52 protein-coding genes and 2 pseudogenes (2 of these 54 only partly in view) are annotated in these 55,907 nt (G+C 74.4%); 29 read left to right on the top strand and 25 right to left on the bottom strand.

The window, feature by feature from the left end:
* The 7 genes and pseudogenes from LGQ04_RS00505 to LGQ04_RS17230 form a co-directional block, all read left to right on the top strand.
* Nucleotides 1–1,032: the 3' portion of an MFS transporter gene (locus LGQ04_RS00505; RefSeq protein ID WP_229241528.1), read on the top strand. The gene continues 282 nt to the left of window position 1, outside the view; 1,032 of the gene's 1,314 nt are visible here — the last part of the coding sequence; its start codon lies off the left edge, out of view; it ends in the stop codon at nucleotides 1,030–1,032.
* Between the two features lie 91 nt (nucleotides 1,033–1,123).
* Nucleotides 1,124–1,792: a biliverdin-producing heme oxygenase gene (locus LGQ04_RS00500; protein ID WP_229241527.1), complete on the top strand. Its 669-nt coding sequence runs from the start codon at nucleotides 1,124–1,126 to the stop codon at nucleotides 1,790–1,792.
* A 248-nt stretch (nucleotides 1,793–2,040) separates the two neighbouring features.
* Nucleotides 2,041–3,342: a heme/hemin ABC transporter substrate-binding protein gene (locus LGQ04_RS00495; RefSeq protein WP_229241526.1), complete on the top strand. Its 1,302-nt coding sequence runs from the start codon at nucleotides 2,041–2,043 to the stop codon at nucleotides 3,340–3,342.
* A gap of 65 nt (nucleotides 3,343–3,407) precedes the next feature.
* Entirely contained in the window at nucleotides 3,408–4,418 is a 1,011-nt protein-coding gene (locus LGQ04_RS00490) for a FecCD family ABC transporter permease (protein ID WP_229242349.1), read from the top strand.
* Nucleotides 4,415–5,287, top strand: a complete 873-nt coding sequence (locus LGQ04_RS00485; RefSeq protein ID WP_229241525.1) for a heme ABC transporter ATP-binding protein — start codon at nucleotides 4,415–4,417, stop codon at nucleotides 5,285–5,287. The genes LGQ04_RS00490 and LGQ04_RS00485 overlap by 4 nt, the downstream gene beginning before the upstream one ends.
* Before the next feature lie 217 nt (nucleotides 5,288–5,504).
* Nucleotides 5,505–5,759 (top strand): annotated as a pseudogene (locus LGQ04_RS17235) (Abi family protein); the annotation flags it as partial.
* Nucleotides 5,760–5,970: 211 nt separating this feature from the next.
* Nucleotides 5,971–6,468, top strand: coding sequence for an Abi family protein (locus LGQ04_RS17230; RefSeq protein ID WP_267493942.1), 498 nt, complete (start codon nucleotides 5,971–5,973; stop codon nucleotides 6,466–6,468).
* Here LGQ04_RS17230 and LGQ04_RS00475 read toward each other — a convergent pair.
* Both LGQ04_RS00475 and LGQ04_RS00470 read right to left on the bottom strand, forming a co-directional pair.
* Nucleotides 6,432–8,540, bottom strand: coding sequence for an elongation factor G (locus LGQ04_RS00475; protein ID WP_229241524.1), 2,109 nt, complete (start codon nucleotides 8,538–8,540; stop codon nucleotides 6,432–6,434). The two genes, LGQ04_RS17230 and LGQ04_RS00475, sit on opposite strands and share 37 nt — an antisense overlap.
* A gap of 53 nt (nucleotides 8,541–8,593) precedes the next feature.
* On the bottom strand, nucleotides 8,594–9,694 hold the full coding sequence (locus LGQ04_RS00470; protein ID WP_229241523.1) for a saccharopine dehydrogenase NADP-binding domain-containing protein: 1,101 nt from the start codon (nucleotides 9,692–9,694) through the stop codon (nucleotides 8,594–8,596).
* 65 nt (nucleotides 9,695–9,759) lie between these two features.
* On the opposite strand from LGQ04_RS00470, the gene LGQ04_RS00465 reads away from it, so the two are divergent.
* A complete protein-coding gene (locus LGQ04_RS00465; protein WP_229241522.1) occupies nucleotides 9,760–10,404 on the top strand; it encodes a TetR/AcrR family transcriptional regulator in 645 nt (214 codons plus the stop codon).
* A 30-nt stretch (nucleotides 10,405–10,434) separates the two neighbouring features.
* Here LGQ04_RS00465 and LGQ04_RS00460 read toward each other — a convergent pair whose 3' ends face one another.
* The gene (locus tag LGQ04_RS00460; protein ID WP_229241521.1) at nucleotides 10,435–11,241 is read right to left on the bottom strand and encodes a MerR family transcriptional regulator; all 807 of its coding nucleotides are present in this window, start codon (nucleotides 11,239–11,241) and stop codon (nucleotides 10,435–10,437) included.
* Nucleotides 11,242–11,406: 165 nt separating this feature from the next.
* Here LGQ04_RS00460 and LGQ04_RS00455 point away from each other — a divergent pair, with 165 nt between their 5' ends.
* The gene (locus LGQ04_RS00455) at nucleotides 11,407–12,633 is read left to right on the top strand and encodes a glycosyltransferase (RefSeq protein ID WP_229241520.1); all 1,227 of its coding nucleotides are present in this window, start codon (nucleotides 11,407–11,409) and stop codon (nucleotides 12,631–12,633) included.
* Here the strand turns inward: LGQ04_RS00455 and LGQ04_RS00450 are convergent.
* Both LGQ04_RS00450 and LGQ04_RS00445 read right to left on the bottom strand, forming a co-directional pair.
* Entirely contained in the window at nucleotides 12,608–12,976 is a 369-nt protein-coding gene (locus LGQ04_RS00450; RefSeq protein ID WP_229241519.1) for a pyrophosphohydrolase domain-containing protein, read from the bottom strand. The genes LGQ04_RS00455 and LGQ04_RS00450 overlap by 26 nt on opposite strands.
* A gap of 31 nt (nucleotides 12,977–13,007) precedes the next feature.
* Nucleotides 13,008–13,781 carry a YwiC-like family protein gene (locus LGQ04_RS00445; protein WP_229241518.1) on the bottom strand — a complete coding sequence of 258 codons (774 nt, stop codon included), beginning with the start codon at nucleotides 13,779–13,781 and terminating at the stop codon, nucleotides 13,008–13,010.
* A 261-nt stretch (nucleotides 13,782–14,042) separates the two neighbouring features.
* Between LGQ04_RS00445 and nrdD the strand changes: the two genes are divergently transcribed.
* Nucleotides 14,043–16,034, top strand: coding sequence for an anaerobic ribonucleoside-triphosphate reductase (gene nrdD, locus LGQ04_RS00440; RefSeq protein WP_229241517.1), 1,992 nt, complete (start codon nucleotides 14,043–14,045; stop codon nucleotides 16,032–16,034).
* A gap of 3 nt (nucleotides 16,035–16,037) precedes the next feature.
* Nucleotides 16,038–16,529, top strand: a pseudogene (gene nrdG, locus LGQ04_RS00435) (anaerobic ribonucleoside-triphosphate reductase activating protein); the annotation flags it as partial.
* 89 nt (nucleotides 16,530–16,618) lie between these two features.
* On the opposite strand, the gene LGQ04_RS00430 reads toward nrdG, so the two are convergent.
* Together LGQ04_RS00430 and LGQ04_RS00425 are read right to left on the bottom strand one after the other, a co-directional pair.
* Nucleotides 16,619–17,467 carry an ABC transporter permease gene (locus tag LGQ04_RS00430; RefSeq protein ID WP_229241516.1) on the bottom strand — a complete coding sequence of 283 codons (849 nt, stop codon included), beginning with the start codon at nucleotides 17,465–17,467 and terminating at the stop codon, nucleotides 16,619–16,621.
* Complete coding sequence (locus tag LGQ04_RS00425) at nucleotides 17,467–18,489, bottom strand: ABC transporter ATP-binding protein (RefSeq protein WP_229241515.1); 1,023 nt, start codon at nucleotides 18,487–18,489, stop codon at nucleotides 17,467–17,469. The genes LGQ04_RS00430 and LGQ04_RS00425 overlap by 1 nt, the downstream gene beginning before the upstream one ends.
* Nucleotides 18,490–18,620: 131 nt before the next feature.
* Between LGQ04_RS00425 and LGQ04_RS00420 the strand changes: the two genes are divergently transcribed.
* A complete protein-coding gene (locus LGQ04_RS00420) occupies nucleotides 18,621–19,514 on the top strand; it encodes a TetR/AcrR family transcriptional regulator (protein WP_229241514.1) in 894 nt (297 codons plus the stop codon).
* Between the two features lie 46 nt (nucleotides 19,515–19,560).
* Nucleotides 19,561–21,246: a phosphoglucomutase (alpha-D-glucose-1,6-bisphosphate-dependent) gene (gene pgm, locus LGQ04_RS00415; RefSeq protein WP_229241513.1), complete on the top strand. Its 1,686-nt coding sequence runs from the start codon at nucleotides 19,561–19,563 to the stop codon at nucleotides 21,244–21,246.
* 322 nt (nucleotides 21,247–21,568) lie between these two features.
* Here the strand turns inward: pgm and LGQ04_RS00410 are convergent, their stop codons facing one another.
* From LGQ04_RS00410 to LGQ04_RS00395, 4 genes are all read right to left on the bottom strand, one after another.
* Nucleotides 21,569–22,252, bottom strand: coding sequence for a hypothetical protein (locus LGQ04_RS00410; RefSeq protein ID WP_229241512.1), 684 nt, complete (start codon nucleotides 22,250–22,252; stop codon nucleotides 21,569–21,571).
* Complete coding sequence (locus LGQ04_RS00405; protein WP_229241511.1) at nucleotides 22,233–23,237, bottom strand: type IV toxin-antitoxin system AbiEi family antitoxin; 1,005 nt, start codon at nucleotides 23,235–23,237, stop codon at nucleotides 22,233–22,235. Before LGQ04_RS00405 ends, LGQ04_RS00410 begins: the two co-directional genes overlap by 20 nt.
* Before the next feature lie 87 nt (nucleotides 23,238–23,324).
* On the bottom strand, nucleotides 23,325–24,149 hold the full coding sequence (locus LGQ04_RS00400) for a 2Fe-2S iron-sulfur cluster-binding protein (RefSeq protein WP_229241510.1): 825 nt from the start codon (nucleotides 24,147–24,149) through the stop codon (nucleotides 23,325–23,327).
* Entirely contained in the window at nucleotides 24,146–26,080 is a 1,935-nt protein-coding gene (locus LGQ04_RS00395; RefSeq protein WP_229241509.1) for an FAD-binding protein, read from the bottom strand. Before LGQ04_RS00395 ends, LGQ04_RS00400 begins: the two co-directional genes overlap by 4 nt.
* A 200-nt stretch (nucleotides 26,081–26,280) precedes the next feature.
* Between LGQ04_RS00395 and LGQ04_RS00390 the strand changes: the two genes are divergently transcribed.
* A complete protein-coding gene (locus LGQ04_RS00390) occupies nucleotides 26,281–27,015 on the top strand; it encodes a hypothetical protein (RefSeq protein WP_229241508.1) in 735 nt (244 codons plus the stop codon).
* Nucleotides 27,016–27,114: 99 nt separating this feature from the next.
* Here the strand turns inward: LGQ04_RS00390 and LGQ04_RS00385 are convergent, their stop codons facing one another.
* Entirely contained in the window at nucleotides 27,115–27,432 is a 318-nt protein-coding gene (locus LGQ04_RS00385) for a GNAT family N-acetyltransferase (RefSeq protein WP_229241507.1), read from the bottom strand.
* Nucleotides 27,433–27,478: 46 nt separating this feature from the next.
* Here LGQ04_RS00385 and LGQ04_RS00380 point away from each other — a divergent pair, with 46 nt between their 5' ends.
* Nucleotides 27,479–28,780 (top strand): MFS transporter, encoded by a 1,302-nt coding sequence (locus LGQ04_RS00380; RefSeq protein ID WP_372469846.1) that lies wholly within the window; start codon nucleotides 27,479–27,481, stop codon nucleotides 28,778–28,780.
* A gap of 99 nt (nucleotides 28,781–28,879) precedes the next feature.
* Here the strand turns inward: LGQ04_RS00380 and LGQ04_RS00375 are convergent, their stop codons facing one another.
* Nucleotides 28,880–29,467 carry a helix-turn-helix domain-containing protein gene (locus LGQ04_RS00375; protein ID WP_229241506.1) on the bottom strand — a complete coding sequence of 196 codons (588 nt, stop codon included), beginning with the start codon at nucleotides 29,465–29,467 and terminating at the stop codon, nucleotides 28,880–28,882.
* 47 nt (nucleotides 29,468–29,514) lie between these two features.
* On the opposite strand from LGQ04_RS00375, the gene LGQ04_RS00370 reads away from it, so the two are divergent.
* From LGQ04_RS00370 to LGQ04_RS00345, 6 genes are all read left to right on the top strand, one after another.
* Nucleotides 29,515–30,435: a class I SAM-dependent methyltransferase gene (locus tag LGQ04_RS00370; protein WP_229241505.1), complete on the top strand. Its 921-nt coding sequence runs from the start codon at nucleotides 29,515–29,517 to the stop codon at nucleotides 30,433–30,435.
* 83 nt (nucleotides 30,436–30,518) lie between these two features.
* A complete protein-coding gene (locus LGQ04_RS00365; RefSeq protein ID WP_229241504.1) occupies nucleotides 30,519–31,532 on the top strand; it encodes an NAD(P)/FAD-dependent oxidoreductase in 1,014 nt (337 codons plus the stop codon).
* Nucleotides 31,533–31,650: 118 nt separating this feature from the next.
* Nucleotides 31,651–33,447, top strand: coding sequence for a pyruvate dehydrogenase (locus LGQ04_RS00360; RefSeq protein WP_229241503.1), 1,797 nt, complete (start codon nucleotides 31,651–31,653; stop codon nucleotides 33,445–33,447).
* A gap of 17 nt (nucleotides 33,448–33,464) precedes the next feature.
* Nucleotides 33,465–34,490, top strand: a complete 1,026-nt coding sequence (locus LGQ04_RS00355; protein WP_229241502.1) for a phosphotransferase family protein — start codon at nucleotides 33,465–33,467, stop codon at nucleotides 34,488–34,490.
* Nucleotides 34,491–34,689: 199 nt separating this feature from the next.
* On the top strand, nucleotides 34,690–35,160 hold the full coding sequence (locus tag LGQ04_RS00350) for an NfeD C-terminal domain-containing protein (protein WP_229241501.1): 471 nt from the start codon (nucleotides 34,690–34,692) through the stop codon (nucleotides 35,158–35,160).
* 46 nt (nucleotides 35,161–35,206) lie between these two features.
* Nucleotides 35,207–36,679 (top strand): flotillin family protein, encoded by a 1,473-nt coding sequence (locus tag LGQ04_RS00345; protein ID WP_229241500.1) that lies wholly within the window; start codon nucleotides 35,207–35,209, stop codon nucleotides 36,677–36,679.
* Between the two features lie 79 nt (nucleotides 36,680–36,758).
* Here LGQ04_RS00345 and LGQ04_RS00340 read toward each other — a convergent pair whose 3' ends face one another.
* Nucleotides 36,759–37,580, bottom strand: coding sequence for a GAP family protein (locus tag LGQ04_RS00340; protein ID WP_229241499.1), 822 nt, complete (start codon nucleotides 37,578–37,580; stop codon nucleotides 36,759–36,761).
* Nucleotides 37,581–37,713: 133 nt separating this feature from the next.
* Between LGQ04_RS00340 and LGQ04_RS17575 the strand changes: the two genes are divergently transcribed.
* Both LGQ04_RS17575 and LGQ04_RS00330 read left to right on the top strand, forming a co-directional pair.
* Nucleotides 37,714–39,075, top strand: a complete 1,362-nt coding sequence (locus LGQ04_RS17575; RefSeq protein ID WP_229241498.1) for a sensor histidine kinase — start codon at nucleotides 37,714–37,716, stop codon at nucleotides 39,073–39,075.
* Entirely contained in the window at nucleotides 39,072–39,833 is a 762-nt protein-coding gene (locus LGQ04_RS00330) for a response regulator (RefSeq protein WP_229241497.1), read from the top strand. The genes LGQ04_RS17575 and LGQ04_RS00330 overlap by 4 nt, the downstream gene beginning before the upstream one ends.
* A 58-nt stretch (nucleotides 39,834–39,891) precedes the next feature.
* Here the strand turns inward: LGQ04_RS00330 and LGQ04_RS00325 are convergent, their stop codons facing one another.
* Both LGQ04_RS00325 and LGQ04_RS00320 read right to left on the bottom strand, forming a co-directional pair.
* Complete coding sequence (locus tag LGQ04_RS00325) at nucleotides 39,892–40,143, bottom strand: hypothetical protein (protein WP_229241496.1); 252 nt, start codon at nucleotides 40,141–40,143, stop codon at nucleotides 39,892–39,894.
* Between the two features lie 148 nt (nucleotides 40,144–40,291).
* Nucleotides 40,292–41,623 carry an MFS transporter gene (locus LGQ04_RS00320; RefSeq protein ID WP_229241495.1) on the bottom strand — a complete coding sequence of 444 codons (1,332 nt, stop codon included), beginning with the start codon at nucleotides 41,621–41,623 and terminating at the stop codon, nucleotides 40,292–40,294.
* Nucleotides 41,624–41,768: 145 nt separating this feature from the next.
* On the opposite strand from LGQ04_RS00320, the gene LGQ04_RS00315 reads away from it, so the two are divergent.
* The gene (locus tag LGQ04_RS00315; RefSeq protein ID WP_229241494.1) at nucleotides 41,769–43,238 is read left to right on the top strand and encodes a ThuA domain-containing protein; all 1,470 of its coding nucleotides are present in this window, start codon (nucleotides 41,769–41,771) and stop codon (nucleotides 43,236–43,238) included.
* Nucleotides 43,239–43,338: 100 nt separating this feature from the next.
* Here the strand turns inward: LGQ04_RS00315 and LGQ04_RS00310 are convergent, their stop codons facing one another.
* The gene (locus LGQ04_RS00310) at nucleotides 43,339–44,223 is read right to left on the bottom strand and encodes a sugar phosphate isomerase/epimerase family protein (protein WP_229241493.1); all 885 of its coding nucleotides are present in this window, start codon (nucleotides 44,221–44,223) and stop codon (nucleotides 43,339–43,341) included.
* 184 nt (nucleotides 44,224–44,407) lie between these two features.
* Between LGQ04_RS00310 and LGQ04_RS00305 the strand changes: the two genes are divergently transcribed.
* Entirely contained in the window at nucleotides 44,408–44,677 is a 270-nt protein-coding gene (locus LGQ04_RS00305) for an HPr family phosphocarrier protein (protein ID WP_229241492.1), read from the top strand.
* An 86-nt stretch (nucleotides 44,678–44,763) separates the two neighbouring features.
* On the opposite strand, the gene ptsP is transcribed toward LGQ04_RS00305, so the two are convergent.
* On the bottom strand, nucleotides 44,764–46,497 hold the full coding sequence (ptsP, locus tag LGQ04_RS00300) for a phosphoenolpyruvate--protein phosphotransferase (RefSeq protein ID WP_308016311.1): 1,734 nt from the start codon (nucleotides 46,495–46,497) through the stop codon (nucleotides 44,764–44,766).
* Complete coding sequence (locus LGQ04_RS00295; RefSeq protein ID WP_229241491.1) at nucleotides 46,494–47,897, bottom strand: PTS transporter subunit EIIC; 1,404 nt, start codon at nucleotides 47,895–47,897, stop codon at nucleotides 46,494–46,496. The genes ptsP and LGQ04_RS00295 overlap by 4 nt, the downstream gene beginning before the upstream one ends.
* Nucleotides 47,898–48,230: 333 nt before the next feature.
* Here LGQ04_RS00295 and LGQ04_RS00290 point away from each other — a divergent pair, with 333 nt between their 5' ends.
* The 4 genes from LGQ04_RS00290 (at nucleotide 48,231) to LGQ04_RS00275 (ending at nucleotide 50,119) form a co-directional block, all read left to right on the top strand.
* Nucleotides 48,231–49,043 (top strand): GntR family transcriptional regulator, encoded by an 813-nt coding sequence (locus LGQ04_RS00290; RefSeq protein ID WP_229241490.1) that lies wholly within the window; start codon nucleotides 48,231–48,233, stop codon nucleotides 49,041–49,043.
* Nucleotides 49,040–49,285, top strand: a complete 246-nt coding sequence (locus LGQ04_RS00285) for a PTS sugar transporter subunit IIB (protein ID WP_229241489.1) — start codon at nucleotides 49,040–49,042, stop codon at nucleotides 49,283–49,285. The genes LGQ04_RS00290 and LGQ04_RS00285 overlap by 4 nt, the downstream gene beginning before the upstream one ends.
* 139 nt (nucleotides 49,286–49,424) lie before the next feature.
* Nucleotides 49,425–49,655 (top strand): PTS sugar transporter subunit IIB, encoded by a 231-nt coding sequence (locus LGQ04_RS00280; protein WP_229241488.1) that lies wholly within the window; start codon nucleotides 49,425–49,427, stop codon nucleotides 49,653–49,655.
* Nucleotides 49,655–50,119 carry a PTS sugar transporter subunit IIA gene (locus tag LGQ04_RS00275; protein WP_229241487.1) on the top strand — a complete coding sequence of 155 codons (465 nt, stop codon included), beginning with the start codon at nucleotides 49,655–49,657 and terminating at the stop codon, nucleotides 50,117–50,119. The genes LGQ04_RS00280 and LGQ04_RS00275 overlap by 1 nt, the downstream gene beginning before the upstream one ends.
* Nucleotides 50,120–50,143: 24 nt before the next feature.
* Here the strand turns inward: LGQ04_RS00275 and LGQ04_RS00270 are convergent, their stop codons facing one another.
* The 6 genes from LGQ04_RS00270 to LGQ04_RS00245 form a co-directional block, all read right to left on the bottom strand.
* Complete coding sequence (locus LGQ04_RS00270; protein ID WP_229241486.1) at nucleotides 50,144–52,333, bottom strand: NHL domain-containing thioredoxin family protein; 2,190 nt, start codon at nucleotides 52,331–52,333, stop codon at nucleotides 50,144–50,146.
* A 48-nt stretch (nucleotides 52,334–52,381) separates the two neighbouring features.
* Nucleotides 52,382–52,633, bottom strand: a complete 252-nt coding sequence (locus tag LGQ04_RS00265; RefSeq protein WP_229241485.1) for a hypothetical protein — start codon at nucleotides 52,631–52,633, stop codon at nucleotides 52,382–52,384.
* A gap of 153 nt (nucleotides 52,634–52,786) precedes the next feature.
* Nucleotides 52,787–53,872 (bottom strand): chymotrypsin family serine protease, encoded by a 1,086-nt coding sequence (locus LGQ04_RS00260; RefSeq protein ID WP_229241484.1) that lies wholly within the window; start codon nucleotides 53,870–53,872, stop codon nucleotides 52,787–52,789.
* 120 nt (nucleotides 53,873–53,992) lie between these two features.
* A complete protein-coding gene (locus tag LGQ04_RS00255; protein ID WP_229241483.1) occupies nucleotides 53,993–54,364 on the bottom strand; it encodes a nuclear transport factor 2 family protein in 372 nt (123 codons plus the stop codon).
* Nucleotides 54,365–54,373: 9 nt separating this feature from the next.
* A complete protein-coding gene (locus tag LGQ04_RS00250; protein WP_229241482.1) occupies nucleotides 54,374–54,775 on the bottom strand; it encodes a helix-turn-helix transcriptional regulator in 402 nt (133 codons plus the stop codon).
* A gap of 6 nt (nucleotides 54,776–54,781) precedes the next feature.
* Nucleotides 54,782–55,907, bottom strand: partial view of an MATE family efflux transporter gene (locus LGQ04_RS00245; protein WP_229241481.1) — the 3' portion only. Its footprint extends 230 nt past the window's final position; 1,126 of the gene's 1,356 nt are visible here — the last part of the coding sequence; its start codon lies off the right edge, out of view — the gene reads right to left on this strand; it ends in the stop codon at nucleotides 54,782–54,784.

Raw genomic sequence — 55,907 nt, 5'->3', positions numbered from 1 at the left:
ACCGTCGTCGCGCTGGGCCTCGTCGCCCTCGCGTGGACCGACACCCTGACGATCTGGTCGCTGTACGCCGTCGTGTTCCTCCACGGCGCCTTCGAGACCGTGTACGACGGCGCGATCCGCGCGGTCGTGCCGTCGATCGTGCGCCCCGCCGACCTCCCGCGCGCGAACTCGCGCATCGAGGCGGGCGAGGTCACCGTGCAGAACTTCCTCAGCGCACCGCTCACCTCGGCGCTCTTCGCCGTCGCCGTCGTCATCCCGCTCGGCGTCGGAGCCGCCGCGTACGCGGCCGCGTTCGTCCTCGCGTTCTTCCTGCCCGCCGCCGCGGCGGGCGAGCACCGCACCGGCCCGCCCGACGACGCCCGGGCGCCCTGGCACCGCCAGGTCGCCGACGGCGTCCGGTACATCTGGGCGCACCCCGTGCTGCGGCCGCTGTGGCTGCTCTCGACCGTCGTCGGGCTCTGCTTCTCCGCCGCGACGGCGACCCTCGTGCTGTTCGTCCTCGACCGGCTCGGCGTGCCGGAGGGGTGGTTCGGGGCGTTCATGCTCGTCGGTGCCCTCGGCTCGCTGCTGGGCGCCGCCGTCGCGACACCCCTCAAGGACCGGTTCCGCTCCGGGCCGGTCATGGCCGTCGCGAACCTCGCGACGCCGACGGCGCTCGTCGTCATGGGGCTCGTGCCGGTCGTCCCCGTCGCCGCGGTGCTGCTCGCCCTCTCGTTCGGCGGCACCACCGTGTGGAACATCCACGTCATGTCCCTGCGGCAGGCCGTCATCCCGAGCCGGCTGCTCGGACGCGTCCACGGGACGTGGCGGACCCTGCTGTGGGGCGTCATGCCGCTCGGGGCGTTCCTCGGCGGCCTGCTGGCGCGCGTGGACCTCACCACGCCGCTGGTCGTGGGCGGCGGTGTGGCGGTGGTCGTGGGGCTCGTCGGGTTCCGGTTCCTCGCGCGGCTGCCCAACCCGGAGGAGGTCGGCCCGGAGCCCGACACCTCCGCGGGACCCGGAGACGTCCCCCCCGCTCGGAAAGATAGGTAAACCTCACTCACTGGGGTACAGTCCTGACGCATCGTCATGACATCGTGTCAGGACGACGTCTCGCGACCCGACCCACCCCGCAGGAGCCCCCGTGACCGCCCTGACGCACGACCGCGGCACCACCGACCAGACCACGCCCCTCTCGCAGCGCCTGCGCGAGGGCACGCGGCCCGAGCACGAGCAGGCCGAGAGCTCGGGCTTCGTCGAGAGGCTCATGTCGGGGCAGCTCGACCTCGCCGCCTACGCCGACCTCGCCGCCCAGCAGTGGGCCGTCTACGGCGCGCTCGAGGACGCGAGCGCCGCGATCCGCACCGACGCGCAGGGCGCGACGCTCGTGTTCGACGAGCTCACCCGCACCCCCGAGATCGAGAAGGACCTCACGTTCCTCGTCGGTCCGGACTGGGCCGAGCGCGTGACCATCCACCCCGCGACCGAGCGGTACGTCGCCCGGCTCCGCGAGGTCGGCGACTCGCTGCCCGCCTACGCCGCGCACGCCTACACCCGGTACCTCGGCGACCTCTCCGGCGGCCAGATCATCAAGCGCATGCTCGAGCGCCACTACGGGCTGACCGGGGACGGCCTCGCGTTCTACACGTTCGTCGAGATCCGCAAGTCGAAGCCGTTCAAGGACGTCTACCGCGAGCGCCTCGACGCGCTCACCCTGACGCCGGAGCAGCTCGACCTCACGGTCGCCGAGGCCAAGCACGCGTTCCGCCTCAACAGCGACCTCTTCGCCGACCTCGGCGCCGCCCACTGCTGACCGCGACGTAGTACCAGGGTCCCCGAGGTAGTACCAGGGTCCCCCGAGGTAGTACCAGGGTCCCCCGAGGTAGTACCGAGGTCACACGACGTAGAACCGAGGCACTCCTTCGCGGCAGGCGGCGGGTGACCCGGGCAACACCGAGGACGGTCCACCCGGGGCTCAAGTCAGGTTAGGCTCGTCTTATCCGGGTCGGGCAAGACCCCGCCGGTCGCCCTCCCCGCGCACCGCTCCCTGGAGAACTCCCCATGCCGCACCCTGCCCGCGCCGTGCCGAGCCACGGCACGTCGACCGGAACGTCCCCCACCGGCACGTCGCCGACCCGGCCGAGCGCCCCGAGCCGGCCGACGCGGTCCGCCCGGGCCGCACGCCGCACGGCGAGGACGCTGACCGGGCTGGGCGCCGTCGTCGTGCTCGGGGTCGTGGCGGCGTGCACGCCGCTCCCCTACGAGCCGCCCGCGACGCCGGAGACCACCACCGAGGCCGCGGAGCCCGCGACCGCGGCCCCCACCGAGACGCCCACCGGACAGACGCCCGACGCCGCGCCCGCCTGCACGACGCTCGAGGAGTCGCGCGCGGCGGGCGGCGGCTCGGACGTCGACCCGGCGGCGTTCCCCACGGGCCCGTCCACGGCGACGTTCGCCGACGAGGCGATCGACCCCGTCGCCGACGCGCCGGCCCCGCAGCTCCCCGTGACCGTGGAGTCGGTCGACGGCCGCACGGTCGAGGTCGCGGACGTGAGCCGCATCATCCCGGTCGACCTGTACGGCACGCTGGGCGAGATCGTGTACAGCCTGGGCCTCGGCGACAACGTCGTCGGCCGCGACCTGCCCACCGGGTTCCCGGAGGCGGCGGACGTCCCGGTCGTCACGGGCGCCGGGCACGCGCTCGACGTCGAGGCGATCCTCGGGCTCGACCCGTCGGTCATCCTCACGGACGCGACGATCCTCACGGACGACGTGCGCTCGCAGCTCGAGCAGTCGGGCGTCCCGGTCGTGTACTTCGACGACGCGCGGACGCTCGACGGGGTGGACGACCGCATCCGCGCGGTCGCGACGGCCCTGGGCGTCCCGGCGGAGGGCGAGGCGCTCGTCGAGCGCACGGACCGGCAGATCTGCGCGGCGCTCGACGCCGTCCCGACGGACACGGGCGACCCCCGCGTCGCGTTCCTCTACCTGCGCGGCGCGAACATCAAGATGCTGTTCGGGCCGGGGTCGGGCGCCGACGACCTGGTCCGCGCGATCGGCGGCGAGGACGCGGGCACGGCGATCGGCCTCACGCAGGAGTACGCCCCGGTGACGAGCGAGGCGATCATCGCCGCCGCGCCGGACGCGTACCTCGTGATGACCGACGGGCTGGAGTCCATGGGCGGGCTCGACGCGATGATGGCGATCCCCGGGCTCGCGCAGACCCCCGCGGGCGAGGCGCAGCGCGTCGTCGACATGGACGGCTCGCGACTGCTGACGTTCGGCCCGCGCACGGGCGCGACCCTCGCGTCGCTCGTCGAGGCGTTCTACGGCGTCCCGGCCCCCGAGCTGCCGGCGTCGTGACCGCGCCCCTCGCTCGCGTCGTGCCCGACGTCGGGCGGCAGCGCCGTCGCGCGGCGCGCTGGCTCATGATCGGGCTCGGCGTGGCGCTCGCCGTGCTCACCGTCGTCTCGGGGATGACGGGGCAGGTGCCCGTGTCGCCCGCGGAGGTCCTCGGGTCGCTCGCGCACCACGTGGGGCTCGACTGGGGGCCGATGCCGTCGCACCCGCAGGGCGAGAACGCGCTGTGGGTCGTGCGGTTCCCGCGCGTCGTGCTCGCGATCGTCGTGGGGGCGGCGCTCGCGTGCTCGGGCGCGCTCATGCAGGGCGTGTTCGGCAACCCGCTCGCCGAGCCGGGCGTCATCGGCGTCTCGTCGGGCGCGGCCGTGGGCGCGTGCGCGGTCATCGTCACGGCGGGCGCGCTCGTGCCGGGCACGTGGGTCGCGGCGGCCGCGTTCGTCGGGGGCCTCGTCACGACGTTCGTCGTCTACGCCCTCGCACGGGCCGGTGGCCGCACGGAGGTCGTCACGCTCGTGCTCACCGGCATCGCCGTGAACGCGTTCGCGGGCGGCCTGCTCGCGTTCTTCACGTTCGTCGCCGACCCGGCCGCGCGCGAGCAGATCGTCTTCTGGCAGCTCGGCTCCCTCGGCGGTGCGACGTGGCGGTCCGTCGCGGTGGTGCTGCCGGTCGCCGTCGTCGGCGTCGTCGGGGCGATGCTCGTGCGCCGCAAGATGGACCTGCTCGCGCTCGGGGAGCGCGCCGCGCACCACCTCGGGGTCGACGTCGAACGGTTGCGCCAGCTCGTCATCGTGCTCGTCGCGCTGCTCGTGTCCGCGGGGGTCGCCTTCACCGGCATCATCGCGTTCGTGGGTCTCGTCGTGCCGCACCTCGTGCGCATGGTGTGCGGGCCCAGCCACCGCACCCTCATCCCCGCGTCGGTGCTCGGCGGGGCGGTCGTGCTGCTCGCCGCGGACCTCCTCGCGCGCAGCGTCGTCGCGAACGTCGAGCTCCCCCTCGGCATGATCACGTCGCTCGTCGGCGGCCCGTTCTTCTTCTACCTACTGCGCCGCACGCGCTCGCGCCAGGGAGGCTGGGCATGAGCGACCTGCGCCACGAGGGCGCCTCGTTCCTCGGTTCGCTGCGCACCGCCGTCACCGGTGCCCGACGCCGCGCCCACCGCCCCGGGCCCGTCGCACCCGGCGAGGTGGTCACCGCCGCGCACGGCGTCTCCCTCACCCTCGGCGGCGCGCCGATCCTGCGCGACGTCTCCGTCGACGTGCGCGCCGGAGAGGTCCGGGCGCTGCTCGGCCCCAACGGCGCCGGGAAGTCCTCCCTGCTCGGCGTCCTCACGGGCGACCTGTCCCCGGAGGCGGGGGACGTCGTCGTGCACGGCCGCCCCCTGCGCGCCTGGACGCCCACCGAGCGCGCCATGCGCCGCGCCGTCCTGCTCCAGCAGGTCTCCCTGAGCTTCCCGTTCACCGCCGTCGACGTCGTCCGCATGGGACGGTCGCCGTGGCGGGGCACCCCCTTGGAGGAGGACGACGACGAGGCCGTCGCGGACGCGCTCGCCGCGACGGACGTCGTGCACCTCGCCGAACGGCACTTCACGTCGCTCTCCGGGGGCGAGCGGGCGCGTGTCGCGCTGTCGCGCGTCCTCGCCCAGCGCACGACGCTGCTCATGCTCGACGAGCCCACCGCGGCCCTCGACCTCAAGCACCAGGAGATGGTGCTGCAGCTCGCCCACGCGCACGCCGCCGCGGGCGGCGCCGTCGTCGTCGTGGTGCACGACCTCTCGCTCGCCGCGGCGTACGCGGACCGGGTCACCGTGCTCGCGGGCGGTCGCGTCGTCGCCGACGGCGGCCCGCGCGACGTGCTCACCGAGGACCTGCTCAGCGAGGTCTACGACCACCCCGTCGAGGTCATCGAGCACCCCGGCGGCGGCGCCCCCATCGTGCTGCCGCGCCGCTGACCCGGGAGCCGTCACCCGTCCCGGACGGTCGTTGACCTGCTACGAGCGCTGCCACTAGGCTGGCTCCACTAGATCCCCCACGCCTCTCCGCGATGCGCAACCCGGGGGATTTTCTCTGTCAGGGGGCGAGACGACGGTGCCAGCACGTCAGTTACGACCGCGAGGACCTCTGTCCTACGGCGAACCCGCGCTCACGCACGCCGCACTGGTGGACCGGATGATCGATCGTGGCCTGACCGTGCCGGACAGGGACCGCGCGGAACGCTACCTCCGCCACGTGGGCTACTACCGGTTCTCGCCCTACCTGATCCCGTTCCGGACGAGCCCCACGGTCGAGTCCGTGCGGGCCGGGACGACCTTCGACCAGGTGCTCGACCTTTACGTCTTCGACCGCGAGCTCCGCCTCCTCGTCATGGACGCTCTCGAACGGGTCGAGGTGTCCGTCCGCTCTCGCGTCACCGACCACATGTCTGTCCATCACGGCGGCCCGTTCTGGTATCAGGACGGCACGCACTTCCGCGACGCCGCCAGGCACGCCGGACTCCTGTCGATGGTGCGCACGGCATGTGCCGACCGGCTCGCGGGCTCGCCGGAAGTACCGGCGGGTGAGCTCGCCCACGCGTCGGCGCTGGAGCACTACCTCACCGACCTACGGCCGACCCGAGCTCCCTCCGTCCTGGTTGATGGTCGAGATGCTGACGCTCGGGCAGCTGTCGGGTCTCGTCGGCAACCTCCGTCGGGCTTCCGACCTCTCCCGTGTGGCTCGGCCGCTCGGGCTCACGGGCCCCCTGCTGACCTCCTGGCTCCGCACGTACGTGCGCGTGCGCAACGTTTGCGCGCACCACGGCCGCCTGTGGAACCTGGGACTCGGCGTGTATCCGGCGATCCCGACGTCGTCGACCGTCGCCTGGGTCTCCGACCGCGGGGCCGTCGCGGCGTCGGACCGGCGCAGACGCCTGTACCCGGTGCTGGTGTCGCTCCAGAGCGTGCTGACCGTGGTATCCCCCCGGTCCAGGTGGGTGGAACGACTGAGCGCCCTCCTGGACCGCCATCCGCAGGTACCGCTGCGCGGTATGGGCATCCCCGCCGACTGGCGATCTGACCCGTTCTGGAGCGCGCGGCTCGGTCCGGCCGGACGGGCGGCTCATCTGCCTCCCGAGCCACCCGGCAGCACCTCGTAGCGGTCGGGGCGGGCGGTGAACGACCCGCGCCCGCCGGTGAGGGAGCGCAGGTCGAGGACGTAGCGGACGAGCTCGGCCTCGGGGACGAGCGCCTCGACGACGACGCGGCCGTCGTCGAGCGAGCCGGTGGCGGTGATGTGCCCGCGCCGGGCGGACAGGTCGCCCATGACGTCGCCCTGGGCGTCGGAGGGCACGGTCACGGACACGGCGGAGACGGGTTCGAGGACGACGGTGCCGGCGGCGGCGAGCGCCTCGCGCAGCCCGGTCGCGCCGGCGGTGCGGAACGCCATGTCGGACGAGTCGACGGAGTGGGCCTTGCCGTCGTACACCTCGACGCGCAGGTCGACGACGAGGTACCCGTGCGGGCCGCCCGCGGCCATGGCCTCGACGACGCCGCGCTCGACCGCGGGGAGGTACTGGCGCGGCACGGACCCGCCGACCACGGCGTTGGCGAACTCGAACCCGGCACCGCGCGGCAGGGGCGAGACGCGCAGCTGGACGACGGCGAACTGCCCGTGGCCGCCCGACTGCTTCTTGAGCCGCCCCTCCGCCTCGACCGCGCGCGCGATCGTCTCCCGGTAGGCGACCTGCACGGGCTCGGTGGTCACGTGCACGCCGAAGGTGCGTTCGAGCCGTTCGAGCGCGACGGCGAGGTGGGTGTCGCCGAGCCCGCCGAGCACGGCCTGGGTGCCGGTGAGGTCGACGTGCAGCGTGGGGTCCTCGGCGGCGAGGCGGGCGAGCGCGGCGGACAGCTTGTCGTCGTCGGGCTGGGACACGGGGCGCAGGGCGTGCGCGTACACCGGCGGGCGGGCGGGGACCGGACGGGCGCGTACGGGGACACGACGCGAGGCGAGCAGGCTCCCGGTCGTCGCGACCGACACCTTCGCCGCGGCGACGACCTCGCCCGCCCCGGCGCGCTCGACGGCGACGTGCTCCCGCCCGCGCAGCCGGAACAGCCCGTGCACGCGGTCCTCCGCGCCGGTCGCGACGTCGACCAGGCGGTCGCCGCTCGCCACCGTCCCGGAGAGCACCTTGAACACCGACACCTGCCCCACGAACGGGTCGACGACCGTGCGGAACACGTGCACGAGGGTGTCCCCGGCGGGGTCCGGCACGACGTCCGACGTCGCCCGCCCGGCTCCCGCGGCGTCGGGCGACCCCGCGGCGTCGGGCAGGAGCACGACGGCGGGCCGGTCGACGGGGGACGGGCCGAGCTCGCACACGAGGTCGAGCGCACGGTCGACGCCGACGCCGGTGAGAGCGGAGGCGAGGAGGACGGGGACGGCCTCGCCGTCGCGCACCTCCTGGGCGAGGGTGCGCTCGAGGTCGGCGACGCCCGGCTCGTCGCCCGCGAGGTAGGCCTCGAGCTGGTCGTCGTCGTGCGTGACGATCTCCTCGACCACCTCGTCGTGCAGGGCGTGCTCCTCGGCGCGTACGTCGTCGGGGACGTCCTCGTCGTGGGCGCGACCGTCGCCGTCGTACTCGCGCGCCCGCTCGGCGAGGACGTCGGCGACGCCGTGCAGGGACTGCTCCTCGCCGAGGGGCAGCTCGAGCGGCACGAACGAGGTCACGAACGTGGCGCGGAGCTCGTCGAGGACGGTGCGGAAGCTCGCCCGCGCGCGGTCCTCCTGGGAGACGAGGACGAGGCGGGGGATCCCCACCTCGTCGCACGCACGCCACACCGCCTCCGTCCCGGAGCGGACCCCGTCGACGGCGCTCACCACCACCACCGCGAGGTCCGCGACGGCGAGCGCCGCGTCGACGCCGCCGACGAAGTCGGGCGCGCCGGGGGTGTCGAGGAGGGTGACGCGGTACGTCTCGCCGTCGGGCGCGGTCCAGCCGAGGTGCGCGACCCCGAGCGCGACGGAGATGCCGCGCGCGACCTCCTCGGGCTCGTGGTCGCACACCGTGGTGCCGTCGGCGACGGTCCCGGGTCGGGGGATCGCGCCCGCCCGGTGCAGGAACGCCTCGGCGAGCGTCGTCTTGCCCGCGCCGCTGTGCCCGACGAGGGCGACGGTGCGGACGGTGCGGGGACCTGGCTGACCTTGCCCTGCCGTCGTCGGCGTGCCCATGGCTGCCTCCCTCGGCTGCCTCGTGGCGGACGGCGGCCCGCCGTCCTCTCAGGCTAGTGAGAGGCGGTGGATCGCGCGCGGGAGCGTCGCTCCGGGACGGCGCGGGCGAGGCGCACGCCGAGGTCGGCGAGGGTCGCGAGGTCGCGCTCGGGGTCGGGCGCCTGCTCCGGGTAGGAGATGCCCGGCGGGGGCACGGGACGGCCCCGGAGCCCGAGGACGCGCTCGACCTGGGTGGCGGCGCCCGCCGCCGTGAGGTGGGCCTGCCCCTGCGGGTCGACGACGTGGTGGCGCTCGACGTCGTCCGCCTCGACGGTCACGACGATCTCGTGGGGTCGGGTGCCGGTGGCGCGCGGGTCGCGCAGGAGGCGCAGCCGGGTGGCGCGCGGCAGGCGCGCCCAGAGGCCGCTGCGCACGAGGCCGGTGAGGGCGGTCTGGGCGACGCGGTCGTCGAACGCGATGCGGACGGCGACGCCGTCGGCGTGGCCGGAGTCGACGAGGGTGCGGTGCTCGGGGCTGCGCAGGCGGCGGGTGCGGGCGCGCGTCCCGCCCGGGAACGTGACGGTGCGCGGTGAGGTCGAGCCGCGGACGACCAGGTCGCGCCCGTGGTCGCGCACGGCGAAGGCGGCGTGCACGTCGACGAACCACGTGAGGGAGTCGGGTCCGGCGGCGTCCTGCGTCGAGAGGAGGACGTCGACGTCGACGTGGGCCGCGGGGCCCTTCCCCTGGCGGGCCGCGGCGACGACGAGCGCCGCGGTGCTCGCCATCCACCCGGAGGAGAGCACCACGGGGGCGGTGGTGTCGACGTCGGCGAGGGCCCGGTGGGCGTCCTCGACGCGGTCCCACCACCGGGTGATGTCGACGACGGCGACGCCGCGGCGGGCGGCGCTGACCAGGAGGTGGTCGGAGTGGTCGTTGACGGCGACGACGACGGCGTCGGGGAGCACGTCGACGCCGGCGAGCGGGTCGGGGGCGTCGAGGTCGACGTGGGCGGCGGTCGCGCCGGGGAGGGTGTCGGCGAGCGCCCGGGCCACCTCGACGCGGCGGCCCGCGACGACGACGCGGACGTCGGGGTGCCGGTCCGCGAGGAGGCGGCACAGGGCCGTCCCGACCACCCCGTAGCCGCCGACGACCATCACGCTGCGTGCCCGACCCATGCTCGACCTCCTTGTTACCAACCGTAAGTTACGACCGGTAGCCTACACTCGGCGCGGAGGTGCCCATGACCGAGCACACGACCGAGCACACGACCGCGCACAGCACGACCGCCCCGCGACGCCGGGTCAGTGCGGCAGCGCGCCGCGAGGACCTGCTGGCCACCGCCGTCGACCTCGCCCGCGCCGACGGCGTCGGCTCCCTCACTCTCGCGAGGGTCGCAGCCGCCGGCGGCGTGACGAAGCCCGTCGCCTACCAGCACTTCGGCACCCTCACCGGCCTGCTGCGCGCGATGCACGCGCGGATCGGCACCGCGCAGGAGGAGCAGGTCCTCGCACGGCTCGCGACCCCCGGCCCTGACGGCGCCACACCCGGCCCTGCCGAGCGTGCCCACGCGCTGAGCGCCGCCTACCTCGACTGCTGCCTCGACGACGGCGCGCTCCACGACGAGATCGGCGCGGCCCTCGTCGCCGCCGGGGACGACGGCGCACCCCGCGTCGACCCCGCCGACCGCTACGCCCAGGTCGCCGCCGAGGTCCTCGGGCTCGACGAGCCCGCCGCCTTCCCCGTCGTCGTCGCGTTCCTCGGCGCAGCCGACCGCCTCTGCGACGCCGTCCTCGCCGGGCGCCTCACGCGCGACGACGCCGTCCGCACCCTCGCCGCACTGCTCGGCGCCGCCACGGACGCGTCCGGACGCACGTCGGCCCCGTGACCCCGCAGGGGCCACGGGGCCGTCGTCCGGTCAGAGCTCGCGGTCCGCGTAGACGCGCAGCGCGTCGCGCACGAACGTCGCGCCCTCCACGCCGCCGTAGTTCCTCGCGAACCGCTCGTCGGCCACGTACATCTCCCCGAGGCCCACGACGTACTCCTTCACCGGAGCCGCACCCGCCCCGGGCGTCCCGGGGACCCGGCCCAGCCACTCGACGTGCCGTCGCGCGAGCCCCTGCCCCTCCGCGGAGGCGGGGTCCAGGCCCGCCGAGGCCGCCGACGCCCAGTCCTGGGCGAGCCGGGCGGCGTCGTCCTGGAACTCCTTCTTCTGCGCCTCGGTGAGGCCGCGCCACCACGCGTCGCCGCGCGCGTACGCGTCCTTGCCCCAGCGGTCCTCGACCTCGTCCTTGTACTGCGTGTGGTCGAACCCGTCGAACATGTCGTCCGCCATGAGCTCGCCCCCTCCCTCCATCGTGGTGATCGTCCGCTCGACCGACGCGATCTGCCGCGCCAGCCGTTCCCGCTCGGCACGCAGCCACCCGAGGTGGCCGCGCAGCGCCTCGACCTGCGGTCCTCGCTCCCCCGCGCCCGACGCCGCCCGGTCGCCCGGGCCGTCGAGTGCGTCCTTGATCGCGGGGAGCCCGAGACCGAGGTCGCGCAGGAGCAGGATCCGTTGGAGCCGCACGAGCGCGTCGGCGTCGTAGTGGCGGTAGCCGTTCGACGCGACGCGGGTCGGCGGGAGCAGCCCGATCGCGTCGTAGTGACGCAGCGTGCGGCTCGTCGTGCCGGCCAGCCGGGCGACCTCCTGGACCGACCAGTCGGCCGGTGCTCTCGTCGCCACGGGTGCTCCTCCCTCGCGGGGTCGGACGTCGCTGCCGCACCGTGCGACAGCGAGAACCACGCTAGAAGTTGACGCTACGTCAAGGTCAACCCGTCCGCCTCGGTCGTGGCGTACGGTCCTGCGCAGAGCCTTGCGCCCCGACGGCCCCGACCGAGAGGACCTGCCGTGGCCACCGTCGTCTTCTGCCCCATCACGTTCAACCTCGCCGAGGTGACACGCATGATCGAGGTGGCGCACGCCCTCCCCACCCGGCACACCCCGGTGTTCATGGGCTACGAGGACGACTTCGCCCATCTCGTCGTCGAGGCCGGGTTCGACTACCGGCCCCAGCGCCCCGCACTCACGGCCGAGGAGCGGGCGCTCGCGCTGCGGTTCGACCAGGGCCGCACGCTCCGCAACCCGTTCACGGTCGAGCTCGTGGGGGCGCGAGTCGACGCCGAACGCGCGCTGATCCGTGACGTCGGGGCCGCAGCCGTCGTCATCGGCACCAACCCGACGTCCATGATCTCGGCACGTGCCGAGCGCGTGCCGCTCTTCTACCCCGTCCCGTTCGCCCTCACGCGGCCCCAGGTCGAGCAGACGGCACGCCTCGGCCTCGTCACCGGCACCGGCCGCGCCGCGCGCGTGCTCGACCGTGCCGCGACGACCGCCCTGCGGTGGGCCTACAACCACGCTCCTCTCGCGCCCCGCGCATTCGCCACCGTCGCCCGCGCGCACGGCGTCTCCCCGCTCCGGACGGTGGTGTCCCTGCTGGAGGCGGACCACAACCTGCTCACGGTCCTGCCGTCCGAGCTGGAGGGGTACGCCCTCCCCGCGGGCTACGAGAGGGTCGGACCGGTCTTCGCCCACCTCGACGCACCGCTTCCCGACGTCGTCCTCGAGCTGGCCGCTCGACCCGAGCCGCTCGTCTACCTCGGCCTCGGGTCGTCGGCCAGCCGCGACCTCGCGCTCGCCGCCGCGCGACGGCTCGGCGGCCTCCCCGTCCACGTCGTCGCACCCGTCGCGCACTACCTGCGCGACGGCGACGCCCTGCCCCCGAACGTCCACGTCACCGACCTGCTGCCCGCGCACCTCCTGGGTGGGCTCGTGGACGCCGCGGTGCTGCACGGCGGCCAGGGCACGGTGCAGACGGCGTGCGCCACGGGCGTCCCGTTCGTCGGCATGGGCCTGCAGCCCGAACAGGTGTGGAACGTCGACGTGTGCGTCCGGCAGGGCAACGCCCTCGCGCTCTCCCCGAAGCACGCCGGGACGGCCGCCCTGCCCGACGCCGTGACGCGCCTCCTCACCGAGCCGCGCTTCCGCGCCGCGGCCGACCGTGTCCGCGACGACTACGCCCGCGAGGACGGTGCGGCCGCGAGCGCCCGCGTCATCGCCGCGGCGATCGACCGGTGAGCTCTGCCTCCCACGCGAGCCACTTGCGCCGCACGGCCGCGTCGACGTCGACGCCCTGGGATCGTGCGAGCAGGAGCAGGTGCGCGAGGACGTCGGCGACCTCGTCCGCGAGGGGCGACCCCGCGTCGTCGGGCACGGCACCGTCACGCGGCCCGTCCCCGCGGGGCCGGGAGCGGCCCGTCGCGGCGAGGAACGCCTGCGTGAGCTCGCCGACCTCCTCGGCGAGCTTGAGCATGAACCAGTCGGCGTCGCGCTCGACGGCGAACTTGCGCGCGTACAGGGCCGAGACCGCCTCGACGCGCTCGGTGAGGTCGGCGAGGGTGAGGGGCGCGTCGTCGGGCACCCGCCCAGTGAACCACCGCGTGCGGTGCGCGCTACCGCACGACGAGCGCGACCCCGAGCAGGAGGACCGTCGCGACGATCTCGCCGGCCCCCACGACCCGCGGGCTCAGCGCGCGACCCGGAAGGACGGCGGCGCGCGCCGTCGCCGCGGCGAGGAACGCGGTCGCCCACCACCACGACGGGTCGTGCACGACGGCGAGCGCTGCGGCCGCGACCGTGACGCCCGCGTGGAAGGCGACCGAGCCGACGACGTACGACCGCACGCCGCGCTCGCGGATCATCGTCTTGACGTACAGCACGGTGCCGAACAGGTACGCGAGGAGCAGTGCGGCGACGAGCCAGAGCACGCCGGGGACGTCGAGGACCGCCGCGCCCGCGGGACGGCACGCGACGTACGCGACGACCGTCATGAGCGACGCGGCGACCGTCAGCGCGCCGCCTGCCGCCACGGACCGTTCCGTGCGCTGCGCGGACGCCCACAGGCCGACGGCGAGGAAGGGGAGGAACGCGGGCGCCCAGAGCGCGAGGGCCGGGTCGAGGACGAGCACGACGGCACCGAGCGCGACGGTGACCGCCCCGTAGGTGAGCATCGGGCGTCGGTAGCGTGGCCGGCGGCGGGACTTGAGCCACAGCCCTGCCGCGAAGTAGGCGAGGTAGCCGACGAGCCACAGGGCGCCGAGCGCGACGGTCGTCGGTCGGAAGCCGGCGTCCTGGATCCCGCGCGCCGTCCCGACCACGAACGGCAGGAGGAGCATCGGCCACGCGCCGTGCTGGTTCGGCACCCAGCCGGGCGGACGTCGGGACACCACCCGAGGCTAGCCGTGGGACCGTGGGCCCCGGCCCGCCGGAGGTCCCGCCCGCCCCGGGCCCTTCGTCCCGCCGGGCCGGGACCGACGACCTCGACCGTCCCGAGCGCGCCGCCGCGCCGACGATCCGTCCTTGCACCGCCCGGGAACTAGATATGGTGGCGCCACCGTGATCCAGACCCCACATGTGGGGTCGCGGCCCGTCGAGCAACCCCTGCACGACGGCGACGAGAACCCGGTGGGCAGAGGGGGACGTGCACCATGAGCACGACCAGGCTCGAACCGACCGCACCGCCCTGGAGCATCGCCCGCGACGACCACGACGACGCCCCGCGCACCCGCGCCGCGGACCTCGACCGGGCCGTCGGGCGGCTGCTCGGCAAGGACCGGCGGGTCGTCCACGAGAACGCCAACAAGGACAGCGAGGTCTTCACCACCCACCGGGACCTCACCGCCGGTGCGGTCGGCCGGGTGGTCGGGCTGCGCATGCTCCCCCCGCACGTGGCACGGGCCCACGAGCGGGGCGACCTGCACTTCCACGACCTCGACTACCACCCCTACGCGCCGATGACGAACTGCTGCCTCGTCGACTTCCGCGAGATGCTCGAGCACGGGTTCCGCATCGGCAACGCCGAGGTGGAGCCGCCGCGGTCCATCCAGACGGCGACCGCACAGATCAGCCAGATCATCGCCAACGTGTCCTCCAGCCAGTACGGCGGCTGCTCGGTCAACCGCATCGACGAGCTCCTCGCCCCGTACGCGGCGAAGAACCTCGCGAAGCACCTCGCCGACGCCGAGCGGTGGATCCCCGACCCGTCGCAGCACGAGGAGTACGCGCGCACCCGGACCCGCAAGGACGTCGAGGACGCGATGCAGAGCCTCGAGTACGAGATCAACACGCTGTTCACGTCCAACGGTCAGACGCCGTTCACGACCGTCGGGTTCGGCCTCGGCACAGGATGGTTCGAGCGCGAGATCCAGCGCGCGATCCTGCACATCCGGATCCGCGGGCTGGGGCGCGAGGGCCGCACGGCGATCTTCCCCAAGCTCGTCCTCACGCTGCGCCGCGGCGTCAACCTCGACCCCGGCGACCCGAACTACGACCTCAAGCAGCTCGCCGTCGAGTGCGCGACGCAGCGCATGTACCCGGACGTGCTGTCCTACGACAGGATCGTCGAGCTCACGGGCTCGTTCACGGTCCCGATGGGCTGTCGGTCGTTCCTCCAGGGGTGGCAGGACGAGGACGGCCGCGACGTCGCGGAGGGGCGCATGAACCTCGGCGTCGTGACGCTCAACCTGCCGCGCGTCGCGCTGGAGGCGGGCGGCGACCTGGACCGTTTCTGGACGATCCTCGGCGAGCGCCTCGACACCGTGCACGACGCGCTCGTGGCCCGCATCGAGCGCTGCCGCGAGGCGACCCCCGGCAACGCCCCGATCCTCTACGAGCACGGGGCGTTCGGGCAGCGCCTCGCACCGGACGACGACGTCGACCGGCTCTTCCGCGGCGGTCGCGCCACGGTGTCGCTCGGGTACATCGGGCTGTACGAGGTCGCGGCGGCGTTCCACGGCGGCGCGTGGGAGCACGACCCGCAGGCGAAGGGTCTGACGCTCGACGTCCTGCGCACCCTGCACGAGCACGCCAGCGCGTGGACCGCGCGGCACGGCTACCGGTTCTCCGTGTACGCGACGCCGAGCGAGAGCCTCACGGACCGGTTCTGCCGCCTCGACACGGAGCGGTTCGGCCGCGTCCCGGACGTCACCGACAAGGGCTACTACACGAACAGCTTCCACTACGACGTCCGCAAGGACCCGACACCGTTCGACAAGCTCGACTTCGAGGCCGAGTACGTCCCGTACTCCTCGGGCGGGTTCATCCACTACTGCGAGTACCCGGTGCTCCGGCAGAACCCGAAGGCCCTGGAGGCGGTGTGGGACTACGCGTACGACCGCGTCGGCTACCTCGGCACGAACACCCCGATCGACCGGTGCTACGCGTGCGGGTTCACGGGCGACTTCGAGCCGACGGCGCGCGGCTTCGCCTGCCCCGGGTGCGGCACCACCGACCCGCGCACGTGCGACGTCGTCAAGCGCACCTGCGGCTACCTCGGCAACCCGCAGCAGCGCCCCATGGTCCCGGGACGCCACGCGGAGATCTCCGCGCGGGTCAAGCACCTGGCCGGGCCCACTCGGCTCGGTGACCCGGCCGCGGCCGGCGACCCCGCGGCGTCGGGCACGACACCGGCCCGGGTGTAGACGGTGGCCCGGACCCCCGGGCCCGGCTGGCGCTCGGAGCGCGTCAGCCGGGGGCACGTCGCGGGCTACCAGCCGTTCGTCGTGGTCGACGGCGAGGGCGTGCGCTGCTCGTTGTACGTCAGCGGGTGCCTGTTCGCGTGCGAGGGCTGCTTCAACGAGGCCGCATGGAGCTTCCGGTACGGGCGTCCGTACGACGGCGCGCTGGAGGACCGCGTGCTGGCCGACCTCGCGCACCCTGCCGTGCAGGGCCTGTCCCTGCTCGGCGGGGAGCCGTTCCTCAACACGGAGGTCTGCCTGCGTCTCGTGCACCGCGTGCGCGCCGAGCTGGGCGACCGCAAGGACGTGTGGTGCTGGACGGGCTTCACGGTCGAGCAGCTGCTCGCCGGCCCGCCCGACCGGCGCGCCCTGCTCGCCGAGGTCGACGTGCTCGTCGACGGCCCGTTCGACGTCGCGCGACGCGACCGCACCCTCGCGTTCCGCGGCAGCACCAACCAGCGCGTCCTCGACGCCCGGGCCTCCGTCGCCGCGGGCGGCGCCGTCCTGTGGGAGAGCCCCTGTCCGCGGCTCCCCTCGGGTCAGACTGGTCAGACGGTCCTGCGGGTGCGGCGGATGCCGACCCACAGCCCGACGACGCACGTGACGGCGGCGGCGACGAAGCCCCACAGCACGTCGGTGTCGGCGAACGACCCGGCGAGGAGCGCGCGCTCGGCGTCGACGACGTAGGTCAGCGGGTTGAACAGCGCGACCGTGCGCATCCACGCGGGGCCGGCCTCGAGCGGCAGCATCATCCCGGAGAGGATGAGCAGGGGGAACAGGAGCGTCTGCTGCACGCCCCAGAACAGCCACTCGCGGTTCTTCGCGGCGAGCGCGAGGGCGATGGACAGCGCGCCGACGCCGATGCCGAACAGCCCGAGCAGCAGCAGGCCGGCGAGCAGGTGCAGCGGGTAGAGCGTGAACCCGAACGGCACGCACACGAGCGCGATGATGAGGCCCTGCACGACGAGGGGCGCGAACTCCTTGAGGGAGCGGCCGACGAGGATCGCGGACCGGTCCAGCGGTGTCGCGAGGACGCGTTCGTAGGAGCCCGTCATGAACTCGTAGAGCAGGTTCGACCCGCTCATCGACGTGCCGAACAGCGAGATCATGACGATCACGCCGGGCACGAACCACTGCAGGGTGTCGGCCGTGCTCGCGCCGTCGCCCCCGCCGAACGACCCGCCGACGGCGCCGGTGAGCAGCGGCCCGAACAGCCCGAGGAACACGAGCGGCTGCAGCAGGGAGAAGATCAGGGTGAAGGGGTCGCGCAGCACGAGCAGGATCTCGCGCGCGAACACGGCCCACGTGTCGGCGAAGAACTTCGCGGCGCCGGTGCGCAGCGCCGGGTCGGTGCGGGTCGCGGCGGGCGCGCCCGTCGTCTGCGTCGTCGTGGCCATCACGCCGCCTCCTCTCGCAGGGAGCGTCCGGTGAGGTTGAGGAACACGTCGTCGAGGCTCGCCTGCCGCAGCTCGGCGGACCGCACGGCGAACCCGCCGACGCGCAGCGACTCGATCGCCTCGGGGAGCCGGTCGGCGCCGTGGGTGGTGGAGATCCGGACGGTGGTGGCGCCGTCGGGGCCGGCGGTGGTCTCGACCTCGCCGACGTCGGGGGCGAGGGTCGCGCGGACGCGGGCCGCGGCGTCGGGCACCGCGGTGGTGCCCGACGCCGCGTCCCCGGCCTGCGCTGCGGCGTCGCCCGGGAACGGGGCGGCGGTGAGGGTGATGACGTCGTCGGCGTGGTCGCGCTTGAGGGCGTCGGGCGTGGCGTCGGCGATGATCTCGCCGTGGTCGATGACGACGACGCGCTCGGCCATGTCGTCGGCCTCGTCGAGGTAGTGCGTGGTGAGGACGATGGTCATGCCGTACCGCTCGCGCATCGCGGAGATGTGCTCCCAGAGGTTGGCGCGGGCGTGCGGGTCGAGGCCGGTGGTGGGCTCGTCGAGGAACAGCAGGGGCGGGTGGTTCATGAGCCCGAGCGCGACGTCGAGCCGGCGTCGCTGCCCGCCGGACAGCGACTGCACGGTGCGCTTCTCGAGGCCGCCGAGGTCGAGCGCGTCGAGGAGGTCGGCCGCGCGGCGCGAGTACTCGGCGGGCGGCAGGCCGTAGAACCGGCCCTGGTTGTGCAGCTCGTCGAGCACGCGGTAGGAGTAGCCGCCGCCGTTGCCCTGCCCGATGAAGCCGATGCGCGAGCGCACGTGCGCGGGGTGGCGCGCGACGTCGTACCCGGCGACCTCGGCGGTGCCGGCAGTGGGTTCGAGGAGGCTGGTGAGCATCCTCAGGGTCGTGGACTTGCCTGCCCCGTTGGGGCCGAGGAAGGCGACGAGCTCGCCCTCGCGGACGTCGACGTCGATCGCCTTGACGGCTTCGACGGTCTCCTTCTTGCGGTGGAAGGTCTTGGTCAGGCCTCGGGCTCGGATCACCGGAGCCACCCTTTCGTACGCCGTACCGGAATATGCTCGACCACGTTAGCATACGGTGTACGGAAAAACGCAGGCCTGTTCTCGCCGCCCTCCGACGAGGGCCGCCGGCGAGAGTCGGGGAGGATGGCCACGTGACCAGCACGGAAGACCGCACGGACGAGCCCGCCGGGACCGGGCGACCGCGCGGCGTCGTCGCGGCCGCCGACGCCGGCGTGACCTCCGCCGTCCACGCCGCCGAGCGCGCCCGCGAGCAGTTCACCGAGGTCGTGCGCACCCCCGAGATCACACGCCGCCTCGCCCTGCTGTGGGACCCGCCCGCCCCCGCCACCCGCGGGCGCAAGGCCCGCCTCACGCTCGACGAGGTCGTCGACGCCGGGATCGCCGTCGCGCAGGAGGGCGGGCTCGACGCCCTCTCCATGCGGCGGGTCGCCACCGAGCTCGGCGTCGGCGCGATGTCGCTCTACACGTACGTCCCCGGCCGGACCGAGCTCGTCGACCTCATGATCGACCGTGCCTACGCCGAGCTCGACCTCCCCGAACCGGGCGCCCCCTGGCGTGCCGCGCTCACCCAGTACGCCCACGAGACGTGGAACCTCTACCTGCGCCACCCCTGGGTCCTGCAGACCAACATGTGGCGCGCGCCCCTCGCGCCCCACGTCCTCGACGCCCAGGAGGCGGGCCTGCGGAGCATCATCGACACCGGCCTGTCGGAGGTGCAGGTCGCCGAGACCCTCGGGCTCGTCGACAACTACGTCCAGGGCCTCGCCCGCTCGACCGTCGCCGAGACGGCCGAGAGCGACGCCACCGGCATCGGCAACGACGAGTACTGGACCACGCTCGGCTCGTTCTGGGAGGACTGGTTCGACGTCGAGCGCTACCCCGCCATGACCCGCATCTACGTCGGCGGCGGCTTCGACGCTCCGCAGGGGCCCTTCGGCCCGAGCCTCGACCGCCTCCTGGACGCCGTCGAGATGGCGATCGACCGCGCCAACGCGACGGCGCAGGACCCTGACCCCGCGACGTAGCCGCTCCGGCTGACGTGCGCGGTCGCACCCTGGCAGGATCGACCCCATGGATCCCCGCGCCGGCACGCCCGCCCAGCCCTCCGACCTCATCGACGTCGACGCCGTCGTCAGCGCCTACTACGACCTCGCCCCCGACGTCGACGACCCGGCGCAGAAGGTCGTGTTCGGCACGTCGGGGCACCGCGGGTCGAGCCTCGACCACGCGTTCAACGAGGCGCACATCGTCGCGATCACCGCCGCGATCGTCGAGTACCGCCGCTCCCAGGGCACCGACGGCCCGCTCTACATCGGCCGGGACACGCACGCCCTGTCGCTGCCTGCGTGGCAGACCGCGCTGGAGGTCCTCGCCGCCGCGGGCGTGCAGACGTTCGTCGACGCACGCGACTCGTTCACCCCGACCCCCGCGGTGTCGCAGTCGATCCTCCTGCACAACGGCGCGGCGACCGCGGAGGGCGTCCGCACCACCGGGCCCGGCCTGGCCGACGGGATCGTCGTCACGCCGTCGCACAACCCGCCGCGCGACGGCGGCTTCAAGTACAACCCGCCGCACGGCGGCCCCGCCGGGTCCGAGGCGACCGGCTGGATCGCCGACCGCGCGAACGAGATCCTGCGGACCGGCGTCGGCGCGGTACGCCGTGTCCCCCTGGAGCAGGCGCTCGGGTCCGAGCACGTGCACCGGCACGACTTCCTCACGACGTACGTCGACGACCTCGCGAACGTCCTCGACCTCGACGCGATCCGGGCTGCCGGCGTGCGCATCGGCGCCGACCCGCTCGGCGGTGCGTCCGTCGAGTACTGGGGCGCGATCGGCGAGCGGTACGGGCTCGACCTCACCGTCGTGAACCCGCAGGTGGACCCGCGCTGGTCGTTCATGACGCTCGACTGGGACGGCAAGATCCGCATGGACTGCTCCTCGCCGTACGCGATGGCGTCGCTCGTGGCGGGGATGACGGGCGACGCGGCCGGTGGCGCGCCGTTCGACGTCGCGACCGGGAACGACGCCGACTCCGACCGGCACGGCATCGTCACCCCCGACGCGGGGCTCATGAACCCCAACCACTACCTCGCCGTCGCGATCGAGTACCTCTACGGGGGCGCCCGGCCGGGGTGGGCCGACGGCGCGGCGATCGGCAAGACGCTCGTGTCGTCCGCGCTGATCGACCGGGTCGCGGGCGGCCTGGGGCGTCGGCTCGTCGAGGTCCCGGTCGGGTTCAAGTGGTTCGTCCCCGGGCTGCTCGACGGGTCGGTCGGGTTCGGCGGCGAGGAGTCGGCCGGGGCGTCGTTCCTGCGCACCGACGGCAACGTGTGGTCGACCGACAAGGACGGCCTGCTCCTCGCGCTCCTCGCGTCGGAGATCCTCGCGACGACCGGGAGGTCGCCGTCGGAGCACCACCGCGACCTCGTCGACCGGTACGGCGAGTCCTGGTACGCGCGCGTCGACGCCCCCGCGACGCTCGAGGAGAAGGCGACGCTCGGCAAGCTCTCGCCCGAGCAGGTCACCGCGACCGAGCTCGCGGGCGAGGAGATCACCGCCAAGCTCACCAACGCGCCCGGCAACGACGCCGCCATCGGCGGCCTCAAGGTCACGACCGAGAACGCCTGGTTCGCCGCCCGCCCGTCCGGCACGGAGAACGTGTACAAGATCTACGCCGAGTCGTTCGTCTCCGCCGAGCACCTGGAGCAGGTCCAGGCCGAGGCGAAGGACGTCGTCTCCGCGGCGCTCGGAAGCTGACCCGCAAGTGCGGGGGTTCGAGCTCCGCAACGGCTGCGGCGGCAGCCGATCACATGCCGACGCCGGGAGCGGCGAACTCCTCGCGTCCGACCCGTGATGCATCGTCGAGCCCGCACCCGGGCTGGCGGACGAGGACTACGACCCGGCGATCATCGCGGCACGGACCGCTTGCGCGAATTCCTGCAGTCTCGACTCCCCTCGTGTCGGCCAGCCGGGAAGGAGCGAGTTTGCGAGCTCGCTGGCCAGGAGGCCGTCTTCGGGCCCGGCCGTCCAGTCGGACCGCAACTCTGGCCTGCGTTCTGGCCTCAGTACGCCGATCGCGTCACGGACGAGCAACCGCACAGGCCGCGACGCGATCGTCGAAGTCGGTCTCTTCGAGGAGCTGGATTCCTTCGTCCGTGTCGTAGAGACGAGTCATGACGATATCCGTGTGGTTTCCGAGGTCTTCCGGGTCAAGGGTCCAGTACATCGCGCACGCCAGGTCGGGTGCGTCCTTGTAGTGCCCTTGTGGAGCGCGGTCGAGCCATGCTCGCAGCTTGAGAAGCGTGTAGCCGCCGATGCTAGGCAGCCACACCCGCAGATCCTCGTTGATGGTGAGTTCCGTGGCGTCGCTCCAGACGTCCTGGAACCCGAAGACGCTCATGCCCTGGCGTCTGGCCGGCGGGTTGACGACGCCGTCAGGCACCTCGACGCCATCACCGAAAGGCATGATGTCGACCGGCAGCCCCGCGACCTCATACCGGATCCCGGACGTAGAACCTGGGACAGGCTCGAGATCTGCGACGAGCGCCTCGTACGCGGACCAGTCGGCCACCGCGATCCCGAGATCTAGGTCGTCGGTCCCTCGCAACGGCATGTCGAAGCCGCACCCTGCGTGCAACGCATCCCGACACGCCGCACCGACGAGCATGACAGGGACGGGATCGAGGAAGCCCTTGCCCAGCTCCTGAAGCACGATCGCTGTGGGTGAGCTCTGCAGGTACTTCTCAGCAAGCGCCACGTCCAAGGACGACTCCTCTCATGGCCAACGCAACCTCACGTTGCCGGGACTCGTGGGACGCCAGGAGATCGGCGTACACGAGAGGCAGGGGTGCACTTCGGGGCCCATCCCCTTCGGCGTGCGGATGGAACGTCGCCTCCGGCTCGTTCCAGAACCTTCGGCGCACCACGATGTTGCCGCTGGCTCCAGGTTCCGGTCGGCGCCAGCGGGACTCGACAACTGCCCGGGTATCGATCTTCGGGACATAGAGCACGAGGCCCGGTCCGCGCAGACCTTCGGCGGCTACCTCGCCGCTGACCTGGACATGCTCGCCGAACGCGGCGGCCCACGGTTCCACCAACGGCTCGCCGACGAACTGCCCGAGTTCCAACGAACGCGCCAGGCCCAAGGGATACGCCGCGGTCCACTGGTCAAGCAGCTCGTCCTTACGAAAGAGCTTCGAGGTGCCAGGAACAAGGTGCTTCTCGTCCGTGAGCGTCGCGACAACGCTGTGCGCGAGACTGATGGACACCCCGGCCGCGTCAGCGATCGACCGGACGCTCGAGGTCACGAGCTCTGGCCACGCGAGAAGGCAGAACACGACCTGCGCGCGCCGAGCACTCATGAGATTCGTCTCGCGCGCCCGCACCGTTCGCTTGGTGGCAGATCGACCACCGGGCGGGCGGCGTCCTCGAATGTCGACACGAATCCCGGGCGCCTCGACGTAAAGGTTCCCGCAGGCGTCGACGAACCAGACCCCTCGGCGCCGCGCGGTCACCGCCGCGTGGGCGGGGATGCGTGAATCGATCACGACGACGTCCTGGTACTCGTCGGTGCCGTTGGCGATCGCAGCCCACGCGCTCTCGTCGCCCCACACCCAGCGACGGCTGACAGCGAGACCGTCGAGCTCGACAGTGGCGCGCGGCCCGTCGCGGTACACGCTCATCCGATCACCCCGAAGCGCGCGGCCGATCTCCTCGAATCGTTCGTCGATCTCGTCGATTGCCGGCATCCCGACCCCTCTCGCTCGCGATCACCGTACAGCTCGATCGAACGTTCTGTCGCGTCGAACGTTCGATCCGGCCGAACGCGGTGGAGCCTAGATCTGCCGCGCGTCCCACGTCTCCGTCGCGACGCGCTGGGCGTCGCGCAGTGCACGGGCGGGGTCGACGCCCTTCGGGCAGACCTGAGTGCAGGCGCCGACCTGGATGCAGGGCCAGACGCCGAACTCGGTGTCGAGGACGTCGGCACGGTCGAGCTCGCCGGCGTCGCGGGAGTCCTCGTCCCAGCGGCGCGCCGTCGCGACGACGGCCGGGCCGAGGAAGTCCGGCGCGACGTCGAGCTGGGGGCACGCGGCGTAGCAGAGCATGCAGTCGATGCACTCGGCGAAGCCCTTGAACGCGGCGAGCTGGCCGGGTGTCTGCACGCTGCCCGACGACGGCCCCACGGCCCGGAGCACGTCGTCGCCCTCGGCGACCCCCGGCTCGGGCGACACCGGCTCGTGCGACACCGGGCCACCGGCCTCGGGCGACCCGGCGAGGGGGAGGCGGGTGGCGCCGTCGGGCACGAGCCAGGGCTGCGCGGCGGCGAGCTTGCCGAGGAAGGTGTCGGTGTCGACGACGAGGTCGCGCAGGACCTCGGCGTGCGCGAGGGGTTCGACGACGAGCCCCGACGTGCGGTAGCCGCGGACGAACGTCTCGCAGCCGAGCACGGGGCGCCCGTTGACCATGACGCCGCACGACCCGCAGACGGCCATCGTGCAGGACCAGCGGAACGTGAGCGTGGGGTCGGCGTGGTCCTTGACCCACTGGAGGGCGTCGAGCACGGAGGTGCGGTCGTCGAACGGGACGTCGAACACGTCGCGGTGCGCGGCGCCGTCGGGCTCCTGACGCGCCACCTCGAGGCGCACGGTCTGCTCGCTCACGCGCCCTCCCCCGCCGAGAACGACGTTGCTGCCGTTCTGGCCCCGTTGACGACATCAACCTCGTGTTCGGCGGGCCACCCGGTACCGCGGAGCCCGACCGGGACGTGCGTGACCTCGACCGCGCCGTCCGCGCCGAGCCGGACCTCCGAGTGGCGCGGGGCGTCGTCGGTCGCCGGGAAGTCGAGCCGCTGGTGCGCGCCGCGCGACTCCTCGCGAGCGAGCGCGGCGAGGACGGCGGCGTGCGCGACGAGCAGCGTGGCGCCGAGCTCGACGGTGGTGGCCCAGTCGGTGTTGAGCACGGCGCCGGTGTCGGCGACGCGCACGTCGGCGTACCGGGCGCGCAGGTCCTCGACGGTCGCGAGCGCCCGGCGCAGGCCGTCGGCGTCGCGGTAGATCCCGACGTCGGCGTCGAGCACGCGGCCGAGCTCGGCCCGGATCGCGGCGGGCGGCTCGCTCCCCCGGCCGCGCATCGCGAGGTACGCGTCCGCCACGGCGGCCGCCCGGTCCACGACGTCCGCCTCCACGCTCCCCAGGCCGACCCCGCCCCCGGCCGACGACGCCCCGCCCGCGACCCGCCCGGCGGACGCCTGACGCGACCACGCGAGCGCCGCCTCGCCCGCCGCCCGCCCGACGACGAGCGTCTCGACGAGCGAGTTCGACCCGAGCCGGTTGGCCCCGTGCAGCCCGGTGGACGCGCACTCCCCGGCGGCGAACAGCCCGCCGATCCTCGTCGCGCCGTGCGCGTCGGTGCGGATCCCGCCCATGGTGTAGTGCGCCGTCGGGCGGACGGGGACGGGGTCGAGCGCCGGGTCGACGCCGGCGAACTGCTTCGCGAGACCGGAGACGAGCGGGAGCCGGTCGGCGAGGCGCGCGCGCCCGAGGTGGCGCAGGTCGAGCAGCACGACGCCGCCGTCGGGGGTGGGGATCGTGCGGCCGTCCCGGTCGGCGTGCCAGAACGCCTGGGAGAGCCGGTCGCGCGGGCCGAGCTCCATCGTGCGGGGCACGGGCTCCCCGACGGGCGTCTCGGGGCCCAGGCCGTAATCGGCGAGGTAGCGGCGCCCGTCGGCGTCGAGCAGGACGCCGCCCTCGCCGCGCGCGGCCTCGGTGAGCAGGATGCCGTTGCCCGGCAGGCCGGTCGGGTGGAACTGGAGGAACTCGAGGTCGCGCAACGGCGCGCCCGCGCGCAGCGCCATCGCCGTGCCGTCGCCCGTGACGATCCCCGCGTTCGTGCTCGTGCCCCACGCGCGTGCCGCGCCGCCCGTGGCGAGCACCACGGCGGGCGCGGCGAGGAGCAGCGGCTCGCCCCGGTGCTGGTCGTGCACGACGACGCCCCGCACCCGGCCGCCCGGCCCGTCGTCGGCGTCGGCCGAGCCGGGTGAGACCGCGTCGTCCAGGACGAGGTCGAGCACGTGGTGCTCGTCGTACCGGCGGATCGTCGCGCCGTCGCCGGAGTACCGCAGGGACGTCTGGAAGAGGGTGTGCAGGAGGTGGAAGCCCGTCTTGTCGGCCGCGAACCACGTGCGGGCGCGGCTCATCCCGCCGAACCGGCGCACGGCGACGTGGCCGTCGTCGGTGCGGCTCCACGGCAGGCCCCAGTTCTCGAGCCGCCACAGCTCCCCCGCCGCGCGCTCCACGACGAACCGGACGGCGTCCTCCTCGCAGAGCCCGGCACCGCCGGCGAGCGTGTCGGCGACGTGCTGCTCCAGGGAGTCGTCGTCCCCGACGACGCCCGCGGCCCCGCCCTCGGCCGCGACGGTGTGCGAGCGCATCGGGTACACCTTCGACACGAGCGCGACGACGGGCGCGCGGCTCCCCTCGTCCGTCGCCGCAGCGCGTGCCGCGTCCTGCGCGACGGCGAGCGCCGCGCTCAGCCCGGCAGCCCCGCCGCCGACGACGACGACGTCGGCGTGCTCGACGCGCAGCCGGGTCACGGGCGGCACCGGGACGCGGCGACGGGAGGGCGACGCATACCTCGAAGCGTCCCCGGCGCCGCGGGGGTGCGCAACAGGTCGAAGGTCCCCGGGCGCGCGGGGGTGCGAGACGCACGTCTCATGGGGAGCGCACCCCATCGTCCCCGGCGACGGGCTCACGTAGGGTCGCGGCGGACCCTCTCACCGACCTTGGAGCCGTCATGCGCCCTGCCCGCACCACCGCCCGCCTCGCCGTCGCGTCCGCCCTCGTCCTCGGTCTCGCCGCGTGCGGCTCCGACGGTGGCGACGCGCCCGCCGAGACGGAGACCCCTGCCGTCGAGGAGACGACCGACGACGCGACGGAGCCCGCGGAGGAGGAGACCGAGGCCGCCGAGGAGGACGCCGAGGCGGCGTCCTCCGACGGTGAGCAGCCCGAGTGGGCGAACCCGGTGACGACGCCCGGCGAGGAGATCGCGAGCTACACCGTGGGCGACGTGCGCGTGGACGTCTACCAGGTGAGCGTGGTCGAGGCGACGAAGACCGGGAACTTCGTGGACCCGGAGAACAACGAGCCGATCATCGACGTGGGCGACGAGATCGTCTACGTGAACTACGTCGTGACGAACGAGGGCGACCCGGTCGACCTCGGGTCGAGCCTGGTGAACACCGACGCCCGGTACGACGACTGGCCCTACATGCAGGGCATGGACTCGATCACCGACTTCGAGCTCACCGAGGCGCAGGGCGTGAACCGCGACGCGCTCGCCACGGGCGCGTTCCGCGACCCGTCCGTGTACACGCTCGGCACCGGCCAGTCGTACTCGTACGGTGAGAACTTCCCGTACCAGGCGGGGTCCCCGATCACGTTCGAGTCGGTCATCACGCCCGTGGACAAGGAGGGCGAGCTCCTGCACGACGAGCGCCTCGAGGGGTCCGGGACCGGCACCATCTCCTGACCGCTACGCGGGACACCGCCCGACGGCGCGGGTGCGGCACGACCGCACCCGCGCCGTCGTGCGTCCGGTCGGGGGGCGCCGTCGGCCGCCCGGACCGGCTCAGTGCTGCACGAGGTCCTGGTACTCCGGGTGGCGCGCGACGTACGCCTTGACGAACGGGCACAGGGGGACGACGTGGTCCCCGGCGGCGCGGACCTGGTCGAGGAGCCCGGCGGCGAGCGCGGAGCCGATGCCCTGCCCCTCGTCCGCGGGGTCGACCTCGGTGTGGGTGACGACGACGGCGCCGGGGCGGCGCACGTACTCGGCGAACCCGGCGAGGCGGCCGTCCGGGGTGCGCGCCTCGTAACGGTCCCCCGTGTCGACGACCTCGACGGTGGTGGCGTCGGGCTGACCGTCGGGGGCTGTGTCCTGGCTCATGGCGCCCATCGTCCACCATGTGGTCACCGGGTGCGACACTGGCTGCGTGGCGCACGACCCCTCGATCCCCCCGGTGGAACCGGAGGACGACGACCCCAGTGCCGGGCGCGGCACCGCGGCCACGGCCCCGGTGTCGCGCAACCCGTACCGCGCGGTCCTGACCACACCGGGCGCGTGGCGGTTCTCCGCGGCGGCGCTCGTCGCCCGGCTGCCGATGTCGATGGTCGGCATCGGGACCATCCTCATGATCCAGGGCATCCACGGCGAGTACGCGCTCGCGGGGCGGGTCGCCGCGGTGCTCATCGTCGTGCAGGCGGTGTGCTCGCCCCAGATCGCGCGGCTCGTGGACCGGGTGGGTCAGCGCCGTGTGATGCTCCCGCTGCTGGCCGTCACCACGGTGGGCCTCGGCGGGCTGATCCTCAGCGCCGTGCTGGAGGCCCCCGAGTGGACGCTCTACGTGTTCGCGGCGCTCGCCGGCGGGACGCAGGGGTCGTACGGGTCGATGGTGCGGGCACGCTGGACGTACGCGCTCGACGACCCGTCGCGCCTGCACACGGCCTACTCGCTGGAGTCCGCGCTCGACGAGCTCGTGTTCGTCGTGGGCCCCGTGCTCGCCACGGTGCTCGCGACGAGCGTGTCCCCCGCCGCGGGGCTGGTCGTGCCGCTCGTCGCGGTGGTCGTCGGCGGGCTGTGGTTCCTGTCGCAGCGCGCCACGGAGCCGCCGCTCGTCGTGCCCGAGCCGGGCGTGCGGCAACGGTCCGCCATGCGGTCGACGGGCATGGTGGTGCTCGCCGTGATCTTCGTCGCGATGGGCATCGTGTTCGGCGCGACCGACGTCTCCACGATCGCGTTCGCCGAGGAGCAGGGGCAGCAGGGCGCGGCCGGAATCATCCTCGGGGTGTTCGCGTCGGGGTCGCTCGTCTCGGGCCTCGTCTACGGGGCACGGCACTGGGTGTCGCCGCTGTGGCGCCGGTTCGTCCTCGGGATCGTGGGGCTCGCCGTGGGCGTCACCCTGTTCTTCTTCGTCACGTCGCTGCCCGTGCTCGCCGCCGTGATGTTCGTGACCGGGTTCGCGATCGCCCCGACGCTGATCAACGGCAACGGCCTCGTGCAGAACCTCGTCGCACCCCACCAGCTCACCGAGGGCCTCGCCTGGGTGGGGACGTCGCTCGGTGTGGGCGTGTCGATCGGGTCGTCCGTCGCGGGGTCGCGCATCGACGCGGCCGGGGCCCACGCCGGGTTCGAGGTCGTGGTCGCGGCGGCCCTGCTCGCCGTCGTGCTCGCGCTCGCCGCCCTGCGGTCGTTGCAGCGGACGGCGACGCGCCAGCGGGTCGCGCCGCCGCGCTGACCGTCGGTCCGCTGCCGAACCCCGGGTTGTCCGTCAGGATCGGCCCGTCGTGCCGAGCGACCCGGGGTTCGGCGCCCACGGATGCCCGACGCCGCGGGGTCAGTCCGCGCGCTCCGGCGCCGGCGCGTCGCGCAGGTGGGCGCGCTCGCCGTCGTGGTCGAAGATCGTGAGGATCTCGACCGGGCCGTCGTGCGCGCCGAACGAGTGCGGGACCATCGTCGAGAACTCCGCCGCCTGCCCCGCCCGCACGAGGATGCGCCGCTCGCCGAGGTAGAGCAGGGCGGTGCCGGAGAGCACGGTGAACCACTCGTGCCCGGGGTGGACGCGCTGGTGCGCCGGGCCGACCGGCCTCTCCTGCGTGATCCGCATCTTCGCGACCGTCGAGCCGGCGCGCTCGCGCGACAGGAGCCACGTCGTGACGCCCTCCTGACGACTGGGCTCGGGCCGGATGACGACGTCCTCGTCGTCGACGGGCTCGACGAGCTGGTCGAGCGTCGTCCCCAGGGCGCGGGCGAGCGGCACGAGCTGGTCGAGGGCGATGCGGCGCCCGCCCGTCTCGATGCGGCTCAGCGTCGACGGGCTGAGGTAGCACCGCGCCGCGAGCGCGTCGAGCGTCCAGCCGCGCGCGAGCCGCAGCCCGCGGATGCGCTGGCGCACCACGGCGTCCAGGTCCGGTTCTTGCGTCATGCGCAAGACTGTATGCCATCGGCGCACAAGCGGCCTACCGTGGAGACATGACGCACCACCACGGCCACCACGACCCGGCGCACACCGAGCCGTCGTCCGTGCCCGGGCACGAGCACGCGCACGGGCACGGGCACGGCGGGGCTCACCCCGACGACGCCGCGTGCGCGGAGATCCTCGACCTCGACGCCGTGGTCTTCGCGGACCTGCTGCACGACGTGGTCGCGCGCGTCGCGGCGCTCGCCCCGGCCGGCACCGGCACGGTCGTCGACCTCGGCGCGGGCACCGGGACGGGGACGCTCGCGCTGGCTCGCGCCTTCCCGGGCGCGGAGGTCGTCGCCCTCGACGTGTCGGCGACGATGCTCGCGCGGCTGCGCGGTGCCGTCGACGCAGCGGGCATCGGGGACCGCGTGCGCACGGTGGAGGCGGACGTCGACGCCGGGTGGCCCGACGTGGGACCCGTGGACCTGGTCTGGGCGTCGGCGTCGATGCACCACGTCGCCGACCCGGCGCGCGTGCTCCGCGACGTCCGCGACGCGCTCGTCCCGGGCGGGCTCGCCGCCGTCGTCGAGATGACGGGCACGACACCGGTCCTGCCGCCGTCCGTCGGGTCGCCGGGCCTCGTGGACCGGGTCGGGCGGGCTATGGCCGAGGCCGGGTGGAACCGCTACCCCGACTGGACGCCCTACCTGCGGGACGCGGGGCTGGAGCTCGTCGAGCGCGTCGAGATCGAGGCCGCCCCCACCCCCGGACCGGACCTCGACCGCTGGGTCCGGACCACGCTCGAGCGCCAGCACGAGCACCTGGCCGACCACCTCGCGCCCGAGGACGTGGACGCGATCGGCGCGTTCCTCGCCCGGGCCGGCCACGCGGCGTCGGGCACGGACGGACCGCCCGACGCCACACCCATCGACGCCCCCACCGCCCGCAGCGGCCGCATCCTCTGGGCCGCCCGCCGCCCCCTCCGCTGAGTGCGGGAGATCTGCGCTCTCGGATCGATTCGACACGACGGATGTCCAGCACTCAACGGGGCACCGCTCACGAGGGAGAACCCATGACCACCACCACCCCGTACGACGTCGCGATCGTCGGGGGCGGGCCCGCGGGCCTGTCCGCCGCGGTGACGCTCGCGCGCTCGCTGCGCTCCGTCGTCGTGCTCGACGCGGGCGAGCCCCGCAACGCGCCCGCCGAGGGCGCGCACAACCTGCTCGGGCGCGAGGGCGTCGCGCCGCGCGACCTGCTCGCCACCGGCCGGCAGGAGGCCGCCGCGTACGGGGCGGAGGTCCGCGCCGCGCGCGTCGTCGGTGCCCGGCGGGACGGCGACGGCTTCGTGCTCGACGTCGCGTCCGGCACCCCCGTCCGCGCGCGGCGGGTCGTCCTCGCGACCGGGCTCGTCGACGAGCTGCCCGACGTCCCCGGCGTGCGCGACCTGTGGGGCACCGACGTGCTCCACTGCCCCTACTGCCACGGGTACGAGGTCCGCGGGCGCCGCATCGGCGTGCTCGCCACGGGACCGGCCGCGCTCCACCAGGTGCTGCTGATGCGCCAGCTCAGCGACGACGTCACCCTCTTCCTGCACACCGCACCCGAGCCCGACGACGCGGCGTGGGAACAGCTCGCGGCGCTCGGCGTGCGCGTGGTCGAGGGACGCGTCGCCCGCCTGGACGTCGCGGACGGGCGGCTGCGCGGCGTCGTGCTGGACGACGGCACGACGATCGCCGTGGGGGCGCTCGCGGTCGCGCCGCGGTTCGTCGCGCGCGGAGAGCTGTTCGAGCAGCTCGGCGGGACGGTCGAGGACCACCCGATGGGCGGCCGGTTCGTGCCCGCGGACCCGCGCGGCGCGACGTCCGTGCCGGGCGTGTGGGCGGCGGGGAACACGAGCGACCTCACGGCGATGGTCGGCGCGTCCGCGGCGGCCGGGGTCATGGCCGGCGGCGGGGTGAACGCCGACCTCGCGGCGGAGGACGCCGCGCGCGCCGTCGAACGGCGCCGCTCCCCGTTCTCGGCCCGTGCCGAGGCCGAGCTGGCCGCCGCCGTCGCGGGCGACCGCGCGCACGGCCTCGGCTGAGCCTCCTGCCGCGCGGTGACGGGCGCGACGTGACCGACGAGACGCCCGCTCGCCCTGCGACGCCGCGCGGCCCGACGCACGATGGAGGACGACCCGTCCCCACCCGTGGAGGTACGTCATGCCGTTCGGAATCGGCCGATCCCCTCAGGACAAGCGCGACCGGACGGTCGCGGACCTGCTCGTCGCCCAGCTGATCGAGGCAGGGGTGAAGCGGATCTACGGCATCGTCGGCGACTCCCTCAACCCGGTCGTCGACGCCGTGCACCGGTCGAACAGCGGTGACAACGCCGGCAAGGGCATCGAGTGGGTGCACGTGCGCCACGAGGAGTCGGCGGCGTTCGCCGCCGCCGCGGAGGCCGAGGTCACGGGCGAGCTCGCGGTGTGCGCGGGGTCGTGCGGGCCGGGCAACCTGCACCTCATCAACGGCCTGTACGACGCGAACCGTTCGCGCGTGCCCGTCCTCGCCATCGCGAGCCACATCCCCAGCGCGCAGATCGGGACGGGGTTCTTCCAGGAGACGCACCCGGACCGCCTGTTCACCGAGTGCTCGGTGTACTCCGAGATGATCTCCAGCGCGGCCCAGGCACCGCGCGTCATCAACTCCGCCATCCACCACGCGTACGGCTCGCCCGGGGTCTCGGTGCTCACCCTGCCCGGAGACGTCGCCGACCTCGATGCCCCCGCCGCCGTGCCCGACGTCGCGTGCCGCCCCGCGAGGCCGCGGATCGTCCCGGACCTCGCCGCAGTGCAGGAGCTCGCCGAGGCGATCGACGCCGCGAAGAAGGTGACGATCTTCGCCGGCGCGGGCGTGCGCGGCGCGCACGACGACGTCATCGCACTCGCCGACAAGATCGCCGCACCCGTGGGCCACTCGCTGCGCGGCAAGGAGTTCGTCCAGTACGACAACCCGTTCGACGTCGGCATGTCCGGCCTGCTCGGCTACGGCGCCGCGTTCGACGCGATGCACGACTGCGACCTGCTGGTCCTGCTCGGCACCGACTTCCCCTACGACCAGTTCCTGCCCGACTCGGTGCGCACCGCGCAGGTCGACGTCGAGCCGACGCGCCTCGGACGTCGCACGCGCCTCGACCTCGCCGTCGTCGGCGACGCGGGAGAGACCGTCCGCATGCTCCTGCCGCTCGTGCGCAAGGCCCGATCGCGCACGTTCCTCGACAAGATGGTGGCGAAGCACCGCAAGGCGATGGGCGGCGTCGTCGGCGCCTACACGAAGAACGTCGAGCGCACGACGCCGATCCACCCCGAGTACGTCGCCGACGTCCTCGACCAGGTCGCCGCCGACGACGCCGTGTTCACCGTCGACACGGGCATGTGCAACGTGTGGGCCGCCCGCTACATCACGCCGAACGGGAAGCGCCGCGTCATCGGGTCGTTCCTCCACGGCTCGATGGCGAACGCGCTCCCCCACGCGATCGGCGCCGCCGCCGCGCAGCCCGGGCGTCAGGTCGTCGCGATGGCCGGCGACGGCGGGCTGTCCATGCTGCTCGGCGAGCTCATCACCGCCCGGCAGTACGACCTGCCCGTCAAGGTCGTCCTGTTCGACAACGCGAGCCTCGGCATGGTGCGCCTGGAGATGCTCGTCGACGGCCTGCCGATGTTCGGCACCGAGTCGCCGCAGGTCGACTACGCGGCGGTCGCGACCGCGATCGGCATCCCGGCCGTGCGCGTCGAGAAGCCCAAGGACGTCCGACGCGCGCTCGAGGACGCGCTGCACCGCCCCGGCCCGGCGCTCGTCGACGTCGTCACCGACCCGCGCGCCCTGTCCATCCCGCCGACCATCACCGCGGGTCAGGTGCGCGGCTTCGCCGCCGCGATGAGCAAGGAGGTCCTCGGCGGCGGCATGGGCGAGGTCGTGTCCATGGCCCGCGCGAACCTGCGCAACGTGCCACGTCCCTGAGCCGGTACGCTCGCGCGGTGCTCACCCGGACACCGGTCACCCCCGCGCAGGCCGCCGCGATCGTCGCCCCGCTCGGCGAGGCGGTCGGGGTGGAGCCGCTGACCGGCGGCATGTTCGCGAGCGTCCTCGCGGTGGACCTCGCACCGCACGAGGGCGCCCCGGCCGGACCCCGGGTCGTCGTGAAGGTCACCGCCGCCGACACGTCGCGGCTGCTGCGCTACGAGCACGGCATCCACGGCACCGAGGCGGCCGCGTACCGGGCGGCGCACGCCGCGGGCCTGCCCGTGCCGCGGGTGCTCCACGTCGACACGTCCCGCGAGCACGTGGACGGCGACGCGCTCGTCGTCACCTTCCTCGACGGCACGCTGTGGAGCACGCTCGAGCTCGACCCGCCCGCCACCGCAGCGGTGCGCCGGGAGCTCGGGACGTTCATGGCGCGCCTGCACCGGGTCGGACGCGGCCGGGCCGACGCCCCGTTCGGCTATCCCGCGCCCGCGTCGGGGCTCGCCGCGGCGACGTGGCCGGAGGCCGTCTCGCTCATGGTCGAGGCCGCCCTCGACGACGCGGCCCGGTGGGGCGTCGACCTGCCCGCCGAGCGCGTCCGCTCCGCCGTCGAGCGGCAGCACGACGCGCTGTCGCGGGTCACGGTGCCACGACTCGTGCACGCCGACCTGTGGCCCGGCAACGTCCTCCTCGGGCCCGGCAGCACCCGGGAGATCGTCGGGGTGCTCGACGCCGAGCGCGCCCTGTGGGGCGACCCGGTCCTGGAGGTGGTCGGCGCCGACCAGCTCGGCACCGGCGCCGTCGACCCGCACGTCCTCGCGGGATACGCCGCCACGGGCGACGACCTCGGGCTTGGCGACGGCACGCCCGGAGCCGGCGATCCCGGGGCATGGGCGCGCCTGTGGGTGTACCGGGCCTACTTCGCGTGCCTGCTCGCCGCCGAGGTCCCGTCGCGCGCCTACGAGGGCGACTGGGTCGCCGGTTACGCGAGCGCCGCGCGCACGAGCCTCGCCCGCGCCCTCGACGCGCTCGACGCCTGAGCGACGGGCCACGTCGGGCGGGTCGCCGCCACCGGGGAGAGGTCCCCATCCACAGGGCTCGTCGGCGTGCCCGGGTACGGGCGCGGTCACGCTAGGGTGTGGGCACGTTCACGACAACTCCACACGCCGCACAAGGACCTTCCCCCGTCGGCACCGGCGGTGGGCACCCGTGCGGACACCCGTACTGCAAGGGACTCGCATGATCGCGTTCATCGTCATCGGCATCGCCGGCCTCGCCCTCCTGCTCCTGTCCCTGCTGGTCGGGGAGATCGTCGACCTCGGGGACGGTGCGCTGTCGGGCACGTCGCTCGGCGTCGGCGGCGTGGTGTTCGGGGCCGTCGGCGTGATCGTCAGCGCGAACGACCTGCCGACCTGGATCGCCTACGTCGGGTCCTTCGTCGTCGCGCTCGCCGTCGTCCTCGTCGTGCAGCGCCTCGTGCAGCACCTGCGCGACTCCGAGAGCGGTGTCCCCGGCTCGCTCGTCGGCGTCCAGGGCACCGCGACCACCGCGATCGACCCGTCCACCGGCGAGGTCTCGCTCGACGCCGCGCACGAGCTCGAGCGCCGTCTCGCCTGGTCCGACGAGCCCATCCCCGAGGGTGCCCGCGTCGTCGTGCTCGAGCAGTCCGGCAGCCGCGTCCGCGTGCGCCGCCACTTCACCAACGACTGACCCGCCCGTCCCCACGACCGGAAGGAACCGCGCCCCGGCGCAGACCATGTTCGACGACACGAACCTCATCACCACCCTGGCGATCGTCGCCCTCGTCATCGCGTTCTTCGCGGTGGTCATCTTCATCAGCAAGCGCATCCGCCGCGTCCCCCCGAACGAGGCCCTCGTCATCGTGGGTCGCGGCGCGGGCCGCAAGGAGGCCGCGGGCAGCGGGCAGAAGGTCGTCGTCGGCGGCCGCACGTTCGTCTGGCCGATCCTCCAGCAGGGCTTCTCCATCTCGCTGGAGCAGCGCCAGATCGGCATCACCGTCGAGGGTGTGGACAAGAACCGCATCAAGATCGCCATCAAGGCGTCGATCAACTTCAAGGTCCGTGGCGACGAGGAGGGCGTGCGTCGTGCCGCCCAGCGCTTCCTGTCCCAGCAGGGCACGCTCACCGAGATCATCAAGGAGTCCCTGGAGGGCTCGCTGCGCTCCATCGTCGGCGACATGACGATCGAGCAGATCATCTCCGACCGCAAGGGGCTGTCCGACCGGGTCGTGCAGTCGACGAAGGCGGACCTGTCGGAGCAGGGTCTGCAGGTCGACCTCCTCAACATCTCCGACATCTCCACCCCCGGGTCGGACTACCTGCAGAACCTGGGCCGCGCCGAGTCGGCGCGCGCCCGTCAGGTCGCCGAGGTGTCGGAGGCCGAGGCGCAGCGCGCGTCGGAGTTCGCCGTCATCGACGCCGCCGAGCAGATCGCCGAGCGCCAGAAGGCCCTCGACCTCAAGCGCGCCGCGATCAAGGCGGACACCGACCGCGCCAACGCCGAGGCGGAGGCCGCGGGGCAGCTCGCGCGCGCCGAGCAGGACCGGCTCGTCGCGCAGCAGGAGCGCGAGGCGCTCGCCGAGCAGGCCCGCGTGACGCAGGAGCGCCTCGACATCGAGGTCCGCAAGCCCGCCGAGGCCAAGGCGTACGCCGAGGTCCAGGACGCGAACGCCCGCCGCGACGCCGCGAACGCCGCGACGGAGGCCGACGCGTACAAGCGCACCACCATCGCCCAGGCGAACAAGACCGCGGCCATCCAGGACGCCGAGGCGTCCGCCGAGGCCGTGCGCCGCGCCGGTGAGGCCGAGCGCGACCGCCAGGTGGCGCTCGCCGCCGGTATCAAGGCCGAGGGTGAGGCCCGCGCGGCCGCGACCGAGGCCGAGGGCCGTGCCGAGGCCGCCGCGACCGACGCGAAGGCCGAGGCGCTGAAGAAGTACGGCGAGGCGGCGCTCGTGCAGGAGCTCATCGAGCGCCTCCCGGAGATCGTCCGCGCGGCGGCCGAACCGATCGGCAAGATCCAGGGCATGACGGTCGTCTCGACCGACGGCGCGTCCGCCATCACGAAGAACGTCGCGTCCGTGCTGGGCGAGGGCCAGGAGGTCGTCAAGCAGCTCACCGGGGTCGACATCAACGCCCTCATCTCGGGCCTCGCGGGCGGAACGCTGCCCGGCGAGCACGCGACGTCGGGCAGCAACGGCACGCACGCCTGACCTGTCCCGCGCACGCGGTCGTGGCCCGTCCGGACCTCCGGGCGGGCCACGGCCGTTCCCGGGGCGGGCGCATCGTTCGTCAGGTCCAGCCGAGCCGGCCGAACGCGTTGAGCGCGAGGAGCACGCCGAGGATCCCGAGGACCCAGCCGGTCATCTCGGCGGCGTTCTTCGTCAGCCACCGGTCGAGCCGGTGCAGGAGCGGGTCGACGGCGCGTGCCGCCACCAGCCGACCACCGAGCAGCAGGAGCGCCGGGGCGATCATCACGACGCAGTACACGGCGAGGACGCCCGCGGAGGCGGGCCACCCGACGTCGGACGTCGTGATGATCCCGATCGCGGCGAGGTACGGGAGCATGGAGCCGACCTCGATCGCGGCGGCCGCGAGCGCGAGCCCGACGAGGGGGAGGACGGACGCGCGGGTGCGCACCGCGCCGTCGGGCCCGGTGCCCCCGGAGACGGTGCCCGCCTCGATACCGAGCGCACGCTCGCGCCACCGGGACAGTCGACCGGGCGCGGGCGTGCGGCCCTCGGCGGCGGCCTGCTCCGCACGGCGGGCCGCGCGCTTGCCGTCGAACCGGAAGCTCAGCGCGAACAGCCCGATCCCGAGCAGGAGCTGGACGACCGCCGCCGCCCGGGTGTCCAGGGCGTCGCCGAAGCGGTCGAGGAAGGCCCCCGCGCCGAGCATCACCACGATCCCGACGACGAGGTAGAAGCCCGCGACCGTCGCGAGGTACGCGAGGACGCGGCCCGCGCGGAGGCGGCCGGGGGCGAGCAGCAGCCACACCGGGATCAGGAGCGTGCCGAAGCTCGTCGAGTCGACGAGCGCGAGCACGACGAGTACGCCCGCCATCGCGGCGAGCGGGAGGCCGGCGTCGGCCCCGAGGTCGAGGGGGAGGTCCATGCCGTCGAGCCTCCCGCCGCCCACGGCCCCGCGTCGTCGGGCGAACGACCGATCCCGCCCGCGCTGCGCACCCCGACCGGCCGTACCTCCTTCGACCGATCCGCCCGGACGGCCCGTGTGCTGGGATGGTGCCGTGAGCACGCACGGCACGACCCGGCTGGGCCCGGCGCTGCGGTCGGCGTCCCAGGTCTGGAGGATCGAGGACCGTCGCAACGACGCGTTCTCGGCCGTCGTCACGTTCGCGCTCGGGTGGGTGCTGCTGCAGGTCGGGCTGGTCGACCTCGTCCGGGCGCCGTTCGTCGTCGAGCCGCCCGCGCCGTGGTGGCGGGTCGTGCTGCTCGGCGTCGGGTGCCTGCTCATCCTCGTCAAGCGCCACCACCCGATGCTGGCCCTGGCGGGCGGCGTGGCCGTCACGCTCGTCGACCTGCGCTGGGGCGGGAGCCTCGCGATCACGATCGTGCTGTGGGACCTCCTCTACGCCGCGGCGCTGTGGACGCGTCCCCGGGCCCGCGCGTGGTTGTGGGGGGTGTCGCTCGCCGTCGTGGTGGTGGGCGCGGTCGCCGTCGGCGAGGTCACGCGCGACGTCCGCGCCTTCGTGTTCATGGGGCTGCAGCTCGGGGCCGTCCTGCTCGTCCCGATGTGGTGGGCGACGAACGTGCGCACGAAGAGCGAGCTCGCCGAGGTCGCCGGGGAGCGCGCCGACCTCGCCGCCCGCGAGGCCGAGGCCGCCGCACGGACGGCCGCCCTGGAGCGCCAGCGCGCGAGCGACCTCGAACGGATCGCCGAGCTCGACCGCCACGAGGCCGTCCGCGCGGAGCGGGCCGCCATGGCCCGCGACCTGCACGACGTCATCGCCTCCCACCTGTCGACCATCGCGATCCACTCCGGCGCGGCGCTCACCCACCCGCCCGACGCCGCGACCGACCGCCGCGCCCTGGAGCAGGTGCGCGCGAGCGCCGTCGCGTCGCTGGACGAGATGCGGTCGATGATCCTGCTGCTGCGCACGGAGGGCCGACGCGACGAGACGGCCGAGGTCGCGGCACCCGGACGGCTCGCCGGCCTCGACGCGCTGCTCGACACCGCGCGCGCGAGCGCGCGGGTCGTCCTCGACGATCCCGACGGCGTCGCGACGTCGCACCTTCCCGCCGCGGCCGACCAGGCCCTCTTCCGGATCGCCCAGGAGGCCGTGACGAACGCGCTCAAGCACGCCCCCGGATCCCCCGTCACCGTCCGGCTCGGTCGCCACGACGGGACGGTGACGCTGGAGGTCCGCGACGACGGGACCCGCGACGCGACGGCACCCGTCGAGGCGCCCCTCAGCGCCGGGACCGGGCTGCTCACCATGCGGGAGCGCGCCGACGGCCTCGGGGGGTCGTTCGACGCCGGGCCCGGCAGGGGCTCCGGCTCGGGCTCTGGCACCGGCTCCGGCTCCGGGGGCTGGGTCGTGCGCGCCGCCCTCCCCGTCGGGGAGCCCGCCCCGCGGGAGGCCACGTGACGGGGCGCGCGGTGCGCGTGCTCCTCGCCGACGACCACGCAGCCATCCGCGCCGGGCTGCGCCTCCTGCTCGACGCGGCCGACGACGTCGAGGTGGTCGGCGAGGCCGCGGACGGCACCGCGGCGATCACCAACGCGCGGGCGCTGCGCCCCGACGTCGTCCTCATGGACCTGCGCATGCCCGGCGTCGACGGGATCGAGGCGACACGCGTCATCACGGCCGAGGGCCTCGCCGACGTGCTCGTCCTCACGACGTTCGACCTCGACGAGTACGTCGACGGCGCCCTGCGCGCCGGCGCGGCGGGCTTCCTCCTCAAGACCGCCGAGCCCGCCGCCCTGCTCGACGCCGTGCGACGCGTCGCCGACGGCGACGGCGTGCTCGCGCCCGAGGTGACGCGACGCCTCCTCTCGGCGTTCGCCCGCGCGCCCGGCGGCACCCGGGTGCCCGACGGCGCACCCCGCCCCGGCCGGCCGCCCCACCCGGGCGCGGTGTCGGGTGAGGGGCCGGACGCCGGGCCGGGTGACGGGTCCGGCCGGGGCGACCGGGCGTCGTCGGACCCGCGGCTCGCGGACCTCACACCGCGCGAGGTCGACGTGCTCGCCGCGCTGGGGCGCGGCCTGTCGAACCAGGGCATCGCGTCGGACCTGTTCATCACCGAGGCGACCGCGAAGACGCACGTGTCGCGCGTGCTCGCCAAGCTCGGCGTCGCGTCACGCATGCAGGCGGCGATCGTCGCCCGCGACACCGGCCTGGCCTGACGCCGAGGGAGAACCCTGGTCGCGCGAGGGAGAACCCTGGTCCCTCGCGCGACCGGAGTCAGCGGGGCAGGTGGCGGGCGAGGACGTCGAGGTAGGCCTCGCGGTCGAAGTCGTCGACGAGGCCGGACTGGATGATGCAGCCCTGGCAGGCGCTGACGAACAGCGGGGCCTGCTCGGCCGCGAGCGCCGCCGCCTGCGGCTCGTCGAGCCCGTTCGTGCGGCGGTGCCACACGGTGAGGTAGTGCTCGAACGCGCGCCGGATCCGGCGGACGACGTCGGTCGCGAGGGCGCGCAGCGAGGGGTCGGTCATTGCCTCGCCCCAGAGCTGGACGAGGATCCGGGGGTCGCGGAGCTCGGTCGCCGCTCGCCGAACCGCTCCCGAGCGATGCACCCCGGCTCGGGTGATGCACTTCTCCGTGCATCGCTCGCCCCGGGGTGCATCGCTCGTCGGGGGACGCTCAGGGTTCGGGGTGCAGGGCGTCGTAGCGCCAGAAGCCCCGGTACGCGCGCACGACCACCCACAGCACGACCACGCACGCGACGCCGCCGAGCACGGCCGCCCACGCCTCCCCGACCCACGTCGACTGCGCGCCGAGCACGAGCTCCCCGAGGCGCGGCCCGCCGGCGACGACGACGATGAAGACGCCTTGCAGGCGGCCTCGCATCTCGTCGGGGGCGGCGGTCTGGAGGATCGTCTGGCGGAACACGGCGCTCACGGCGTCGGAGGCCCCGGCGAGGGCGAGCGCGACGCACGCCGCGACGACCCACCCGACGAGGACGGTGCCGGGCGACGTCGCACCCACCCCGAGCAGCACGAGACCGAACAGGACGATCGACGCGCCGTAGGCGGTGATCGCCCACACGATCACGCGGCCCTGCCACCGCACGCGCGACAGCCCGCCGGAGAACGCGCTCGCGAGGACCGCGCCGACGGCGAACGCCGCGGTGAGGACGCCGGTCGTCGCCTCGCCGCCCCCGAGCCAGAGGACGCCTGCGGCGGGCAGCAGCACGCGCGGCGACGCGAGCACCATGGCGGCGAGGTCCACGAGGAACGTCGTGCGGATGTTCGGCTGCGTGCCGAGGTACCGGAGCCCGTCGACGACGGACCGCCACCCGACCACCCGGGCGCGCCCGCGGCGTCGGGCAGGCGGTGGCGGCGTGCCCGACGTCGCGGGCGTGGGGACCGGGGGGATGTCCGGGAGGCGCCAGACCGCCCAGAGGGCGGCGGTGAACAGCAGCGCGTCGAGGGTGTAGGCGACCTGGTAGCCCCACAGGGCGACGAGGAGGGCCCCGCCGAGCGGGCCGACCGTGAGGGCGACGTTCCAGGCGAGGGTCTGGAGCGCGTTGGCGGCGGGCAGGAGCTGCGGCTCGACGAGGCGCGGGACGATCGCGGTCCGCGCGGGGTTGTTGATGGCGAAGGCGGCGGACTGCGCCGCGACGAGCCCGTAGAGCACGCCGACGGAGTCGAGGTGCAGCCACGCCTGGAGCGCGATCAGCGCCGTGATGACCCAGAGCGCGCTCGACGCGGCGAGCGCGACCTTGCGCCGGTCGTAGGCGTCGACGAGCGCGCCGCCGTACAGCCCGAGCGCGACGAGGGGCACGAGCGCGCACACCCCGAGCACCCCGACGGCGAGCGACGACCCGGTGAGCGCGTAGACCTGGAGCCCGACGGCGACCACGGTGAGCTGGGAGCCGAGGTTCGAGATCCCGAGGCCCCACCACAGGCGGCGGAACGGCGGGGAGGTGCGGAGCGGCGTCGTGTCGGCGAGAAGACCGTTGACGCGGGCCACGACCGGGAGCCTACGACACGACGGATATGGCGCCGAAACCTTGACTTTTGTCGACCAACGACGAAAGGTAGCGGTGGCTGGCCCGCACCGACGCGGCGGCACCACGGCTCCCGCCGCTCATCGCCGAGACGAGGAGAAGCACCCCATGCATTTGTTCAACGGAAAGACGATCCGCCGCACGACGGCAGCGCTCGCCACGCTCCCGCTCGCCGCAGGCGTGGCGCTCGCCGCAGCGGGCCCGGCGTCCTCCGCCGTCCCGGCCGCACCCGTCGCCGCGGCCGACGAGCCGTACACGATCCTCGTCGTCGGCGAGACGCTCGGCTTCCGGCACTCCCACATCGACAACACCACCCAGGCGCTCATCGAGCTCGGCGCGGACAACGGGTTCACCGTCGACGTGTGGGACCCGCCGAACAGCTCGTCCGGCTGGTGGGGCGCCGGCTCGCCCGGCCAGCCCGACCTCACCATGGACAGCACGCCGTTCACCAGCACGCAGGACCTGCAGCAGTACGCCACGATCGTGTTCGTGTCCCCGGTGGACAACACGAACTCGCTCAACCCCGCCACGCCGCGCCTGCTCGACGACGCCGAGCTCGCCGCGTTCCAGGGCTACATCCGCTCCGGCGGCGGGTTCGTCGGCCTGCACGCCGCGACCGACACCATGCACACCGTGCCCTGGTACAGCCAGCTCACCGGCGGCGGCGCCCGGTTCGCCAGCCACCCCGCGCAGCAGACCGCCACCATGCGCGTCGAGAGCCCGAACCACCCCTCGACCGCGCACCTGCCCGCCGCGTGGGAGCGGTTCGACGAGTGGTACAACTACACGACCAACCCGCGCGAGGACGTCCACGTCCTCATCACGCTCGACGAGTCGACCTACTCCCCCGGCAACAACGCCATGGGCGAGGACCACCCGCTCGCCTGGTGCCACAACTTCGAGGGCGGGCGCTCCTGGTACGAGGGCGCGGGCCACACCGACGCGTCGTGGACCGACCCGCTCTTCCTCGAGCACGTCCTCAAGGGCGTCCAGTGGACCGCCGGCGTAATCAGCGGCGGCGGCGACTGCGTGACGTTCGGCGAGGTCGACGGCATCGTCGAGGGCTTCGACGACAGCACCGGGCACGCCGACGCCGAGGCGCTCATGGGGATCACCGCACGGCTCGACGCCGCCGAGGCCGCCGCCGACGCGGGCGACCACGCGGGCGCCGTCGCCGCGATCTCCGAGGCCGACGCGCTCGCCGCGGGCCTCTCGGACGAGTCCGGCGACGTCGACCACCTGCGCGGCAAGCTCGCCGACCTCGCCGAGTGGCAGTCCGGGCTCGTCGACGCCGGGGACGACCTCGCCTTCACCGCCGAGGCCGACCTGCGCTCCCTCGCGGGCAAGGACTACGTCGCCGTGCGCGTCGTCAACGAGGAGACGACCGCCGTCGACATCACCGTGAGCACCGCGTACGGGACCCGGACGTTCGAGGACGTCGCCCCCGGCCGGTCCGCGTACCAGTCCTTCGCCACGCGCGTCGCGGACGCGCCCGCCGGCGAGGCCCAGGTCACCGTCACCGCCGAGCGCGACGGGTCCGAGATCACCGACGAGGCCGTCGTCCCGTACGGCTCCTGACGTCAGGCACCAGGTGCCGGGCTCGCCTCGTCCGACGGGCGAGCCCGGCACGACGCCGTCCCGGCCCCGTCCGACGGACGACCCGGCGGACGACCGGGCGTCACCACGCGTCGAGGTGGCGGTGCGCGGGCCCCGGCGGCGGCTCGTACGCCGGGTGCGGCCCCGGCGTGAGGTAGGTCCGGGCGAAGAACAACGAGGCGGCCAGGTCCTCGCGACGCTCGGCGGCCGTCCGGGCACGACGCGTCGCGATCTCCACCACGACGTCCCCCGACCAGCCTCGGCGCACCAGCTCCGCCAGCACCTGGTCGCACGGCTGGTCGCCGCGCCCCGGCACCAGGTGCTCGTCCTTGATCGACGCCGAGCCGTCGGCGAGGTGCACGTGCGCGAGGCGCCCGTCGAACACGTCGAGCAGGGCGAGCGCGTCCTGCTGCGCCACGGCGGCGTGCGACAGGTCGAGCGTGACGTGGTCGTACCCGTGCTCCGACGGGTCCCAGCCGGGCAGGTAGGCCTGCATCTCGCGCTTGCGGCCCCGCCACGGGTACATGTTCTCGACGGCGATCGTCACGCCGTCGGTCGCGTCGAGCTCACGGACCAGGTCCTCGAACTCCCGCGCGTACCGGTACTGCCAGCGGAAGGGCGGGTGCACGACGACGGTGCTCGCCCCGACCTCCTGCGCGAGCTCGACGCTGCGGCGCAGCTTGGGGCCGGGCGAGCGTCCCCACACCCGCTGGCTCACGAGGAGCGTGGGGGCGTGGATGCTGCGGATCGGCATCTCGTGCTCCGCCGACAGCCGGCGCAGGGCCGCGGCGTCCTGGGTGACCTCGTCCGACCAGACCATGACCTCCATGCCGTCGTAGCCGAGGTCGGCAGCCGCCTGGAACGCGTAGGCCGCGCGCCGCGGGTAGACGCTGGCGGTGGAGAGCGTGACGTGGATGCGCGGGTCCCCCGGGTCCGAGGGCGGCCGCGCCGGCGTCGCGTCTGACATGCCGGTCACCCTAGACCCGTCGCCCGGTCCCCACATCACGCAGGGCTCCTCGCTCGTGGGGCGAGTCTGCGTGAGGAGCCGACGTCGTCCGGGTCGCGATCTCGAGGACGTCCCCTCTCCCGTTCCCGCTCCGGATCGCCTAGGATGCACTGGTCCAGACCACCTGTCTGCCGGAGGAACCACCATGGACCGTGCCGTCGTCGTCGCGATCACCGAGGGGCTGCACGCACGCCCCGCCGCCCTCTTCGTCAAGACCGCCGCAGCCCAGCCCGCACCCGTGCGCATCGCCCGGCCGGGCGGCGACGCCGTCGAGGCCGCGAGCATCCTCGGCGTCATGACCCTCGGCGTGTCCGCCGGGGACGAGGTCGTCCTCTCGACCGACACCGACGGCGACGACGCGACCACCGCGCTCGACGCCCTCGCCTCGTTCCTGGAGCGCACCGAGGTCGCCTGACCCGCGCCCGAGGGGAGTACCCCGGTCGCTCGAGGTAGTACGCCGGTACTACCTCGCGCTATCGGGGTACTCCCTCGCGGGTGGCGTCACAGGCCCAGGTCGTCCAGGACGGTGAGCCGCTCCCGCACGACGGCGCGCGCGGCGTCGGCCGTGGGCTGCTGGAGGGCGAGGAACGCGAGCTCCTCGCACTGCTCCGCGGTCGTCGCGGCGAGCACCGCGGCGACGTCGGGGAGGGCGCGGGGCGTCATCGACAGGGAGGTCACGCCGAGGCCGACGAGCACCGGCGCGAGCACGGGGTCGGCCGCGGCCTCGCCGCACACGCCGAGCGGGCGGCCGTTGAGCGCCGCGCCCGAGCCCGTGGCCCCGACGAGCGCGAGGACGGTCGGCTGCCACGCGGTCGACAGGCGCGCGAGGTCGGACACCTCTCGGTCCGCCGCCATCGTGTACTGCGTGAGGTCGTTCGTGCCGATGCTCGCGAACGCGGCCTTGGCGAGCACCCAGCGCGCGCCGAGCGCGGCGGCGGGCACCTCGATCATCACGCCCGCGGTGTCGAGCCCGTGGTCGGCGCACAGGGCGACGAACGCCTCGGCCTCGTCGGGCGTCGCGATCATCGGCGCCATGACCCACACCTGGGCCGACTCCGCCTGCGCGGCGCGCGCGATCGCGGTGAGCTGACGGTCGAGCACCTCGGGGTGGCGGCGGGACGTCCGCAGGCCGCGCACGCCGAGCGCGGGGTTCGGCTCGGACGCGGCGGTGACGAACGGGAGCGGCTTGTCGGCGCCCGCGTCGAGCGTGCGGACCACGACCTTGCGCCCGGCGAACGCCGCGAGCACCTCGCGGTACGCGGCGACCTGCTCGTCGACGGTCGGCTCGACGGTCCGGCCGAGGAAGCACACCTCGGTCCGGAACAGCCCGACGCCTTCCGCGCCGGCCTCGGCCGCCGCCCGCGCGCCCTCGCCGTCGGCGACGTTCGCCAGCAGCTCGACGCGGCGGCCGTCCGCGGTCCGGCCGGTCCCGTCGAACCGGCGGCGTTCCCTGCGCGCGTCGCGCGCCGCGGCGACCGCGGCGACGACGTCGGGCGCCGGGTCGCGCTCGACCACGCCGGTCCCGCCGTCCACGAGGACGGTCTCGCCGTCGCGCAGGGCGAGCGCGTCCTCGACCGCGACGACGGCCGGGATGCCGAGGGCCCGCGCGAGGATCGCGGTGTGCGACGTCGGGCCGCCGCCGCGGGTCACGACGGCGAGCACGCGCGTGGGGTCGAGCTGGGCGGTGTCCGCGGGCGCGAGGTCGTCCGCGACGAGCACGACGTCGTGACCGGGGTCGGGGACGCCCGGTGCGGGGAGGCCGAGCAGGGTCGCGACGATCCGGTCGCGCACGTCGCGCACGTCGCGCGCCCGCTCGGCCATGAGCCCGCCCAGACCTTCGAGCTGCGCGACGACGACGCCCGCCGCGTCCCACACGGCGCGCGCCGGGGTCGTGCGCCGGTCCCGCACGCGCCCGACGGCGTCGCGCGCCAGGGCGGGGTCGGCCGCCATCGCGGCGGTCACGCCGAGCACGTCGGCGGCCGCGCCCTCGGCACGCGCGGCGCGGGCGGTGAGGTCCTCCTGGACGGTCGTCACCGCGGCGAGCACCTGCGTCACCGCGAGGTCGAGGTCGGCGGGGGACGCGTCGTCGGGCAGCGGGGTGGTGCCCGGCTCCGGGACCGGGTCCGGCATGCGCACGACGGGCCCGGCCCCCCGCCCGGGGCTGACCGGCACACCGGTCAGCCCCGGGGGGGCGGGCGACGCCGGGGCGAGCGTCGCGTCGTCGGCCACGGTCACGCGGTGCCCCCGTCGGCGCCGGCCCGTGCGGTCCGGTCGTCCGACGTCGCGCGGTCGGGGTCCGTCGCAACCGTCCCGGCACCGGGAGCACCAGCAGCCGAGGTGGCGGAGGGGACGTCGGCGGTGGGGGTGTCGTCGGCGGCGCCCGGCGCGACGGCGCCGTCGGTCTCGTCGTCCTCGCGACCCGGGGTCTTGAGGTTCCAGCGCGTGATGACGAAGCGGAACAGGACGTAGTAGACCACCGCGTACCCGAGGCCGATGGGGATGAGCAGGAGCGGCATCTCGGCGATCCGGAAGTTGAGCAGGTAGTCGATCACGCCCGCGGAGAACCCGAAGCCGTCCCGGATCCCCAGCGCGTTGACGAGGGCCATCGACGTGCCGGTGAGGACCGCGTGGATGACGTACAGCGGGTACGCGACGAACACGAACGCGAACTCGAGCGGCTCCGTGACGCCGGTGACGAACGAGACGAGCGCGGCCGACCCCATGATGCCCCCGACGACCTTGCGGTTCTTGGGCTTGGCCGTGTGGACGATCGCGAGCGCGGCGGCGGGCAGGGCGAACATCATGATGGGGAAGAAGCCGGTGAGGAACGTGCCGGCGGTGGGGTCGCCGGCGAGGAAGCGGAAGATGTCGCCGTTCGCGACGGTCCCCTCCGGGGCGGTGTACTCGCCGAACTGGAACCACGGCAGCGAGTTGAGCAGGTGGTGCAGCCCGATGGGGACGAGCAGGCGGTTCAGCGTGCCGAAGACGAACGCGCCGAGCACGGTCGAGCCGGTGACGAACCCGCCGATCTGCTCGTTGATGAGCCAGTCGAACGCCGGGTAGATCAGGGCGCCGACCACGGCGATGAGCACGGACACGCCCGCGGTGACGATGGGGACGAACCGCCGCCCGCCGAAGAACGCGAGGTACTGGGGCAGCTTGATGCGGCTGTACTTCTGGAACAGCAGCGCTGCGGTGAGACCGATGACGATGCCGCCCAGCACGCCGTAGTTGATGAGCGCCTGCTCCTCGCCCTCGGCGGCCTCGCCGAGCACGTACGGGGAGAGGGAGTCGCTGACGCCCGCGAAGACGAGGTAGCCGATGAGGGCCGCGAGCCCGGTCGAGCCGTCGGCCTTCTTCGCGTACCCGATGGCGACGCCGAGCGCGAAGATGATCGGGAGGTTGCTGAAGAGGGCGTTGCCGGCCGAGTTCAGGACGTCGGCGACGGGCTGCATCCACGCGAAGGTGCCGGCGACGCCGTCGGCTCCGAGCATGTCGGGCTGGCCCAGGCGCAGCAGCAGCGCGGCGGCGGGCAGGGACGCGATGGGCAGCATGAGCGATCGCCCGACGCGCTGGAGCTGGGCGAAGCCGGGGATCCCCTTCTTCGTCCTCGTCGGTGCGGCGACGGTGGTCATGTGTCGTTCTCCTCCTGGGGCGGGCCTGGGGCGCAGGCCGGGTGCGTCGTGCGGCGGCGGTGACGCGACGTCGTTCGGCGTCGTTGCCGGTTCGTGGGCACGACGAGGACCGCTGGGTCGGCCCCCCGCTCGTCGTGTCCACGAATCCGGTCCAGGTTGTCTGGACCACTTGCAGGAAGAGTGGTCTAGACCTCATGATGTGTCAACCCCCGGAGGTGACCCGGGCCACACGGACGCCGCGCGGCGTGGCGCGAGGCCCGACGTCGCCGCAGGTGGGACGACAGAATGGTCCGCGTGGAGACCGACGCACGACGACGAGGACACGGCACGACGATGAGCAGGTCACGATCGCAGGCGAGCGAGCACAAGTACCTCACGGTGCGCGCCTACCTCGCCGACCTCGTGGCGAGCGAGCTCTCCGTCGGGGACGCCGTGCCCTCGGAACGCAGCCTCACCGAGAAGTTCGGCGTGTCCCGCATGACCGTGCGGCAGGCGATCGACGCGCTCGTCACCGAGGGCGTGCTCCAACGGGCGCAGGGCCGCGGGACGTTCGTCGCACCGCCGCGCGCCGACTTCGAGATGCGCCTGACGACCTTCGGGGAGGAGGCGCGACGCCGCGGCATGGAGCCGGGCGCCGACATCCTCGAGGTGGGCACGGCGCCCGCACCGGCGTCCGTCGCGGAGTCGCTCGGGCGCTCGACCGGCGACCCGATGCACCACGTGGTGCGGCTGCGCACCGCCGACGGTTCGCCCATGAGCGTCGAGGAGGCGTGGATCCCCGTCGACCTCGCACCCGACCTGCTCGACGACGGCGTCCCCGACAGCCTGTACGGCGCGCTGCGCGAGCGCGGCCTCGCGCCGAGCTGGGGAGAGGACACGATCACCGCGTCCGACGCGACCGTGCAGGAGCAGAAGCTCCTGGGCCTGCGCGCGTCGCGTGCCGTGATGCGGACGGTACGTCGCACGTTCTCGGGCGACGCACCGCTCATGTACTCGCGCTCCAGCTACCGCGGCGACCGGTACAGCGTGTTCGTGCCGCTCCGCGAGGCCCGCCCGACGCTCGTGCCCCGCACGCCGACGGAACCGACCGACGAGCACTCCCCCGCGCCGGTGCCGGCGCGGGCGACCGAAGGGAACGACCGATGACACAGTCCGACGCCGAGCGCGCCGCGACGATCCTCGCCGGCCTCGGCGGGGTGGAGAACATCGACGAGATCGACCCGTGCACCACACGGCTGAGATCGCTCGTCAAGGACCCCTCCCGTGTCGACGCCGCGCTGCTGCGCCAGGCCGGGGCGTTCGGAGTCATGGTCAACGGGCGGGTGGTCCAGGTCGTCGTCGGGCCCCAGGTCGACACGATCGCGTCGGACCTGGCCGACCTCATGTAGCAGACCGCGCCCCCGGCGCCGGGCGACCGGCTCGGCGCCCGCGGCATCAGAAACCCCGCGCACCCCGCGCACCCGACCGGCACGGCAGCCGGCCGGGACACCTGACCGGCTCCCGCCGGACGGACACGAGGAGCACCCCGTGAGCAAGGCAGAGCAGATCCTCCGCGGCCTCGGCGGCGACGAGAACGTCGTCGACCTGGAGGCGTGCATCACGCGCCTGCGCGTCGAGGTCGAGGACCCGGCGCTCGTCGACGACGCCGCGCTGACCGCGGCAGGGGCGATCGCCGTCGTGCGGACCGGCGCCGCGATCCAGGTCATCGTCGGCCCGGACGCGGACAACATCGCCTCCGACATCGAGGACCTGCGCTGATGGCGGCGCCCCTGACCGTCCTCGTGCCCGTCACGGGGACCGTCGTCGACGTGAGCGACGTCGACGACCCGGTGTTCTCGGCGGGGCTCGTCGGGCCGGGCCTCGCGGTCGAGCCCGACGACGCTCAGGGCGGGGTGGCCGTCGCCCCCGTCACGGGGACGGTCGTCAAGCTGCACCCGCACGCGTTCGTCGTGCAGCACGACGACGGTCGCGCCGTCCTCGTCCACCTCGGCATCGACACCGTCAAGCTCGGTGGCGAGGGCTTCACGACGCACGTCGCGCAGGGCGACCACGTGGAGCGCGGCACCGTGCTCGTGACGTGGGACCCGCAGGCGGTGCGGGCGGGCGGCCGGTCGGCGGTCTGCCCGGTGGTCGCCCTGGAGGGCTCGCCCGGTGACGTGACGCCTCTCGCGGAGGTCGGCGCGTGGGCCGCCCATGGCGAGGAGCTGCTCACCTGGGGCTGACCCGCCTGCCGGCCGGTCCCCGTGTCAGCCGCGCAGCGGGAGGGTGAGCGTCGGGTCCTCGCCGGGCTCGCCGGCGTCGACGACCCGCACGGGCACGCCCCAGTCCTGCTGCGCGAGGTGGCAGGCGGGGAACACGTCGGGGTCGGGCTCGCCGTCGGGGCCGAGCGGCACGACGTCGCACGACGCGGCCTTGGCGGTCACGTGCAGCACGCCCTCGGTCACCTCGGGGTTGACGACGAGGTCGCGCCACAGGTCCGTGCCGTCGCCCGCGCCGCCGAGCAGGAGCTCGGGCGGGCTCGCGGAGACGCTCAGGCTGGTGGACGGCCCGAACCGGTCGTCGAGCTTCTGCCCGGGTGCCGGGAGGAACGGCACGTCGAGGCGCAGCGGCCCGCCCTCGACGTCGGTGACGGGGCGCTGGGTACGGTGGGCGCCGCCGTCGAGCACTTCGCCCGCGAGGTCCGCGGGCAGGGCGACGCGCGTGAGCCGGTGCGCGGCGGACTCCACGACGAGCAGGTGCACCTGCGGCGTCCCGTCCGCGGCAGCTCCGGCCTGCACGACGACGCCGCTCGGCTCCGCGAGGCCCGTCGCCAGGGTCGTCATCTCGCCCGCGACGCGCGTGCCGGCCGTGTGGTCGCCGACGCCCCCGGCCGCCTCGCCACCGGCGTCCGTCCCGGGCGCGGGGACGAAGCGCCGCAGCGCGCCGTCGTAGGTGTCCGCGACGACGACGCTGCCGTCGGGCAGCGTCGCGACCCCGAGCGGGTGCTGCATGAGCGCCTGCGCGGCGGGCCCGTCCCGGTGCCCGAAGTCGAACAGCCCCTGCCCGACGGCGGTCCGCACCTCTACCCCGACACCGTCCACGGGCGCGACCCGCCGCAGCGCGGACGTCTCGGAGTCCGCGACCCAGATCGCCCCGTCGTCCGCGACGGCGAGGCCGGACGGCTGCGCGAACCACGCCGTCTCCCCCGGCCCGTCCTCGAGCCCTTCGTTCATCGTCCCGGCGAGCAGCCGCACCGCACCCGCCACCGCGTCGAACGCCCACAGCGTGTGGTTCCCCGCCATCGCCACGACGAACACCCCGAGGCCGCCCGACCACACCACGTCCCACGGCGACGACAGCTTCTGCCTCCGGGCCGCGGGAACGGACCCGGCCTCGACCCTCGCGGCCGGACCGTCGGACCGGACGAGCATGGACGCGGAGGGGGCGGGGTCGGTGGTGGTGGCGGGTCGTGGCGGGTCTGGCGGGAGGTCGCGAGGAACGAGCGACCGGATGGTAGACCCGCCGCCACCACCGACCTCGGTCCCGGACCCGCCCCCGTCCCCAGCACCAGTACGCGCCGGCAGCACGTTGTCCACAGCGCCCACCATGTACTGGTGACCGGTCCCCGCGACGGTCGTCACGTCGCCGTCCGCGAGGCGCACGCCGCGCAGCGCGTGGTTGACGGTGTCGGCGACGAGCACGTCGTACCCGAGCGTCGCGCGCAGGTCGTCCGGGACGAGGCAGAGCCCGTTGGGCTCGTTGAACCGGGCGGCGTCGGGCGCGCCGTCGACGAGCCCGCGCTCGCCGGTGCCGATGCGCCGGACGAGGGTCTCGCCGTCGGGCAGGAGCTCGGCGAGCGAGTGGTGGCCGGCGTCGGCGACGAGCAGGTTCCCGGTCGGCAGCTCGATCGCCGTGGCGGGGAAGCGCAGGGTGCCCGACGTCGGGGCAGGGGCGACGTAGGGGCCGTCGCCGCGGTGGAGCGTGCCCTTGGCGTCGTGCTCCGCGACGAGCTCGTCGACGAGCGCGGCGATGGCGGACGCGTGCCCCTCCCCCGCCATCTGCGCGACGACGTAGCCCTGGGGGTCGATGACGACGAGGGTGGGCCAGGCGCGCGCGGTGTACGCGGACCAGGTGACGAGCTCGGGGTCGTCGAGGACGGGGTGGTGGACGTCGTAGCGTTCGACGGCGGCGGCGAGCGCGTCGGGGTCGGCCTCGTGGGCGAACTTGGGCGAGTGGACGCCGACGATGACCAGCTCGTCCCGGTGGGCTTCCTCGAGCTCGCGCAGCTCGTCGAGGACGTGCAGGCAGTTGATGCAGCAGAAGGTCCAGAAGTCGACGAGGACGATCTTTCCGCGCAGGTCGGCGAGGGTGACGTCGCGCCCGCCGGTGTTGAGCCAGCCGCGGCCGACGAGCTCGGAGGCGCGGACGCGGGGGAGGCGATGGGGTGAGGTGGTCACCCGCTCATTGTCGCGGCCTCCAGCGCCCGTCGCGGTCGACGAACATGGTCACAGAGGCGTGACGGCTCCGACGACGCGCACCTCGACGTCGACCCCGTCGACGGACGCGGGGACGTCGACGTCCTGCGACGTGACGTTGACGCGCAGCATCCAGTCCTCCGCGGGGGTGCGGTCCGCGGTGTCGTGCGGCCGCGCCGTCGGGCCGTGGCGGGTCAGGCCGACGCCGGTCACCCCGTCGGTGTCGGCGATCTCGGCGCGGAGCGTCGTCTTGGCCGCGCGGGCTCGTTCGAGGGTCGCCACGCACACCACCTCCTGGGGCCATTGTCCGCCTGGTTCGCGCGCGCGTCGAGGAGAGCCGGGTCCTCGCCCGTGAACTGCGGTACTACTTCGCGGGCCCCGGTACTACCTCGCGGACTGGGGCCTTCCCCGGTGAACCTGGGTTCACCTCGCGGGTCAGGGGAGCAGGGTGACGCCGAGCTGGTCGAGGACGGTGTCGATGGCGTTGCAGTAGGTCAGGCCGGTGCCGTTCGACCCGCCGGTCTCGGAGCCGGCGAACAGCAGGCCGAGCGCGACGCCGTCCTCGCGGTAGACGAGCGAGCCCGAGTCGCCGCCGCGGGAGAACGGGCCGGTCCCGGTCGACTCGACCTCGATCTGGTCGTCGAACCGCAGCGCGCCGAGCTCGTCGCCGTAGCCCACGACGACGTCGTCGAGCTCGATCGCGGTCACGCGCCCCGCCGTCACCGCGGTCGTGCGGCCGATCTTCCCGACGGCCTCGCCGCCCTCCGCGCGTGCGGTCGTCGTGACGCGCCCGACGGGGTACGTCGGGTCGACGTCCGGGTCGTCCAGGAGGGCGATCGCGCCGTCGACCGTCTGCGTGACACCGGCCTCCAGCGGCACGACCCGCGCGAGCGTCCCCACGCGGTCCGCGGGAGCACCGCCCCCGTCGGCGGGGCCCGGCTGCACGACGACGTCCCCCACCCGCGCGGTCGTCGACCCCGCGAGCACGTGCCAGTTCGAGAGCGCGTAGACCGCGTCGTCCGGTGCACCCTCGACCGGGGTCGTGGCCCGGACGAACGCCCCGAGCGTGCCCGCGGTGACGTCGACGTGCGCGACCGACACCCCGGGACGCAAAGGGCGCACACGGTCCGTCTCCCCCGCCGCGAGCGCCGTGACGACGGGCGGGCGCACAGCCGCGCCGGGCCCCCCGGCCCGACCCGACCCTCCGGCGCGACCCGGAGGCCCGGCGAGCGGGCGGATCCGGCCGGTGCGGCGCACGTCGACCGTGTCGCCCGCCTCGGACGCGACCTTGCGCGCGATGCTGCGCGCGGCGGGGACGCCGAGGCGGTACCGGACGGCGATGGCGTACCCGCCGTCGTCGCGCGGGGCGAGACCGAGCGCGAGGGTGGGCGAGCGCACGAGGTGCGCCGCGTCGTCGGGCACCCCGCTGGCCTCGATGCCGGGCGCGCCGCTGCGCTCGGCGAGCTCGCGCGCGTAGTCCGCGAGCTGCGTCTTGATCTCCCGCGCCTTCTGCTGGTCCATGCGCACCGTCCTCGTCGTCGCCCTGCCTGCGCCGTCTGACCTGGTGATCCTGGCCGAGACCACCCACACCCGGGGAGGCGACACGCGGGGCGCGCGCCTGCGGCGGCCTCGGGGACCGACTCAGGTGGCGGTCGCGGTCTGCTGGTAGAGGACGAGGCGCAGGGCGCCGTCGACGAGGCGGTACGTGCTCGTCATCGTCGCCTCGAACGGCGGGGCGCCCGCGCGCCGGGCGACGGCCCGGTAGACGAGGGTCACGACGTCCTGCCCGGGCCGGAGCAGACGGGGGTCGTGCAGCGCGTAGGTGTCCCACGGCGGTGCGTCGTCGAGGCTCGCGACGACCGCGTCGCGGTCCAGGACGCTGCCGTCGACGAGGACCATGAGGCCGTCGTCGGTCATCGCCTCGCCGTAGAACGCGCCGCCGCGCGACCCGCACAGCGCGTCCCAGCCGTCCCGCTCGCGTGCGACGGCGTCGTCCAGCCCGATGTGCACCATCCCCCGACGCTAGCGACGCGGAGGCGCTCGCCGCACGCGGGCGGCGAGCGTGGCGACTCGGTGCCGGTCGCTCGCGCCGAGCGCGTCCCACACCTTGCCGCGCGCGGAGTGCGCGTCGCCGTCCACGGCGCTGCCCGTGGGGAGCGCGGCGAGCGCGACGGCGACGGCGACGGCCTGGGCGGGCGTGAAGCGCACCGGCGGCAGGGGCGCCGAGGGGTCGAGGACGTACCCGCCGCCCGGCCCGGCCTGCGCGCGGATCGCGAGGCCGTTCTCCTGGAGGGCGGCTACGTCGCGCTTGATGGTGCGGGCGCTGACGTGCAGGGCGGCGGCGAGGCGTGTGCCGGTCGTGCCGGTGCGCCCGGCACGGCGCAGCTCACCGGCGAGGGCCTCCAGCCGTTGGGTCCGGTTCATCGGGGTTCATCCGGCCGGGACGAGCCGGACGAGCCACCGGCGCGAGCGGATCCGGCGCGCCGCGACGACGAGGCGGAACGCCTCCTCGACGAGGAGCAGGGCGAACACGAGGACCGGGTCGGCGTCGAGCACGAACCGGAGCACCAGCGCGAGCGGGAGGAGGAGCACCCACTGGGCGGTGACGTCGAGCAGGAGGCAGAAGCGCGCCTCGCCGCCGGACCGCAGGACGCCGAGGACCATCGTCATGGCGACGCTCTTGAGGACGAACCCGGCGACCATGACGTCGTAGAGGGTGCCGGTGAGGTCGAGGCTCTCCGGGCTCACCCCGGGGAACAGCCCGAGGACGGGCACCTTGAGGAGTCGCACGAGGACGCACGTGACGACCCCGGTGACCACGCTCACGACGACGAGGGTGCGCCCGAGCGCGTACGCCTCCTCCCGCTCGCCCGCGCCGAGGCGCGCGCCCACGAGGACGGAGGCCCCGTTGGCGAGGCCGACGGAGAATGCGAGGGCGAGGGACTCGACCGGGGAAAGGATCGCGAGCGCCGTCGCGCTCGTGACGGACATGCCGCCGACGACGGCGTAGAACGCGAAGGTGCCCAGCGCCCACAGGGTGCTGTTCGTCGCGGCAGGGAGGGCGAGCCGCAGGAAGGGGGCGAGGTCGTCGCGCCGCACGCCCGCCCGGGCGTCGCGGCCGAGCGCGGCGAGCACGTGGCCCCGCCACCGCAGGTGGAGAGCGAGGAGCGCGGTCTCGACGACGGCGCTGAGCACCGTGCCGTACGCGGCGCCGGTGATGCCGAGCGCCGGCACGGGACCCAGCCCGGTGATGAGGACGGCGTTCGCGGCGACGTTGAGCACGACGCCGAGGCACGCGTACACCATGCCGGTCGCGGCGGCCCCGGAGACCCGCAGCCCGGCGCCGACCGCGGTGGTGTACGGGAGGAGGAGGTACGGCACGCTGACGAGCCGCAGGAACTCCGCCCCGGCGTCGACCACCTCCGGGGAGTCCGTCCCGAGCCCCATCACGGCCCGCGGGAACACGAGGAACAGGAGGGCGACGGCCGCCCCGGCGGCGAGCGAGACCGCCCACCCGAGCCGGACCGTGCGGCGCAGCCGCGCGTCCCGGTCGGGC

This window comes from Cellulosimicrobium marinum (assembly GCF_020551945.1).
Classification (GTDB): Bacteria; Actinomycetota; Actinomycetes; order Actinomycetales; family Cellulomonadaceae; genus Cellulosimicrobium; species Cellulosimicrobium marinum.
This window is presented reverse-complemented; position numbering and strand designations above follow the sequence as displayed.

Excerpts from the sequence above, each read along its gene's own strand:
- LGQ04_RS00495 (WP_229241526.1), top strand. The coding sequence starts at position 2,041 with ATGCCGCACCCTGCCCGCGCCGTGCCGAGCCACGGCACGTCGACCGGA.
- LGQ04_RS00490 (WP_229242349.1), top strand. The coding sequence starts at position 3,408 with ATGATCGGGCTCGGCGTGGCGCTCGCCGTGCTCACCGTCGTCTCGGGG.
- LGQ04_RS00485 (WP_229241525.1), top strand. The coding sequence starts at position 4,415 with ATGAGCGACCTGCGCCACGAGGGCGCCTCGTTCCTCGGTTCGCTGCGC.
- LGQ04_RS17230 (WP_267493942.1), top strand. The coding sequence starts at position 5,971 with ATGGTCGAGATGCTGACGCTCGGGCAGCTGTCGGGTCTCGTCGGCAAC.
- LGQ04_RS00475 (WP_229241524.1), bottom strand. The coding sequence starts at position 8,540 with ATGGGCACGCCGACGACGGCAGGGCAAGGTCAGCCAGGTCCCCGCACC.
- LGQ04_RS00470 (WP_229241523.1), bottom strand. The coding sequence starts at position 9,694 with ATGGGTCGGGCACGCAGCGTGATGGTCGTCGGCGGCTACGGGGTGGTC.
- LGQ04_RS00465 (WP_229241522.1), top strand. The coding sequence starts at position 9,760 with ATGACCGAGCACACGACCGAGCACACGACCGCGCACAGCACGACCGCC.
- nrdD (WP_229241517.1), top strand. The coding sequence starts at position 14,043 with ATGAGCACGACCAGGCTCGAACCGACCGCACCGCCCTGGAGCATCGCC.
- LGQ04_RS00430 (WP_229241516.1), bottom strand. The coding sequence starts at position 17,467 with ATGGCCACGACGACGCAGACGACGGGCGCGCCCGCCGCGACCCGCACC.
- pgm (WP_229241513.1), top strand. The coding sequence starts at position 19,561 with ATGGATCCCCGCGCCGGCACGCCCGCCCAGCCCTCCGACCTCATCGAC.
- LGQ04_RS00405 (WP_229241511.1), bottom strand. The coding sequence starts at position 23,237 with ATGCCGGCAATCGACGAGATCGACGAACGATTCGAGGAGATCGGCCGC.
- LGQ04_RS00390 (WP_229241508.1), top strand. The coding sequence starts at position 26,281 with ATGCGCCCTGCCCGCACCACCGCCCGCCTCGCCGTCGCGTCCGCCCTC.
- LGQ04_RS00385 (WP_229241507.1), bottom strand. The coding sequence starts at position 27,432 with ATGAGCCAGGACACAGCCCCCGACGGTCAGCCCGACGCCACCACCGTC.
- LGQ04_RS00375 (WP_229241506.1), bottom strand. The coding sequence starts at position 29,467 with ATGACGCAAGAACCGGACCTGGACGCCGTGGTGCGCCAGCGCATCCGC.
- LGQ04_RS00370 (WP_229241505.1), top strand. The coding sequence starts at position 29,515 with ATGACGCACCACCACGGCCACCACGACCCGGCGCACACCGAGCCGTCG.
- LGQ04_RS00365 (WP_229241504.1), top strand. The coding sequence starts at position 30,519 with ATGACCACCACCACCCCGTACGACGTCGCGATCGTCGGGGGCGGGCCC.
- LGQ04_RS00360 (WP_229241503.1), top strand. The coding sequence starts at position 31,651 with ATGCCGTTCGGAATCGGCCGATCCCCTCAGGACAAGCGCGACCGGACG.
- LGQ04_RS00350 (WP_229241501.1), top strand. The coding sequence starts at position 34,690 with ATGATCGCGTTCATCGTCATCGGCATCGCCGGCCTCGCCCTCCTGCTC.
- LGQ04_RS00345 (WP_229241500.1), top strand. The coding sequence starts at position 35,207 with ATGTTCGACGACACGAACCTCATCACCACCCTGGCGATCGTCGCCCTC.
- LGQ04_RS00340 (WP_229241499.1), bottom strand. The coding sequence starts at position 37,580 with ATGGACCTCCCCCTCGACCTCGGGGCCGACGCCGGCCTCCCGCTCGCC.
- LGQ04_RS00325 (WP_229241496.1), bottom strand. The coding sequence starts at position 40,143 with ATGACCGACCCCTCGCTGCGCGCCCTCGCGACCGACGTCGTCCGCCGG.
- LGQ04_RS00315 (WP_229241494.1), top strand. The coding sequence starts at position 41,769 with ATGCATTTGTTCAACGGAAAGACGATCCGCCGCACGACGGCAGCGCTC.
- LGQ04_RS00310 (WP_229241493.1), bottom strand. The coding sequence starts at position 44,223 with ATGTCAGACGCGACGCCGGCGCGGCCGCCCTCGGACCCGGGGGACCCG.
- LGQ04_RS00305 (WP_229241492.1), top strand. The coding sequence starts at position 44,408 with ATGGACCGTGCCGTCGTCGTCGCGATCACCGAGGGGCTGCACGCACGC.
- LGQ04_RS00295 (WP_229241491.1), bottom strand. The coding sequence starts at position 47,897 with ATGACCACCGTCGCCGCACCGACGAGGACGAAGAAGGGGATCCCCGGC.
- LGQ04_RS00290 (WP_229241490.1), top strand. The coding sequence starts at position 48,231 with ATGAGCAGGTCACGATCGCAGGCGAGCGAGCACAAGTACCTCACGGTG.
- LGQ04_RS00285 (WP_229241489.1), top strand. The coding sequence starts at position 49,040 with ATGACACAGTCCGACGCCGAGCGCGCCGCGACGATCCTCGCCGGCCTC.
- LGQ04_RS00275 (WP_229241487.1), top strand. The coding sequence starts at position 49,655 with ATGGCGGCGCCCCTGACCGTCCTCGTGCCCGTCACGGGGACCGTCGTC.
- LGQ04_RS00260 (WP_229241484.1), bottom strand. The coding sequence starts at position 53,872 with ATGGACCAGCAGAAGGCGCGGGAGATCAAGACGCAGCTCGCGGACTAC.
- LGQ04_RS00255 (WP_229241483.1), bottom strand. The coding sequence starts at position 54,364 with ATGGTGCACATCGGGCTGGACGACGCCGTCGCACGCGAGCGGGACGGC.
- LGQ04_RS00250 (WP_229241482.1), bottom strand. The coding sequence starts at position 54,775 with ATGAACCGGACCCAACGGCTGGAGGCCCTCGCCGGTGAGCTGCGCCGT.